Origin of the sequence: Pedobacter cryoconitis (assembly GCF_014200595.1) — a bacterium.
Lineage (GTDB): Bacteria > Bacteroidota > Bacteroidia > Sphingobacteriales > Sphingobacteriaceae > Pedobacter > Pedobacter cryoconitis_C.
In genome coordinates, this window is the sequence record NZ_JACHCG010000001.1 from 403,699 (window position 1) to 461,369 (window position 57,671).

The window sequence follows — 57,671 nt, forward strand, 5'->3', positions numbered from 1 at the left end:
AAGACAAAGTTTTCTATACTGATAATGGGGTTAAACAGATCTGGGGAAATACAGTCTATCCTTATTCTTTTAAAGGGGATTATATTTATAACTGGCCTGTTCCACAGGTAGAAATAGAACGAAATCCTAATTTGAAACAAAATACTGGCTGGATAAATTAGATGAAGGGATATCAATTAGTTGTCTTGTTGCTGCTGGGGGTAAACCTGGTGGCAACTGGCCAGGAAATCAAGAAACGTAAGCTTATTTTTTCGGATGAATTTAATTTACAGGGGCTTCCTGATAGTACAAAATGGACTTATGAAGTGGGTTTGGTACGGAATAAAGAGCCGCAGTATTATACTTCTAAAAGGTTGGAGAATGCAAGGGTAGAAAATGGAAACTTAGTGATTGAAGCCAGAAGTGAAGATTATAAAGGTTCGGAATATACTTCAGCGAGTTTAATCACTTTGGGTAAAAAGCATTTTAGATATGGTAGGGTAGAAGTGCGGGCCAAAGTTCCTAAAGGTGTGGGGAGCTGGCCCGCTATCTGGATGTTGGGTGAAAACCGGCAGCAGGTAAAATGGCCAAACTGCGGGGAGATTGATATCCTGGAGTATGTAGGTAAGGATTCAACACAAGTTTATGGAACGGTTCATTATGCAGATTCTGCTGCTAAATATCATTATTTGGGTGAAAAGCCGGTAGTAGGAGCACCCAATGAGGATTATCATGTTTATGCGGTAGAATGGGATAAGAAAGGTATTTCCTTTTATTACGATGATTTGAAGTATTTTGTATTTGAATATAAAAAGGCTGCTTATGATCCGGGGAAGATTTTTAAAAAACCTTTTTATCTGCTGTTAAATCTGGCATTGGGCAGGGAAGGAACATTGGGAGGGCCGCTGGATGAACACATTTTACCTTTAAAATATTACGTGGATTATGTCAGGGTTTATAAATAGGGTTGCTGTTCAGTTTAGTTTATGCAGTGCGCTGCTGGTTTGTTTCAGTGGAAGTTTGTCCATTGCTCAGGAGATCCCCGTTCCTTACAGGACAATTATGGGGCGGATCAATGCTGATTTGCAAGGCGGTTCCTCGGCTGCTAAGGTGCAGTCTGATCTTGCTGGTTTAAAAGAAGATGGCGGCTGGCCGGATATCAATTATGCGAATCCGGATTACGACCCTTTGCAAAGGATTAAAGGGATTGCGATTGCTTATAGTGGGGCAAATCATCAATTGTATGGTGATGCAAAGGCATATGATGGTGTGGTCAGATCGCTTCAGCATTGGCTGAAATTGAATCCTAAAAACAAAAACTGGTGGTACAATGATATCTTTTATCCGAAGACAATTGGTGAAATACTGATCCTGATGCGTTATGGGAAAACTCCTTTACCAGCAGCTCTGGAACAGTCTTTAATTACCAGGATGATCCGGAAATTAAAAACTGGAGATGGAGCAAATACTTCGGATGAGGCTTTGCATTATTTGTACCGTGCTTGTTTAACCGGCCGTAAAACTACCTTGGATTCTGCTTCAAAATATTTGTTTGAGCCTGTTTCGATTACGGATGGTAAAGAAGGGTTGCAGGTAGATAACAGCTACTTTCAACATGGAAAACAGCAGGCAATTGGCAGTTATGGGACTGTGTTTGCCAGTAATTCTGTGAATGCAGCTTTCTATTTGAGAGGTACTGCTTATGCAATGCCTGCCGGTCAGCTGACTCTACTGATGACTTATCTGAAGGATACTTTTTTCAGGACTATCCGCGGAAGTTTCTTTGATTTTAATGTGCGTGGCCGGGGGATCAGCAGAAGAGATTCTTTGAAAGGGGTTTTTGGAGGCTTGATCACTAAGATTAAAGTTTTGAACCCGGAAAATACAGCTTATTGGGATGCGGCAGCTAAACGAATGGCGATAGCCGTACCTGCTTCTTATGGGATTATACCGGGTAACAGGGTGTATTGGAAAAGCGGATACGCCTTACATGTCCGTCCTGAATATACTTTTAGCGTGCAGACTGCTTCGTCCAGAACATTAAGAACGGAAAGGGGGAATAATGAAAATATACTGGGCAAGTTTCTGGCCGATGGTGCAACAAATATCCAGGTGCGTGGTGATGAATATGCGAATGTAATGCCGGTTTGGGAATGGGATAAAATTCCGGGAACAACCAGCAGGGATTATTCAAATGATGAAGGAGCTACGATTAAGCAGGATTGGGGGATTCCCGGAACAACTGCTTTTGTTGGTGGGGTGAGCAATGGTTTATATGGTTTGTCTGTTTATACGCAGGATATTGATGGCGTACAGGCTAAAAAGGCATGGTTCTTTTTTGATAAAGAGGTAGTGTGTTTAGGGGCTGGAATCAAAAGTGACGCTTCGGAAGAAGTGAAGACTACTTTAAATCAGAGCTGGTTAAAGGGAGAGGTCATTTTGGATAAAGCGCATGCTGCGCCTGGATGGGTATGGCATGACCATATTGGTTATTTTCTTCCTGAAGGCGGGGGCTTTATTGTGAGTGATAAATTGCAAAAAGGAAGTTGGTACCGGATCAATCAGTCTCAGTCAAAAGAAGAAATAAGCGGGAAAGTGTTTCAGCTTTCTTTAAGTCATGGGGTTAAACCTTTGGCCGGACATTACGAATATATAGTGGTTCCGGGATTAAAGGATGCGGGCGCAATGCGGAGTTATAATTTATCCATGCTCAGAATTTTAAGTAATACATCAGATTTACAGGTTGTAGAACATAAGGGGCTGGATCTTTTACAATTGGTTTTTTATAAAGATGGCGTGTTTTCGGCGGAAGATTTCAGCATTAAGGCTGATAAGGCTTGTACGATTCTGATTCAAGGTTTACATACGGAAAATCCGATTATCAATGTGGCGGATCCTGCGCAGGAAAATACGGTTATACAGCTTGAAGTGAAATTACCCGGATTAAAAGAGGTAAAGAAATTGAATTGTGTTTTACCATTGGGTGCACAACGGGGTGCTACGGTTAGCAACCGTTTAAGTCCCGGACATAATTAAGGACAAATGATTAAGTAAAAAACAAAAAATAAGATGAAGAAGAAAATCAATTTAATTGCAGGACTACTCTTACTGGCGGGATCTGCCTCTTTTGCGCAGAAATCAGGAACACAATTACAAAGCATGAAGCAATTAATTGATGAACAGTTTAATTTTGCTGTAAAACAGTACAAAGTTCTGGACAAGAACATCCCTGCTGGTTTAACGCCACAAAGTTTTGATGCTAAAAATAATAAACTGGTTGCCTACGATATCAAATGGTGGTGCAGCGGTTTTTATAGCGGTTCGTTATGGTATATCTACGAACAGACTAACGATGCCGCGGTGAAAAAGACAGCTGAAAAAGCATTGAAGGTTATTGAGCCGAATCAAAATTACAGTGGTAATCATGATCTTGGTTTTATGATGTTTTGCAGTTTTGGCAATGCTTACCGCCTCACCAAAGATCCTGCTTATAAAACAATTATTGACAGGTCTGCTGCTTCGCTGGCTAAACGTTATCGTCCGGCAATTGAATCTATCCAGTCGTGGGATAAAAATAAATACTGGAAATGTCCGGTGATCATAGACAATATGATGAACCTGGAAATGTTGAATTGGGTGAGTGATAACGGAGGAGATGCGAAGTATAAAGATATTGCTGTTAAACATGCCAATACGACTTTAAAGAATCATTTCAGACCTGATTTTAGCTCTTATCACGTGGTAGATTATGATTTGACAACTGGAAAAGTTAACCGTAAAGCGACGTGGCAGGGAGCAGCTGATTGTTCTGCATGGGCACGCGGGCAAGCCTGGGCATTGTATGGATATACGATGATGTACCGGGATACTAAGGATCAAAAATATCTGGATCAGGCAAAGGGGATTGCTCATTTTATCCTGAACCATCCAAACCTGCCTGCTGATAAAATCCCTTTCTGGGATTTTGATGCCCCAAAAATCCCTTATGCGGAACGTGATGCTTCTGCGGGGGCTATAGCTGCATCGGCTTTGTTAGAGCTGGCTCAGTATACCGCAGAAGGTAAGGAGAAAACGGAATTTCTATCTTCGGCAGAGACGATGATCAGATCTCTGGCAACTCCGGTATACCGTGCTAAATTAGGTGAAAACGGTGGTTTTCTGTTGTTACATAGTACAGGTGCACTTCCTTTGAACAGTGAAATTGATGTACCTTTAGTTTATGCCGATTATTACTTCCTGGAAGCTTTAGGAAGATATAAAAAGTGGTATTTGTAAATGATTAACCCTATAACCTTATGATATTTTTCCGTACAAAAATGATACTATTCTTGTCTTTCCTGGTTGTTTTTTCCACTGCTGCACAGCAGACCGGTAAGGGCAAACCTGCTACTGGAGCACAAGACAGACAAGTTTGGGTCAAAGCATTATATAAGATTTCTTATCCCGTGGTTTATAACCTGGCTAACGAAACATTAAAAAAGAAGATGCCTTTGGAAACAGGGCCTGAATATGCTTTGAACCTTAAAAGTGTGACTTATCTGGAAGCGGTTGGCAGGACAATGGCTGGTATAGCGCCCTGGCTGGCTCTTCCTGATGACCGTACTGAGGAAGGGAAGATGCGTAAAGAGATGCGCACCTTGCTTTTAAAGGGGTTGAAGAATGCAGTAAATCCTAAAAGTCCTGATTATTTGAATTTCAGAACTGAAGGTCAGCCGATTGTAGATGCTGCTTATGTGGCTCAGGCTTTTATTCGTGCGCCAGAAGCTTTGTGGGAACCTTTGGACAAGGAAACTAAAGCTCGCTTTGTAGAGGAGTTTAAGTCTTTGAGAGACCGGAGCGGAGCTTACAATAACTGGCTTTTGTTCTCTGGTTTAACGGAAGGTTTTTTATTGAGTATTGGCGAGCAATATGATCCTGCAAGGGTTCAGTTTGCAGTCAATAAAATGAAAGAGTGGTATGTAGGGGACAGCTGGTATAGTGATGGTGAAAAATTCAGTATGGATTATTATAATTCATATGTAATTCATACGATGCTGGTTGATCTTGAAAAGATTCTGGCTGACCATAAAAAAGCACCGGTAAGTGATTATGATCAGGCGTTAAAAAGAATGGTCAGATATTCGGAGTATCTGGAAAGGATTATTTCTCCGGAGGGTACTTATCCGGCTTATGGACGTTCTGTAACTTACCGGACAGCGGCATTTCAGGCACTGGCCCAGACTGCGTTACTGGAGAAACTTCCAGCTTATGTAAAGCCGGCGCAGGTTCGTTGCGGGTTAACCAAAGTGATCCAGAATATGTTCACAGGAGATCAGAATTTTGATGATAAAGGTTGGCTGGTATTAGGTTTTAATGGCCATCAGCCGGCAATCGCAGATTATTATACTTCTACAGGAAGTTTGTATATGGCAACTTTAGGGTTTTTGACGCTTGGGCTTCCGGCAGATAATGAGTTTTGGACGGGGCCGGCAGCAGCATGGACTTCTTTAAAGGCATGGACGGGACAAGAGGTGGTCAAGGATTATAAAGTAGCGTATTAGTACATAATTAAGCCCTTGATCTTTATCAGATTAAGGGCTTAATATTAGCAATTGTTCAGGGTTTATAAAGCAGGTCAATTAACTGCGTGTCTTTATCTTTTGGTATAGCTTCGGCTTGTTTGAAATAAGCGTCATTTTTGTAGGCTGTACCTGCAAGTGTCAATAATCTGTACAATTCACTTGTGTTGTAGGGTATAATTTGTTTGCGGTCTTTTGCTTTTTGATCCATACCGTATGGAATTAACCAATCCAGTGCTTTGTGTATGCTTCTTCCATCTGAAGTCTGATAGTTCCATACCTCAACGCCAGCATGTTTTCCTAATAGGGCAAGGTTAAACCAGCCATCGTTCAGGTTCATTGTACTGTAGCTATAAGCTTTTGTTCTGGCAAGTTCCAGCGGCTGTTCACCTGCTGGTGTAATCTGCACTGCTATTCTTTCCAGACTTGCAGTTATGGTCTTTTTTGCCAGTTCTTTTTGGTCTGTAAATAAAGCATAAGATACTATCTGCGTATCGTAAATAGTACCGTGATTATTTTTGGATCTATGTTCGTCTTTCCCGTTTTTACTGGTTAACATCCAATCCAGGTATTGTTTATACCAGGTTTTAATGTCTTCAGTTTGTTTGGCTGTGATTGATTTTGAACTGGCCAAAAGTCCCATCCAGTCTGCGAGTTCAACCAGGGAACGACTTTCAATAATACCAATGCCCCTGCCATCGTTTACGCCCGGTATGGCTTGTGCGTAATTCAGATTGGGGTTCATTTTTGTTTCGGGTGCAATGAACCAGGCATTTAGCAAGTCACTGGCTTTTAAAGCATACTTTTCCTGACCTGTGAAGTAATAGGCAAGGGATAAGAATTGACATTGTTCAGTGAGATTATGCAGAAATACCGCATCGGTTATTTGATGAATAGCAGGATTACGTTCACCGTCTTTTCTGATATAGGGCGTTCCGTCAGCTTTGGAAGGATCAGGCCAGAAATAAGGCGCCTGGCTCATATAGTCGTGTTTTGATCCGCTTGGTGGAGTTGATGATTTATCCATCACAGATTTTGGCTTCGCGGTCAGGAAACCATCGGCCTTACGAACTACCTGATCTACCAGGGGTTTAATTGCTTTATCTTTTTGCTGGTAAGCTTCTTTCTTTGCTTTAAGCTGGTCAGCATTGATTAGAAATAGTTTTGGCGTTTGTGCGAAAGATAACTGTCCATACAGAACAGCGAGGATCATATAAAAAAACTTGTTCTTCATGCGTATAAGATTTAGTCACATTTGGATGCTGTGGAAACCAAATGTAGCTAAATCTTATGCAAACAAATATGCTTTACTTTTCTTCCCGGTGTTCTTCCCGTCGTGCCCTGACTGAACCGTCTTCGCTGGCTCCTAACTTCCAGTAGGAGTAGGCGTATAGTTCACTTTGATCCCAGTGTTGTTCTTTACGCAGAAATTGACGAATGTCTTTTACAGTTGAAAATTCGGCTGCCGCATAGCCAAAACGGGTTGTGTTATGTTGTTGAGGTATTTTTACAGTACGTACGGCATCGGCAAGCAGCGTTTTTTCTCCGGGATGTGCGTTATAAATCCAGTTGATCTGAATGTCTGCGTTGGTTTTTAATTCCTGCTCGTCTTCTTTTGTTGGTATTTCAATATAGGCAACTCCGGTTGCGGTAGCTGGAAGAGTTTCCAGTATAGCGGCAATAACTGGTATTCCGGTTGCATCGGCAGCTAACAGATACCAATCTGCTTTTGGATAAAGTATTGATTCTTTTGCTTTCATCAGGATACCCAGAATATCTCCTGGTTTAGCATGGATTGCCCATGCTGATGCAGGACCGGTTTCTCCGTGTGCAACAAAGTCTATAGTCATTTCCTTCTTTTCCACGTCGATAGCTCTGTGGGTATAAGTTCTGATGACAGGCTTTAAGTGTTCTGGCGCGTGAGACCATTCTCCGGTACTGTAGTTGAAATCAGGGAAATGGATCTCGTTGACTCCTGCGGGAGGGATAAAGATTTTATTATTGATCCCTGGGGTTGTCTCTGCAAAAAGAGGTACATCATCTCCGGTAAGGGTGATGCGGATATAATTAGGGGTGAGATACGCCTTGTTTTTTACGGCTAATACTCCGCGGACAATGGCAGGTAATTCTTTTTTTGTTTCACTCATCGTAGCTTTTCTCTGGTTTACTACGGGTAAAGATATGTTATTTGTAATCTTTCTAAATAAGTAAAGGCAGCTATGACAAAGGGATTACATAAAGGGAAAGAATTACCGCTATAACGAAGTACTATCCAGCAACTAGAAGTGATCTATGTTGGAAGGGTGTTGGAAGGGTTCGACACCCTTCCAACACCCTTCCAACATAGATCACAATACGATCGTGGACAATTGGTGATTTACCTGGTTTCAATTTCAGGAACACCAATCCAGTGCCAGTTCCTTTTAGTAAATCCCGGGGTCAGATCTCCGTCGATATTGAATCTTCTCAAATCAATTAAACGGGTTCCTCTCCAGGATAAAAATATCCTGCGGATTGCTGTAATATCGGTAAGGGTCAGGTTTTGTGCCGGAAGGTTGGATTTACCAGCCGGATCATATTTCGCAATTACTGTATTCACATAGTCAACTGCATTTCCAGTTAACAGGCCGCGGATAGCGAGTTCTGCTCTGATCAGCTGCATTTCGTCAAAATCAGTAACCAGCAGCGGATCTCTTTCTTTAAAATAAGTTAATGACCAGTGTCCTTTAGGGGCTTTTAAAACAGGGTTCCGCGCTTTATCGGCTGTTGTTTTTAATACAGCAACCAATGTCGGATCAACAGCTGCATCTCTGACATTAATACTTAAGGCAGAAAAGAAAGCATTACTTACAGTACCTACTGTATTTAAGAAAGCAAAGTTTTCAGCTGCTGAAAATGATTGATTGATATGGGCTACAGCCAAAGCGTAATTTTGGGTGCTTATGCCTAGTTTAGTCAATAAGGAATGTAATAGTCTTTTTTCCTGATCGTTGGCTATTGGCAATGCTTCTTCCCAATAGCGTTGTGCTTTGGCGTAAGCTTGTTCATGTTTAACCAGCATATGATCTGCATAAACGGCGCGATTTGCTTCACTCACTGTAAAGTAATCCGCCAGCAACATCCAGGCATAACCCGCGTGTAAACGGGCATTGATTAACGCGCCTTGTTTGATTTTCAACTTATCTTCTTCTGAAGGATTTTGCTGTGTGGCGAGTTTGATAGCGTCTTCTGCCCTTGCTCTGTAGTTCTGGACATTTGACCATGCGCTAAAAAGAGAAGGGTTATCCGGGCTCAGTTTATCTTCATCCAGCTCTTTGTAAAAAGGTGAATTAGGTACAGCGGCAGAAGTGATTTCGTCTGCAATTGCACCGGAGGCCACGAGTAAGTCTGAAGAGGCTGTAGCCCCTGCACGCCAGACACCTGCAATGATTGGCCCGTTGACATAAACTCCTTTATCGATACGGCCTAACATTTCCAGGCTGCTGAGTTGTGATTCATCAACGGTACTGTCTGGTGATTTCGGATCATTGACCCATTTATTACAGGATGAAAAGGTTAATGCGATACAAAGTGCCGCTCCGATTCTAAAAATATATCTTTTGTTCTTTAACATAATCTTTTGATAAACAATACTGATTAAAACCCAATATTTAAACTAAATGCATAAGTGCGGGGAGCTGGAACGGCTGTCCAGTCTGAAGACAGGTAACTAATCCCTTTAGTTCTTTTACTTCCACCCTGAGAATCAATCTGAGGTTCAGCGCCGCCGTAGTTTGTAGTTAACCACAGGTTATTTCCTGTTACGGAAACTACACAGCGTTTCAATACCCCTTTTGTATAGCGTTTTGCCCAGTTACCTAAGTCATAAGACATGGTTAAATTGCTTAGTCTGATGAAGTCTGCTTTTTGGATGAAATCACCTCTTACGCCTTCAACTTTTGACAGGGCGGTAGCGGTGGAGATATAATCGGCCGTGCCTGGTGTAAGGGTAGCTAATTGTGATTTTAAAGTTTCTTTGGCTTCATAGTTATTTCCTTGTGAAGCCACATTTCTTGCCGAAATATTATAAACTTTAGCTCCTTTTGAATAGGTGAGAAGTGATTGTATGCGCAGGTTGTTGAATAGTTGCAGGCCAAATCCTAATGACCCGTTGTAAGTAGGGAAAGGTTTACCTAATTCTTGTAGCGGGCCTTCTTTTGCACCTGTATAAACGCCTTTGGCATCAAATACCGGGCCCTGGGAAAGGTTGGAGTAAAAAGCAAATGCTGGCAATCCGGCTCTGATCAGGTTCACCGAACTCAGAATATCTTTATCACCTGAATTGATTACTTTATTAGATTGCTGATTGAAGATGGCATAAATGTCCAGACTGTGTTTTTTATTTGCACTGGTAAAGACTCTGCTATTGTAAGAAATTTCCAGTCCCTGACCTTGTATTTTACCAATGTTTTCAGGATAGTCACCACTTAAGCTGGACGGAAAGCCCAGTGAAGGTAAAAGGGTTGTATAAACGATTGCATCACGGGTATACTGCCTGTAATAGGTAAAGCTTAATTTCTGGTTGAATATTTTTACATCAGTTCCGATTTCAAATTCACCTGTACGTTCTGGTTTGATATCCGGATTTCCTTTCCTTAAAGGTTTTACTATAGTCCCAAAAGAAGAGTTCTCTACCAGGTAAGCGGTTTGTGCATCACCCGGATAAGGTAAGCGGCCTGATTCTCCATAGGCAGCTCTGAATTTCCATTCTTCTACTTTTCCTTTCAAAAAGTCCATGCCAGCTACGTTATAGGCCACACTTACTGTCGGATACCAGATGCTGGCTACGTTTCTTCCGATCATATTGGATACATCGCGTCTAAGCCCGGCATTGATAAATAATTTGTTGTCGTAGCTTAAAAAGGCCTCTCCATATAATCCGTGTGTGCGCTTTTCGAAGGTGTTGTCTGTAGTGCCTAAAATTTCTGCTGCGGAAGCGATATTGCTGATTCCGGGAACAGCGAAGTTACGGACACTGATTCCGGTAACTTTCTCAGATGCTTGTGTAACCTGAGAGAGGAAGGACAGGTTTAATTGCCATTTCGGATTGAATACAAAGTTGCGGGATAATTTAAAGTCCCAGTTCATATTCTGGTTACGGCGGTTACTGATTTGCTTGCTTCCGGTATTGTTTGTGCCTTGCAAGTAGCCGTAAGGAAGATAATTTAAGCCGTCGATACGGTTCAGGTCTAAGCCAACTAAAGTTTCTGCTTTGATTTCAAAAGGAAAGGTATAAGCGAGTTTCAAACTTCCTGTAAAGCGGTCGTTTTCATATTCTTTTTGAATGGCCCGCCAGCTTTCTTCGGCAATAAATGGCCATGGGGTACGGTCGCGCATCAGGTTCCAGATTGCATCGTCACGTCCTGAGGCTGATTGCGGGATACTTAATTTCCCTTTGACGTAACCTGCGGTAAGCGATAGTTTAAAACGGTCTTTTGTAAAGTCATACCCTGTACGCACTGTTTGCCTGTTATCCTGATTTCCAGGAACGATACCTGCATTTTTATTGGTATTTGCAGAAAGGAAAATGCTGTTATTCTCATCAATTTGAGAAGTAACATTGGCGTATAGTTGTTGTTCTGTTCCTTTTCTGAAGAAATCGTTTAAGGGGTCGTTATTGACAAACTGATCATATTTTCTGGCCAGTTCGCTGAATCCTGTGGTATATTTTACATTGACAGCTATTCCTTTTTTACCGTTTAAGCCGCGTTTAGTTTGAATAACTACGACACCGTTTGCAGCTTCAGCACCGTAAGAGGCTGCTGCTGCGGGGCCTTTAATGACGTCGATAGATTCTATATCATTTAAGGGTAAGTCGTTCAATGCGCTCATGGCTTCCTGAGAAGAGTTAATGTCTGAGGTATTGCTACTGCCGTAACGTACACCGTCTATAAAAATCAGTGGATCACGATCCATGCTGAAGGTGGCGGACGAACGGATGTCGAAGCGGATGGGCATGCCTACTTTACCGTTGGTATTGTAAACTTGTGCGCCGCTGATTCTTCCGTTAACAATGTCTGCGAGTGAAGAGGGGTTACTGGTGGCAACAATTCCTGCTGCATTAATGTGATCGATGTTTGTTCCAATTGCTTTTTTACTTCTTGAATTGGCCAAACTGGCGGTAACCATAACTTCTTGCAGTTCAACGCCAGGTTCCAGGGAGATGTTGATTTGCTGACCGTCTTTAATAACCTGGTATTGCTTTTGGAAATCTTTATATCCAATCATTTTCACGATCAGCGTCTCGCCTGATTGCAGTTGTAAAGTGAATTTACCTTGTGCATCTGCCATTACACCTTTTCCGGGGTGTTCTTTTACGGAAATACTTGCCCCTATAATGGTTTCCCCGGTGTTTTTATCGTGTACTGTACCTTTGATGGTCTGTGCCTGAATTGCGCAACAGAGGAGCATGGCTGTTCCTAAACTGGTAAAAAATTTAATCATATGGTGTGTTTAATAGGGTTTGCGCTAATTTGTAATTAGCTGATAATGTTTGATTTAGATCTATTGTTTAGTGTTGGTCTAAATAAGAATTGGCGGGCGCAAAGATAGGAATTACTTTAAAAGTGGCAAGGGATAAGGAGGAATAAATAACTGTATTTCGTTCCCAATTTGGGAACGAAATATTATATTTGCTAAGTATGCGGGTTATAGCAATAAAAACACTGAAAGATTACATTGCCGAGTTTCATCAGGCAGAGCAAGCTTTATTAAGTTGGCATGAAGAAGCAGCCCTGGCTTCATGGAATAATCCCAATGAACTAAAGGCTCAATACAAAAATGCCTCTATACTAAATGAAAAGCGGGTTGTGTTTAATATCCACGGTAATACCTATCGCTTGATCGTTGATATAGAGTACCGTTTAAAAATTGTGTTTGTTGTTTGGTTTGGCTTGCATAAACAATACGATAAAATAAATGCTAAAACAATAAGTTATGTTAAAACCAATTAGAACTGAGGAAGAATACGATAATGCTTTAGCTCATATTTATGAGTTGATGCAAACAGATATTATAGAGGGGTCGGCTGTTTCTGATGAGTTGGAAATCATGAGTTTATTGGTTAAAGATTACGAATCAGTTCATTATCCTGTTGCTTATCCAAATCCAATAGAAGCTATAAAATTTCGTATGGAACAAATGAATTTATCTGAAAATGAATTAAGTGCTTTATTGGGAACCCGTTCAAGAAAGTCTGAGATTTTATCAGGAAAACGAAAATTAAGTTTAGCTATGATACGTAAATTGATTGACATACTGCACATTCCTGCTGAAGTCCTCATTCAGGCATATTAATAACTGTTATTTGATATGGAGAGGTAAATTCAGTAATTATTTTTTAGTCTATTAAATTAGTATACTTTATTGTATATTGGCAAACCTAATCGTCAGTATATCAATATGTCGTCGTCCTCTTCAGAAAATCAAATCACACAAAAGGAAGGAGTTTCCTTCGCTAAAGAAACTTCAACCCTATCTTCTGCTGCGCTTACTGTCCGTGATGGCAGGTATTGGAAGAAAATTGCCGGCCGGTGTTTGTTTGCTTTAGGTTTCATGATTATCGGGCATCTGATCGCTTCATTTTATCCTTTGATCAATCTTATAGATGCTTTTAAGGCTTTCGCTAAAACACTTGATCTGGATGCCGCATTTGGATGGATGTTACTGGCCGGATTTGTAGCGCAAATGGTCGATGGGGCTTTGGGCATGGGATATGGAGTGATTTCTACCACAGTTTTATTGTCTACCGGGCTTAATCCTGCTGCAATTAGTGGAAGTATCCATACGGCAGAAATGTTTTCCAGCGGTGCTTCTGGTTTCAGTCATTACAAGTTTGGAAATATCAATAAAAAGCTTTTTAAGACTTTGTTATTGCCTGGAGTTTTAGGGGCGATTATTGGTGCTGGGTTACTTTCTTTTCTGGGTGAATCTTATGGAAACTGGCTCAGGCCAGCACTATCTGTTTATACTTTGTTTCTTGGATTAAGGATATTATTAAATGCTTTCAGGAAAAAGAATGAATCCAGAAAGGTGAAACATGCTGGCTGGTTAGCAGGGGCTGGTGGTTTTCTGGACTCCTTTGGTGGTGGTGGATGGGGGCCTTTGGTGACCAGTACATTGATTGCAAAGGGTAAAACTCCACGTTATATTATAGGTACGGTCAGTTTAACTGAGTTTTTTGTTACGCTGGCCAGTGCGTTGACTTTCTTCATTATTTTGGGTACGAGCCATATTCAGACTATCGCTGGTTTAATTATCGGAGGACTGATCGCAGCGCCGATTGCAGCAAGGTTTGCGGGGAAATTAAATACGAAGACAATCCTGATTGCAGTTGGAACGCTGGTTATTGTTTCCAGCGTACGTACTATTTACAAAACCGTAGTTGGCTTTTAAAATCCTACTCCTTAGCGGGGTGTTTTAATGGCTGGTGGTCTGCCTCTGTTAAATGTCATTTCACGTAATCAAAGCAAGATATGTGATACAGAATCTTCCAGTTAAATAAAAAGCTTTAATGAATTAAGTTTCCAATGGTTTTTATGGCATTGTTGAGTTGAGGCGTCCAGGGTAATCCGTAGCTGAGCCGCAGACAGTTGTTATACTGGTTTTGCAGCGTAAACATCCTGCCCGGGGCAAAACTTACTTTTCTTTTAATGGTCTGGTCATAAAGTTCTGCCGTATTGATTTTGGGGTTCAGTTCTACCCATAACATGAAGCCGCCTTTGGGCCTGCTGATTTTTGTTCCTTCGGGGAAATACTTCCGGATGGCTTCTCTATAGTGCAAACTGTTACTGCTTAAGGTGTTTCTTAGCTTTTTCAGATGACTTTCGTAACGTCCTTTTTCAAGGAAATCTGCTACTGCTTCTTGTGTAAGGGTTGTGGAAGAAATAGCGGTAGCAAATTTCACACGCCTGATTTGTTCTGTGAATTTGCCCGGGGTAAGCCAGCCGACCCGATATCCGGGGGCCAATGTTTTGGAAACTGAACTACATAGAAGTACCAGGCCACTTTCATCATATGTTTTACAGTTTACTGGTCTGCCGGCGCCAAAATACAGATCGCCATAGAGGTCGTTTTCTATCAATGGTACATCATGATGTGCCAGGAGTCTGACGGCTTCTCTTTTATGCTCCGCTGGCATTGTACCTCCCATAGGATTACTAAAATTACTGATGAACAGGCAAAGTTTGATTTTATTCTTTTGCAGGGCTGTTTTTAAAGCTTCCAGTTCAATACCTGTTTCAGGATGAGTAGGAAGTTCCAGTACTTTTAACCCTAAACTTAGTGCTAATTGCAGAATCCCAAAGTATACCGGGCTTTCTACGGCTATGGTATCTCCTTTTTGTGTCAGTGCAACCATGGCCTGGAACATCGCACCGGTACAGCCTGCGGTGGTTAAAATATCATTTTCTGTAAGTTTTCCTCCCCAGTTTGCCGATAAGCGTGCAATCTGGCGGCGGAGTTTAGGATTGCCTAAAACATGTTCGTAACCTGATCCGTGTGCTGGCAGGGTATGTAATGCATGGCTTAGTGCTTTATTTAATTTGGGTAATGGCAGTAGTTCGGCAGAGGGAACACCAAGGGAAAGCATAATATGGTCAGTGCTGATACTGTCGTAAACGTTGCTGACAATGTTGGAGGTATCTGCGTTGCTAAGTGATAAAGATGGCCTGCTTTGGTTAGGAAGCGCCATGTTTTGGAGTTTATAACTTACATAATAACCTGATTGTGGTACAGAACGGATCAGACTTTTACTTTCCAGCAGGTAGTAGGCTTGTAATGCAGTGCTGATACTTACTTTATAGTGTTGGTGTATAGTCCGGAGTGAAGGGAGTTTGTCTCCTGAAACGAGTACGCCGGCGTAAATCTGATGGGTAATATCCGCGGCAATATTTTCATATAAATAGCTTTTACTGGCTGGATCAGAATTTGTCATCAGTTATAACTGTTATGGTTAAATTAGGTAAAACTGTATCTGTACTGGTTCTGGTAAAATTAGGAAATTTGATTAAAAGATGCATGTCATATGAATAAAGAATCTATTTCCGAAGCTATAGTTCTGGAGGTCGCTGCTACTGACCTTCATTTTAATCAAATCCTTGCTTTACAGCAGGAGAATCTATACAGCGCTATAAGTGCTGCTCAGCAACAGCAGCAGGGTTTCGTGTTTGCGGAGCATAATCTGGCATTGTTAAAAAAGATGGCTGGTCATTTGCCTCAGGTCATCGCAACCTTTAATAACCGGGTAATTGGTTATAATCTGGCCATGCATGTTTCTTTGAGAAATGAATTGTCAAGCCTGATACCGATGTTTAATGAGTTTGAACGTTGTCGTTACCGGGGAGAGTTGTTAGGCAGTTATAACTACATGGTTGGCGGACAGGTGTGTGTGCATCGTGATTTTAGGGGGCAGGGCCTTTTGAACCGTCTATATCAGGAAACTAAAAGTAAAGTGGGAGAGCTGTATCAGTTGTGTGTAACGGAGATCTCCACCAGGAATATTAATTCCTTAAAGGTTCACCAGAGAATGGGGTTCGAAGTGATTGGTACTTACAGGGACGAAAAAGAGCTGTGGAATGTAGTAGCCTGGAACCTTGGGGAATGAGGTGATTTAATGTGGCGTTTTTTCTTAAGAATTTGCTCAAACTTTTTAGTGAATCACTAAAATAAATTTACATTTGCAATCGATGATAAAGATTAAACACCTCCTGGTATTACTTGTTTGTACGGTAACTGCGTTTACATCCTGCAAGAAAAAAGAAACTTATGACCCTGATCCACAGTTCAGGGCAGATACTACAGCAATAAGAGCTTTTGTAGTTGCGAATAAAATTCCTGCAATTAAGGATCCTGCAACCGGGGTATTCTATCAGATTATAACCCCTGGGTCTGGCACTGTTAAAATCAATAACTCTACCACTGTTACGGTAAATTATACAGGCCGTTTCCTGAATGGTAATGTTTTTGATCAGAGCAATGGCACACCAATATCTTTTCCTTTAGGTGGTGTTATTACTGGATGGCAGATTGGAGTACCTTTTATTCAACCTGGTGGTCGTATCCGTTTAATTATTCCTTCTGTGTTAGGTTATGGAAATGTAGATAAAGGGCCTATTCCGGCAAACTCAATATTAGATTTTACGATTGATTTAATAAGTGCTAAATAAGTAATTATAATTATAATATTGAAGGCCACTGTTTATGAAAATAGACAGTGGCTTTTTTATTTTTACACCAGCAGTAGGGGTATTGATTGGTAACGGCGTCTTATGGGTATAAAAAAACAAATAACTCATATCATGATAGTAGAATCAAGTAAAAACGCCCTGTTTATCATTATTGCGGGAGTAATCATTGCATCAATGGTTGTTTTAATTGGTGGCTAAAAGGTACCTGTTAAACCAGTTATTTTAGAATACGCTGAATTTTCATTAAAATTAGGTGGAAATTATGGCGCTATTTAAACGTAAATCACAAATTGACGATGATCTTGGATTTGGTACACAACCAATCCTCGGGGATCAGCGAATGATGAATGCAGATGGGTCTTCGAATATAAGACGCATTGGCCTGCCATTTATCAGAACATCCGATACCTATAACTGGCTGATCTCTATGACCTGGAAGAAATTCCTGTTCATCCTGCTGATTGCTTATCTGCTGGTTAATATACTCTTTGCGTCTTTATATGTTTTAATTGGTATTGAACATCTTAAAGGGGCTGACGGAATTACACCAAGAGATCATTTCTTTGATGCCTTCTTCTTTTCAGCACAGACTATTTCTACTGTGGGTTATGGACATATTAGTCCTGATGGCTTTTTAACGAGCTGCCTCGCGGCATTTGAATCTATGCTGGGTTTGCTGGCTTTTGCACTGGCAACGGGTTTATTATATGGCCGTTTTTCGCGGCCAACTGCTAAAGTTGTTTACAGTGAGAATATGGTGATCGCACCTTATAAGGAAATTAAGGGGCTGATGTTCAGACTGGCTAATTTAAGAAATAACCAGCTGATAGAAATAGAAGTGCAGGTCGTGCTTTCTTATAATGAATTGATCGGAGATCAGAAGAAAAGGCGGTTTTATCCCTTAGAATTGGAAAGATCAAAAATAGGCCTGCTGACAATGAGCTGGACGGTAGTTCATCCTATTGATGAAAATAGTCCGCTATATAATAAAACAGCAGAAGAGTTAGCAGAGGCTGAAGTCGAAATACTGGTTTTATTAAAGGCTTTTGATGATACTTTTTCTCAGACTGTACATACCCGGACTTCCTATAAAGATGAAAATATTATCCATAATGCAAGATTTGTAACTATTTTCTCCAGAGATGACAATGGACAGCTCATGCTGGATCTTTCAAAGATAGGAAGTCTGGAATTATTGGATTAAATTCATAAATTAGTTAAAAAATCTAACCTTATGAAAACTTCTTATCTAATGTATTTATTAGTCATTTTAGCAATACCTTCTTGTAAAATGAAAAAAGCAGCAGTACAACATGTTGCGGCAGCAGATTCCTTTATGCCAATGCAGATCGGGAATAGGTGGGCCCACAGCGCAAGTTCCTACACTGAAATTAAAGATACAGTGCGGATTGACAAAAAACTTTATTATAAATTTTATTCTTTAGTTGGCGGAGATGCCACGGATATCAAGTATCTGAGAATAGATGAGCAAAACCAGTTATTGGAAGGTTATCCTGATCAGCCTGGAGTAGTTTACACACATGCGAAATTTAATGCCAATGTGAATGATGTCTTTTTTACTTTGAATGATAAAAGTACAAATGATTACCAGGTTAAGTTGGTAGAAAAAACCGCTGACAGAAGAACTTTTGAGTTCGATATGGTGAACCAGCCTAATTTAAAAGGCAGTACACACAGGGTGAGCTATCTTAAAGGTGTCGGATTGGATGATGGCTGGAAAAATATAAAAGTAAATGGGAAAATTATTAAGTAATATTTTTTGTCAGGCTATATTAATTGGGTTTTTGCTTTAATATAGCCTTTTTAAAAGCGTGTATTTTTAACACTGGTTTAAAATAAATATCAAAAAAGTTACAGGAATAAATGAATGTTCTGTATATTGTAGTGTTACGATCTACCTAACAATCAACCCTATGAACAAAAATTTGAAAAACTTCACTTTCATTGCGCTGGCCGCAATAGTGATCGCATCGTGTTCTAAAACCAAAGAAACACCTGTAGCCCCTGATCCTCAAACTGAGAAAACTGAAAAGGTATTATCCTATATTCAGAGCCTTGGATTTCCTTCATCAGCTATTGTTGAAAATGGTGATCACTATGTAGTGGAAGAAGATATTATCTTCCCGAAAAACATGGTTATACCTGCTGGTCAGCCAAAAACTGAGCAATATTATACAGGTAGCCTTGTAAATGCGACCAATAAGAGAAATATACGCGTAAAAGTTGATGCTTCTATGACCAGCATGAACGCAGAAGTAACTTCTGCTGTGAATCAATGGAATGGAATTGCTGGTTCTACCGTTAAATTCTCTATAGTAACAAGCGGAACTTATGACATCCTGATCAAAGATGAAAATCTTGGCAATGGTGTTTGCGGCCAGGGAACATTTCCTTCTGGCGGTGCTGCGGGTAACTTAATTAAAATTAACAAGGCATATATTGCCGCAAATAGTTTTGCTCAGCGTCAAAGAACAATTACGCATGAGCTGGGTCACAATATTTCATTGAGACATACAAACTGGTCTGCTATTGGGGAAGGCTCTGCCACAGCTGTACCTGGAGTTGGCGGAACAGATGCACTGTCATTGATGAATGGTGGTCAGTGTAATTCTGGCGCTACCGTATTATCTGTAAAAGATAAACAAGCAACTGTTGCGTTATATCCATAATAATTAACTGAAAAAAAATAACTTAAGATCGTAACTTAGCCGGGACAGATGGCTCTGAAATATAAGAGCATCTGTCCTGTTTAAGAAATTATTACCAAATTTATGAAACTCATATTATTCGCACTGTTTTTCCCTGTTTTTTGCTTTGCCCAGAATGGTCAGAAGAAGTTATCTGATGGTGTGGTGGACAGTGTTCCGGGAACTTCAGTAGTTTTAAAAAACTACGAGGTTATCTTCCAGAAAGTTTATACTTCCAAATTAACGGCTGATGAACTTGGAAATCAGCTTTTTACACTTTTATCTACAACGAAAGGTTTCAGGTTTGATCGTCGTATTTCTCCTGATGGTGATCAGCTTATCGGACGCTTGGTCAAGTATGTTGTAGATGCACAGCGTTATAATGGTTATACTGTTTTTGGAATGGCGGGGATTTTAAGCTACCCTGTGGATGCTTCAGTAGTTGTGAATGTCAAAGATTTTAAATACCGGGTTACTGTTTCTGAATTGAGTTTTAATCATATCGAAACCGCAACCAAGGGCGAATTTAGAGATGTAAAATTAAGCGATTACATTACTAAAAAGAATCGCAGCCGGTTCGCAACTGGTAAATCAGATCTGAAAATTGCCCGGGCTATTGATCAGGATCTTTCGAATAAGTTTGACCTTCAGAAATCTAATTTGTCTGACGATTTCTAAATTGTTCTGCTGTTAAACCTGTTTGTTTCTTGAAGAACCTGCTGAAATAGGCCCGGTCTTCAAAATTCAGCTCATAAGCGATTTCTTTAATCGTCCTTTCACTGCTTATGAGTTTACGCTTTGCTTCAACAATTAAACGGATATGCAAAAGCTGAGTGAGTGTTTTATTCATTTTCTCTTTAAGGATCTGGTTCAGTCTTTTCTCACTGATGCCTAATTGATCAGAATAGAAAGATGCTTTACGCTCTTTTTGATAATAACGCTCCATGAGCAGAATAAATTCATAGACTCTTTTCTGATTGATATCCTGATTCAGAAACGCATGCTGATTCAGGCGGATCAGATTCAGCAGGAATACTTTAAGCAATGATTTCAGCACGAGGTAAGTGCCAAAAGGATTCTGATATTCTTCTGTGATCAGCGGTTGAAGATGGTTAAAACGATTGGCCGTATCTGTATCAAGTTGCAGCATAGTGTACTGCCCCTGCATATTGAATAGATTGAAGATATCCAGTGCATATTCTTTGTCGTCTTCTTCCAGGTAATCGCGTTTAAAAGCTATCAGGTAACCTTGTTTATCCTCAATGGGTATGATTACAGAACGAAAAGGGGGAATTAAATAGACGAACTGGCTTCCAGAGGCAACTTCATTGTCAGGGTTATGTTCTGGACTGAACCAGATTATTTCGAAATACTCTTGCCTGTTTTTACTTTGCATATATTTTTCCGGGCAGTCGCTGAGCGGGAAAATAAGAAATTTAGAAGGATCTATCTGATGTACGAACTTCATAGGATTTGACAGGAAATTCAGGTTATATGCCGTAAAGATAGGGGCTATAACCTGAATTGCTATGGAAAGGGAAGATTAAAGTACATCTGCAAGTGAATGAATTTTAACCTTTTCTCCGGTTTCACGTTCGTAAAGCTCGGGAAGGAAAATACCTAGATTACTCATTTCTTCATGACAATGTTTGAGTAAACCGGCTCCCGCTGCATCAGGATATATCCTGGAACGGGTTTCAAAATCATTTTCCAGCTCATTTTCTTCAAAGTATCCTAACCAGAACCTGCTGCGCATTTCACATCCATAAGGTGTGTCTCTGACAAAGTGCATGAGTTTGGCAACGTACCCGGGCTGGCCTTCGAGTGCTAAACGTGCATGTACTGCTGTTACGCCCAATTCTGCAAAGCGGGAAGTATCCATCACGGTAGCCGGGTCAAGAAATGTAATCCTTAATTTGTGGATTTCCTCGCCGCCCAAACGTTCATGAGCGATATGAGTGCCTCCAATATATTTTCCTGTGCCGCGTTCTCCAATCCAGTCGCTGAATACATGGTCTTGTTTATGCCACCATGAATATTGTTCTGAGTTGTGGACATAACCTACCCACCACTCAATCATTTTTCCTGTAATATTCATCAGGCTTGATCGCGCTGCGACAACCAGCAGACCATCTTCATAACGTTTGTAACCAGCTTCGAAAGGCAGGTAGCCCGGATTTAATAAGTCATTTACTTCTTCTATTCTCATGATATTATTATTTATTTGTTTAAAAATTGATGCTTTGTTTTAAAGATTTTAAGCGTGTATTTCGCGTGAATAAGGAGGGTGATGCCTGTTAACATCGCTATACAAGCGGCAATGACAAAGATGGTTTTAAGGTCAAAGGGCAAGCCGCCTATAAAGGAAGACAGGAATTGACCACCAAATATGGCCATTGAATAATAGCTCAGGTTACGCCCCCGGTTTTGGGGATTGCTGATTTCTAAGGTCACATGGTTCAATAGCGGGATCGTAAAACCGAATCCGATGCCTGTTGCAATTGCTGCACTGATTAAGCCGGTCAGCTGATCTGAAACAGCAAATAACAGTTGTCCGGACATGAAAAAGGCAAATCCTAAAGGCACGGTGTAATTTGTGCTGATTTGTTTAACAACCAGGGGCATGAAACTCGCTGCCAGCACAGCAACTAAAGAGATAAAAGCCATGAAGTACCCGGTTTGAGCTGTTGAAAAATTAAATGTACCGGGCAGATATTGAGGAAGTCCGGAGAAGACGATGAAGAACAGTACCATGGCAATAGCGGTGCTGATCACAATTTTCAGGAGCTCTTTGGGAACAATATCCGGATGATAACCGGGAAGTTTAAAAGGGATTTTAGTTTTTCCGGGAACACTAATGAGTAGTAGTGGCAGGCAGATGAGAGCAGTGAGGTAAAGTAGAAAGGGGAGCTGCCAGCCTTTTTCGCCGAGCAGTCCACCTGCACTCAGAAAAATTACGCCGCCCATTTCAATAGACATACCCTGCCAGGAAATCATCCTGATGCGGGTTTCTCCTTCAAAAAAATCGGCAATCAGACCTGTGCCTGCTGTTTGAACAGCAGCAGTGGCAGCACCAAGAAGTATGCGGTCTGCGATAACAATATAGGGGTTACTTAAAATAGCACCGAGAACACCGAATAGTGCATAGGGCACAAGGCTCCAGCACATCAGCAGGTAAGCTCCTTTTTTGTCTGATATTCTGCCCATGAAAGGAGCAAATAATACAACTCCCAGTGAAGGCAGGGTGATTAGCCATGCAGGGTTATTGGTAAAACCAAGATGTATGGCAGTTTCATTTAAGGAGGGGGCAATAACAGTCCCTGCCATAATGGTCAGACTGCTGGTTAACAAAATAACGAAGATTCCCGTTTTTGATAGTGTTTTCATCATCTTTTAAGGTGTGATTCATGAATAGAATCAACACCACAAAGATCATGGAAGCGTTATGGGCGGTCGTGTATTATCTCCTGATTTTGTTGGACTATTTGGAAACTTGTATCGCTCTTTTTTGAGTTGTACTTTGATTTCTGATGAAAACAATTAACCAGCTCAGGCCAATGAAAGCATAGATACCAAGAATTACAATCGAAAGCGGAGTTACAGAAGCAGTCACGTTTTTACTGGTCATAAACAAGGTCAGGATTGATAGTCCGATTCCCGCGCCAAGAAAATAAGAGGTCGTAGCCAGGCTGGAAGCTAAACCGTAATGCTGACTAGGGATATCCTGAATGGAAAGTACAGACAGGCCAGTGTAACTGATCGTGATTCCCAGGCCTGAAGCAAACGCAGCAGAAAGCAGAATTAAAATTAAAGAGTGACCGGTCATCAGAGATGCTGCCAGCAAAACTGCGCTGATTAACATCATGGTCATTCCAAGAAAGCCTGTGCGGGCTATGTTCAGTCTTTTCATAATTGCAGGTAATGCAAATTTAGCAACCAGTGCAGACAGAATACTGAAGGGAACCAGTAGTAAACCAGATTTGGCAGCACTAAAATCCATGTCTTTTTGAAGCAGCAGTGAAATGATAAACAGGTAACCTGTCCAAAAAGAACCCAATAGAAAAAAGACGCCGTTCGCGGTCACAACTGTTGGGGAACGGAAAATTGATAAATCAATTAAAGGGTCTTTTAAAGTGGTTAAACGGGTAAATAATACCTTCATACAAATTACGATTGCAATTGCTAAAGCGGGTAATAATAAATAGTGTTTTTGAAAATTACCAAGTTCATGTACACCGTAACTCAGCATCAGCAAGGCTGCGACTAATATAAAACCTGAAATAAGATCTGGTGACTTCTTTTGGTCACGTGGACCATCTGCGTCCAGATAATACCAGGAAGTGAAAATAACGAGCGCCAGAATAGGGACGTTAATCAGGAAAACCCAGTGCCAGCCCCAATAGGTGCTAATGATGCCACCCATAGATAAACCGCTGCCTGATCCTATGGCTGCAAAAGAACTGAAAATTCCTATGGCTTTACTGCGCTCATTTTTTTCTGTAAAGGTATGGGTAACAATGGAGAGTGCTGAAGGCATGATCAATGCTGCGGCTAAACCTTGCACGGCACGGTAAAAAGCAAGTATTACAAAGGAGCCTGAAAGTCCGGCGCCCAATGAGGTGAGCAGGAACAGGGCAGCGCCAATCATAAAGATCTTTTTTCTGCCGATTACATCGGATAGTTTTCCTCCGATAATCAGGAAACCTCCATAAAGTAATACGTATAGTGTTTGCAACCATTGTACCTGGTCGTTACTGATATTGAACTGCGCTTGTATAGAGGGAATGGTCAGATTAATAATTGCGATATCGAGTGCTTCTACGAAAATACCCATCGAAGCAATGGTGAGAATAAGGTTCTTTTTTGAAATCATAAATTGGTATTGTTCTTTCAAAGGTATTTATATAGAATAGATTATAGAAATGATAATAAATATTCAGTACAAACGTGTTATTTTTGTATTTTTAAAAGAACAAATTACTTATTTGATCCATGAATTATGACAAATACAGAACAGCCGGAAAAGGTTTCCGTATCCTTAGATGCGAAGGACTATGAAATACTCAGATTACTGGAGGAGAATGCCAAACTTACCGTCAGGGAAATAGCTGGACTTATTCATTTGAGTCCAACGCCAACTCATGAACGAATTAAACGAATGGAAAAGAGCGGAGTGATTAAGCAATATGCGGCTATCCTGAACAGACAATTGGTTGGCAAAGGAATGATTGTTCTTTGCATGATTACTTTGAGAGAACATAATAAGAGATCGGGTGCGGTTTTTATTAAAGCGATGCTTGAGTTTAAGGAAATTGTAGAATGTTATAATATCTCAGGAGATTTTGATTTTATGGTCAAAATAGTAGCGGAAAGTATGGAAGATTACCATAATTTCTTTGTCAATAAGCTGGGAGAAGTGAAAGGTATAGGGCAAACCAAGAGCATTTTCGTCATGGCGGCCGTTAAAGAAACCCATCAGTTGATTTAGCTGATGGGTTTCTTAATTTATTTCAGGTCGGGATATTCTGCTTAACAAGCCTGGTCGATATGGTTAACGAGGTGCCTGTTTTCTGCATAAGATTTTTGCTGATCTTTAAATCCGAATATCATCTTACCCATCGTTAAACTCTGGGGAACAGTGTGCCCGATAAAGACATCATGTTCAATTATATTTTTTAGGACTACTGTATGATTTTTTTTATGCGGAATACCTGAGCCAATAATAAGATCAATAGCTTCAGACTGTTCTGCCAGCGTGATATTATCTGATGAATTGCCTTCTTTCTGATAATCAAGACCAGACAGGCATACGACAAAATCACAATTCATGTTGTTTTTAAGGTATGTTGCCACGTGGTTTGCTTTTTCGATTGGATCGTGAAAACCGATACCACTAATTTCCGGGCCTACTCCGGTAATCCCTATTTTGAATTTACCGAAACTGATAACTTGCCATGGCTTTACAGCCGCAGCGAGTTTAAGATCATTAAATATATAGTTGCAGTTTACCAGGCAAAAGTTCATCTGATCTGATAATTTAGCTAGATGAGCCTCACCATGACCAAGGTCTTGTACTGATGGCATACTGGTATGGTAACCGGCTTTATTCATGGCATCAATTACTGCGTAATGGTGGGTGAGATCATGATCAGACCCTAAAAAATTTCCTGCGTCTAAAATCAGGCCTCCGGTATCCTGGTTGTTCAGCAATTTGTTTAAATTGTTTATACCTCCGGGTTCTTTGGGATCTTTACGTATCTGACCATTCAGCTGACTGCTGTAATAAATAATCACGTTTTTACCAGAAGCATGCAAAGTAGCAGCGGTTTTACTAAGATTAGCAAAGGAGCTGATTGATTTGCTGAGTAGGGTAGCGGTTGCTACAAGGGTTGTGTTTTTGAGAAACGACCTTCGGTTTGACATAGCGTTAAATTTAAGAGCACCATAAACTTAGATAAATTATATTGTCATTTCCAAGTCACAGAAAAAAAATAAAAAATATTGCATTTATAAAAAAATAAACTAATTTTATGACACAAATAACAATACTTAAACAACTTAACTATTCAAGCAGGCTACTTTACATAAAAAAACGCTCACAACAATTCTTTAAATCCGCTCTCAAAATGGATGAATATCTTGGTTCAATAGGCATATTTCCTTTCGGATTTGCGCCTCGAAACTTTGCACAATGTAATGGGCAGCTCTTGTCCATCGCTCAAAATCAAGCCTTATTTTCTTTACTAGGTACCATGTACGGAGGAAATGGTGTACAAAACTTTGCTTTACCGGATTTCAGAGGAAAAGTCCCTATGCACATAGGTAATGGCTTTGTTCAGGGACAGGTTTCTGGCGAAGAGTCTCACACACTTGTGATGAACGAAATTCCTCAGCACAACCATACTTTGGGGTCTGGAAATGTTCGGGCAAAGGCGGGGCTCGGAAATGCCACCGTGTTAACTCCTGAAAACAATTATTATGCTGCAAACCCTGCTTTAGCGGGCCGCTTCAGTAATCAGACTGATACGGGGATGTATAATAATGCACCTTTCAATACCCAGACTATCGGTGCGGGACAGGGACATGAAAACAGGATGCCATTTTTGGTATTGAATTTCTGTATCTGTATATCGGGTATTTTTCCTTCAAGAAACTAAATCAAGTATTTTAAATCTATTGTATTATGGCTACTAGCATGGAACCCTTTGTTGGGGAAATTGGTTTGGTTGGTTTTAATTTTGCACCCAGAGGATGGGCAACCTGTGATGGACAATTAATGTCTATATCTCAAAATACGGCCCTTTTTTCCTTATTGGGTACAACGTATGGGGGAGATGGAAGAACAACTTTCGCACTCCCGAATCTTAAAGGATCAGCTCCAATCGGGGCCGGTCAGGGGCCCGGATTAACTTACCGCAATTTAGGAGAGGTTAGCGGGACAACTTCAGAAACACTGTTGTTAAGTGAAATGCCTGCGCATACCCATGCATTGGGTGCAGGCCTTAAAACGGGGGTGGCACCTAATACTGCAAATGCAGTGGCCAGTTTGCCTGCAACTTCTCCAGGTGCTGATCTGCTTTATTCGCCGACACCGAGCCCTACAGATTATATGGCTCCTCTGGCGGTGAACCTGGATACTCAAACGAATATACTGGGAGGTAATCAACCACATAATAATATGCAGCCTTACCTGGTTGTGATTTTTGTTATCGCCTTACAGGGCATTTTTCCTCCAAGACCTTAAATTATAAAACTATGTCAGCAGCACAACCTTATGTAGGTGAAATAACAATTTTTGGTGGCAATTTTGCTCCTGCGGGATGGGCATTTTGCGATGGCAGCTTACTGGCCATTTCGGAAAATGATATCTTATTCAATTTAATCGGCACTACCTTTGGTGGTGACGGACAGAATACTTTTGCTTTGCCTGATTTAAGAGGCCGTGTACCTGTTCATATGGGTACGAATCCACAATCGGGTACTAATTATGTACTTGGACAGCTTGCAGGAGTAGAGAATGTAACTTTAACTCCCAATCAGCTTCCTCCGCATGCGCATACCGTAACCGGAGAACTGAATATGAAAGTCAGGGCAAATGATCCTGATACACAGACTTCTCCTGTAAATAATGGGATTGCTATTGCCGCGGGAAAGCGCTATTTCAGCCGCACGCCAACAGCATCAGGCATGATGCCACTGGATACTACTATTGTATTATCTGGTGCTGGTAACAGTCAGCCTCATAATAATATGCAGCCATATGTGGTGCTCAATTATATCATTTCATTGTTCGGTATTTATCCATCACAAGGTTAAGGCATATGAAAATAGGTGTACTGCTTCCAAATTCTACGACTTATCCGCTGATCTCTCATAATTTTATGACCGGGTTAAAAGGTAGTTTAGCTGAACTGGCAACTGCGTTGTCTCCTGAACTACTGACGGCAAGTATTGGCTTTGGAACAGATGGGGTGCTGATGCTGAAGGAAGCAGAAATCATGCTGCTGGATGAAAAAGCAGACCTGTTAATTGTTTTTGCAGATCATCCAACAATAGAGTGCCTGTTTCCTTTAATCAATGCGTTAAAAAAACTGCTGATTGTAGTGAACAGTGGTGCTAAATACCCTCCTGTCAAAAAACAACCTTTTGTAATTTATCATACCCTCAATTATGCGCTGCATTGCAGGCTGATTGGTAAAAATGCTGCTAAAGTAAGCAGTAAGGCTGTTGTTGCGACTTCTTATTACGATGGTGGATATAGTCTTTGCCATGCCATTACCAAGGGGTATGCAGATGAAGGAAGTTCAGTTGCTTTTAATTTCGTCAGCAAATTTAATGCTGCGGAATTTGATATGGAGCCACTAACCAGCTTTTTAACTTCAAATCATGACGTTCGCCATATTATGGCTGTTTACAGTGATTTAAGTCCGGTTTTTTATGAAAGACTTGCCATTGAATTTCCGGCAATTCCGTTAAATATTTTCGTTAATCCGGCCATGCTCGAAGAACTTCATTTACCAGAATATGGAATAACCAATAAGGAAATAGTTGTTAGCTCTTATCTGCCATGGGCGGCTCAATCTGCCACAAGCGGAAATGTAGCTTATTGCAATGCTTTTAAAAGTAAAACTGGCCGTGCGCCAGATGCTATTGGTGCATTAGGCTGGGATACGGGGGCATTAATTATAAAATATATCACGGTTTCTTTAGAGAATTCCCTTTTTAATACAAAACAGCTTCTGAATGAACTGCTGGATGCTAAAATAGAGGGAGCTAAAGGAACAATCTACATAGATGGCAATACACATCAGGTGTTTTCACCCGCATACCAGGTCAAACTGGGAGCAGGGAATCAACTGATCATACAAGATACAGTGCCCTTAATTGAGGTACTTCGCGAATGGACTGAAATATACGATGATCCACCTCAGGGATTAGTGTCAGGATGGATTAATACTTATATGTGCTCTTAAATAACTAAGTACAATCTAAATATATATTAACGCTCTTAATCCATCATACCATGGAAATTTTTATTCAAAGGATAATCAAAGGCATAGTCTTGTCTTTGATTATCCTGACCAGCATTAGTTATAATGCTGTTGCACAGACTTGTACATTCGGTAAAGGGGACGTGATCATTACTGGTTACGACCTTCAGGACGGAGGTACACCAGCAGGTCAGGACGACCGGTTCTCTTTTTTATTGTTACGCCAGATACCGGCAGGTACAGACATCTACTTTACTGATTTTGGATGGACTTCTGCAAATGCTTTTCAGGCAGATGTGCAGGCGACAACCGATGGTGTAATTAAATGGACTTCGGATAAAAGCTATCCGGCGGGGACAGAAATTTATGTCTTCTGTAAGTACCAGTTAAAGGCTTTTGACAATACAAATGCCCCGGCAGGAACTGTCACGGGAATAGTTGAGTCAGTAGCCACCAGGGCAAATCCTCCTGGTGGAGATCACCAGTACATGAGCTTAGGTTTATTTTCTGGAGATCAGATTTTTGCTTTTACCGGTAGTGTCGCTGCGCCAACATTACTGGCGGGTATTAGTATGAACCATGACAATGGGGGTGGAGTTAGTGGCTGGGACGCGGCTTTAACCCCGACAACTTTTGCTGCTGACCGTTCTATGCTGCCTGCGGCACTGGCAAGTGGTGCACAGAATTTGTCTCTTATTTTACATGATGATCCGGGAGATCCTGCTTTTGATACGGGATTTACTGCACGTTTCAAAAAAACAGCTGGTGCTGGTACTTTAGCCGGTACCCCTGCTGTAATTTTAGCCCAGCTTAATAATGCTGTTAATTGGGAATTCAAAAGTGACGGTACTTCTTTCTCACCTTTTCTTGCTGGTGAAACATTTACCGTATCCGGCGCTTCATTTACTACGAATCCAACAGATAAACTGAGCCAGTGCGCTGGAACAGGTACTACGTTTACTGCTGTGGCTGCTAACTTTTGTTCTTTGAAATGGCAGTTAAGTACAGATGGGGGAGCAAATTATGCAGATATTACTGATAATGCGATCTATTCGGGATCTGCTACTGCCACACTTACTATTTCAAATGTCAATGGCTTAAATAATAATAAATACAGGCTGAACGCAAATGGCTCTTCAGGTATAGTCAGTTCGACCGGTGCATTGTTAACCTTATCCAGCCAGGTTATTAATTTATCGCCGGTTCTGGCTTCAGGAACTTATAAAACAGCCTATAGTCAACCTGTAACGGTTGCTTCGGGTGGAGGAGCACCTTTTGCTTATACATTAGCTGTTCCGGGAACTTTGCCGGCTGGTTTAACGCTATCTTCGGCTGGGGTTATTTCAGGTACACCAACTGCTGTTGGTACTTTTAATTTTACTGTTAATGTGACTGGTGCCTGTGTAAGTTCAGGTTCACAAGCCTTTTCACTGGTCATTGCACCGAAAGCGGTAACTGCAACTTTTGCTGCGGTAACTAAAGCTTATAATGGAGATGCGGTTGCCAATGTTGTTTTTGATCCGCTTACAGTAGCAAGTGGGGTGGTCGCACCAGATGTGGTCAGTGTAACTTATACTTCAGCAGCTTATAATAATGCGGGTGTAGGAATTAATAAGCCGGTAACTTTAACCGGTCTGGCTTTAACAGGTGCTAACAGTGCATCATATACGTTAAACCCGGTGGTAGTTATAGGTACGATTACAACGGCTACGATTGTTCCTTCGCTGGTGCTGCCAATTACTAAAGTATATGATGGCAATACCACAGCTGCTTTAACCAGTGCTAATTATAGTTTTACTGGTAAGGTAGGCGCGGAGGATGTAGCTTTAAATAATCCAGCTACAGGAACTTATGCGCTAAAGGATATTGGTAACCGTTTGGTCAGTGTTACTGGTTTAACATTAACCGGAGCAAATGCAGCCAATTATACGCTTTCTACAACAAGTGTAAGTGCAACGGGTACAATTACTGCGGCGAGTATCGTTCCATCTTTACTATTACCTATTACGAAGGTATATGATGGAAATACCACAGCCGCGTTAACTGCTGCAAATTATAGTTTTACAGGTAAGGTTGGAACAGAGAATGTAGCTTTAAATAATCCTGCTACAGGAACTTACGCACTTAAAGATGTTGGCAACCGTTTAGTGAGTGTTACTGGTTTAGCACTTACTGGTACAGATGCCGGAAATTATATACTTTCGGCGACTAATGTCAGTGCAACCGGAACAATCACCTCAGCGACCATTGTACCTATATTAGGGGGTATAATTACCAAGGTATACGATGGCAATACCACAGCTGCTTTAACCAATGCTAATTATAGTTTTACAGGTAAGGTTGGTACAGAGAATGTAGCTTTAAATAATCCGGCTACAGGGACTTACGCATTAAAAGATGTTGGCAGCCGTTTAGTCAGTGTTACAGGTTTAACCCTGACGGGGACCGATGCTGGAAATTATATACTTTCGACTACCAATGTCAGTGCAAACGGAACAATCACCTCAGCGACCATTGTACCTGTATTAGCGGGCACAATTACCAAGGTTTATGACGGCACCGTTGCTGCTGCCTTAACGGGTTCGAATTACAGCTTTACAGGAAAAATTGGTGCAGAGGATGTAACACTTAATAATCCGGTAGCCGGAACTTATGATCTGAAAGTTGCAGGTAACAGAACAGTAAGCGTGAACGGAATTGCGCTGACCGGAACTGATGCACTGAATTATACACTTTCTACTACAAGTTTAACTGCTCCGGGTACAATTACCGCAGCGACGATTATACCAGTATTGGCGGGTACGATTACTAAGGTTTATGATGGCAATACTACTGCTGCGTTAACCGGATCGAATTACAGCTTTAGCGGAAATATCGGTGCAGATGATGTAAGCTTAAATAATCCTGTGACAGGCGCTTATGATCTGAAAGATGCAGGCAGCAGAACAGTAAGCGTAAACGGAATTGCGTTAATAGGTGCTGATGCTGCGAATTATACACTTTCCACTACGAGTTTAACTGCTGCGGGTACCATTACCTCAGCGACTATTGTACCTGTATTAGCAGGCACAATTACTAAAGTTTATGATGGCAATACTACAGCTGCTTTAACAAATTCGAATTACAGCTTCACCGGAAAGATCGGTGCGGATGATGTGAGCTTAAATAATCCGGCAGCCGGAACTTATGACCTGAAGATTGCGGGCAGCAGAACAGTAAGCGTGAACGGAATTGCATTAACAGGTGCTGATGCAGCGAATTATACGCTTTCTACCACGAGTTTAACTGCTGCGGGTACCATTACATCAGCGACCATTGTACCTGTATTAGCAGGCACAATTACTAAAGTTTATGATGGCAATACTACAGCTGCTTTAACAAATACGAATTATAGCTTCACTGGAAATATTGGTGCGGATGATGTGAGTTTAAATAATCCGGTAGCCGGAACTTACGACCTGAAAGTTGCAGGTAACAGAACAGTAAGCGTGAACGGAATTGCGTTAACAGGTGCTGATGCTGCGAACTATACACTTTCCACTACAAGTCTGACTGCTCCGGGTACCATTACCGCTGCTACGATTATACCAGTATTAGCAGGTACGATCACTAAGGTTTATGATGGCAATACTAATGCTGCGTTAACCGGATCAAACTACAGCTTCACCGGAAATATCGGTGCAGATGACGTAAGTTTAAATAATCCTGTAACTGGTGCTTATGATTTGAAAGAAGCAGGCAGCAGAACGGTAAGCGTGAGCGGAGTTTCATTAACAGGTGCTGATGCGGCGAACTATACACTTTCCACCACAAGTTTAACAGCTCCGGGTACCATTACCGCTGCTACGATTATACCGGTGTTAGCGGGTACGATTACTAAAGTCTATGACGGCAATACTACAGCTGCATTAACAAGTTCGAACTATAGCTTTACTGGAAAGATTGGTGCGGATGATGTGGCGATAACCAATCCGGCTGCCGGGACTTATGACCTGAAAGAGGCAGGCAATAGAACAGTAAGTGTAAATGGAATTACATTAACAGGTGCTGATGCACTGAATTATACGCTTTCCACCACAAGTTTAACTGCTCCTGGAACGATCACTGCCGCTACGATTATACCAGTGTTAGCAGGAACAATCACGAAGGTTTACGATGGCAATACTGCTGCGGTATTAACTGCTGCCAATTATAGTTTCACAGGTAATATTGGTGCGGATGATGTGAGTTTAAATAACCCTGCCGCAGGAACTTATGACCTGAAAGAAGCTGGTAACAGGACAGTAAGTGTAAATGGAGTTTCATTAACAGGTGCTGATGCTGCGAATTATACGCTTTCTACTACAAGTTTAACTGCTCCGGGTACGATTACTGCTGCTACGATTATACCAGTGTTAGCAGGGACAATCACTAAAGTTTACGATGGAAATACAGCTGCGGTATTAGCTGCTGCCAATTATAGCTTCACAGGTAATATTGGCGCGGATGATGTGAGTTTAAATAATCCTGCCGCCGGAACTTATGACCTGAAAGAAGCAGGCAGCAGAACGGTAAGCGTTAACGGGATTGCATTAACGGGTGCTGATGCTGCGAACTACACGCTTTCTACTACAAGTTTAACTGCTCCGGGTACGATTACCGCAGCGACGATTATACCAGTATTAGCGGGCACGATTACCAAGGTTTATGACGGCAATACTACTGCTGCCCTGGCTGGATCGAATTATAGCTTCACCGGAAATATCGGCGCAGATGATGTAAGCTTAAATAATCCTGTGACAGGTGCTTATGATCTGAAAGAGGCAGGTAACAGAACAGTAAGCGTGAACGGCATTGCATTAACAGGTGCTGATGCGGCGAACTACACGCTTTCCACTACAAATTTAACTGCTCCGGGTACGATCACTTCGGCGACTATTATACCTGTATTAGCGGGCACAATTACCAAGGTTTATGATGGCAATACTACTGCTGCGTTAACCGGACCGAATTACAGCTTTACAGGAAATGTGGGTGCGGATGATGTCGCAATAACCAAGCCGGCAGCCGGAACTTATGACCTGAAAGATGCGGGTAACAGAATAGTAAGCGTGAACGGAATAACATTAACAGGTGCTGATGCGGCGAACTATACGCTTTCCACCACAAGTTTAACTGCTCCGGGTACCATTACCTCAGCGACTATTATACCAGTACTGGCAGGTACAATCACCAAAGTTTATGATGGCAACACGAACGCTGTGTTAACCGGACCGAACTATAGCTTTACTGGAAATATAGGCGCGGATGATGTGAGATTAAATAATCCGGCAGCCGGAACTTATGATCTGAAAGTTGCAGGTAACAGAACAGTAAGCGTGAACGGAATTGCGTTAACAGGTGCTGATGCTGCGAATTATACGCTTTCTACCACAAGCTTAACTGCTCCGGGTACGATCACTGCTGCTACGATTATACCAGTACTGGCAGGTACAATCACTAAAGTTTATGATGGCAATACAGCTGCGGTATTAGCTGCTGCCAATTACAGTTTTACAGGAAATATTGGTGCAGATGATGTAAGCTTGAATAATCCTGTAGCTGGGACCTATGATCTGAAAGAAGCAGGTAACAGAACAGTGAGTGTGAATGGAATTACATTAACCGGAGCTGATGCTGTGAATTATACGCTTTCCACCACAAGCTTAACTGCTCTGGGTACGATTACTGCTGCTACGATTATACCAGTATTAGCGGGTACAATCACCAAGGTTTATGACGGCAATACGACTGCTGCATTAACGGGCGCTAACTATAGCTTCACCGGAAATATTGGTGCTGATCAGGTAGGGATAACAAATCCTGCTGCCGGAACTTACGATCTCAAAGATGTGGGCAATAGAACGGTTAGTGCTGTTGGAATCTCTCTTACAGGAGCAGATGCCGCAAACTATACACTTTCAACAAACAGCCTGACTGCTCCCGGAACCATTACCTCAGCAGCAATTACACCTGTACTCGCTGGTACAATTACCAAAGTTTATGACGGTAATGCGACTGCAACTTTAACGGGCGCTAACTATAGCTTTACAGGTCAGGTATCCGGAGAAAACGTAGCCTTGAATAATCCTGCTGCCGGAACTTATAATAACTCATTGGTTGCAACCGGTAAAACAGTAACTGTGAGCGGAATTACATTGACCGGAACTGATGCAGGTAACTATGTACTGACTACAACAAGTTTGACGAGTACAAATGGGGTTATTACGGCGCAACCGTTAACTATTACAGCCGATAATAAGCAAATGATACAAGGCACTACTGTTCCTGTGTTAACCTTAAGCTACAGCGGATTTGTAAATGGAGAAAATAGCAGTGTATTGACAACGCCTGCTAGTTTAAGTACCCTGGCAACCAATAGCTCAGTGGCAGGGACTTATCCGATTACTGTAAACGGAGCAACAGCAGCTAATTATACGATCACTTTTGTCAATGGAATATTAACGGTAAGCCCGGGCGTACCTACAAGTATCACGTTTGCTACAGTACCGGTATATGAAAACAAACCTGCGGGAGCATTAGCCGGAACTTTAAGCAGTACATCGCTTGATCCGAATGCAATTTTCACTTATTCACTGGTGAGTGGTAGTGGTGATACTGACAATTCATTGTTCGCTATTGCTGGTGATCAGGTAAGAACAAATGCAAGTCTGAGCTTCCAGCAAAAATCAGCTTACAGCATTTTAGTCAGAAGTACAACGCAGTACGGTTTAACATTGGATAAACAGTTTACTATTAACCTGATTGATGTAAACGAGGCACCGGCCTTAAATCCAATTGCTGATTTAACGCAATGTAATACAACCAGCAAACAGACTATTGCTTTAACTGGTATTACTCCAGGGCCGGAAACAAGCCAAACCACCGCACTTACTGTGCGTTCCGATAAACCGGCTATGTTCAGTTACCTGAGTGTAAGCCAGGGTAGTGGTGGAAATGGAACATTGACTTACCGTTTAGCTAACCAGACTGTTTCTGGTACTGTAAATATTACAGTGACTGTAAAAGACAATGGCGGAACAGCAAATGGAGGAGCAGATACTTACAGCAGAACTTTTGTACTGACTATTAATCCATTGCCAGTGCTCAGTATTGTTTCTTCACAGGGGCTGGAAATATCCAAAGGTATAACTACCCAGTTAACAGCAAGTGGCGGAACCAGTTACGTATGGGCTGACGCTGCGGGTATCATCAGCGGACAAAACACGGCGATACTGACCATCAGACCATCACGTACTGCTTCTTACACCGTTACGGCATTAAATGCGACAGGTTGCAGCAGTACTCAGCTGATTACGATTACCGTGCTGGATGATTATAAAACTATTGATGCAACGAATATTTTAACACCTAACGGAGATGGGGTAAACGACAAATTCGTGATCAGGAATATTGATATGTACCCTGATAATGTGGTGAAAATATTTGACCGTGCGGGAAGACTGCTTTATACTAAAAAAGGATATGATAATAGCTGGGATGGAACAATCAGTGGCAATCCTTTAAGTGAAGGCACTTATTTCTATGTATTGGATTTTGGTGACGGCAGAGGCAAGTTTAAAGGCTTCATTACGCTGGTAAGAAACAATTAATAATTAAAGTTATGAAAAGGAATCTAGCAATATGGGGATTGATCACGGGGCTGTTTTTATTTACTGCTAAACAGTCATATGCGCAGTTGAATCCGCTCGCAGCAATGTATTATCAGAATCAATATCTGGGTAATCCTGCAATGGTTGGAATTGATAGCGGGCTGGCTTTTAACCTGGCATACCGTGCACAATGGAATGGTGTACCTGGATCACCTGTTACCCAATCGGTAACAGGTAATTATGGGGTCACTGATAGAATGGGATTGGGAATCAACGTGAGTAATGATAAAATTGGATTGCAGCGCTGGACAAGGGCAGTAGCGTCTTATGCATATCATTTGCCACTCAGTGGAAAGGGGGATCAATTACATTTTGGTTTATCTTTTGGTTTCTCGAATGACAGACTGAATGAAAATCTCGTTAATGGTGATCCGACTGATGTAGGGATCAGTCAGTATAATCAGCGTTCAACTTATGTTGATGGTGATTTTGGGGTTGCGTATACAGCAAACAGGCTTACTTTACAGGGCGCTTTACCTAATCTGAAAAGTGTGTTTCACAAAAATGACCTGAATAATTTAGTAGATCAGTCTACTTTCTATACCGCAGCAAGTTACCGGTTATCATTAAGTGAAGGACAAGAAGGGGTAGATGTTGAACCTAAAGTAGCTTTACGGGGTGTAAAAGGGTACGATGATATATTTGACGCAGGTGCAAATCTTGTTTTTGCCAATAAAAGAGTCAATGTATATGGCCTGTACCACTCTACACAAAGTTTTACTTTCGGTTTAGGGATGCAGTACCAGGGATTGAACCTGAGTGGTTCTTATACCTCTGGTACTTCGGCATTAAGGGGTTACGTTGATGGTAATTTCGAGCTGAGCCTAAGAATCCGCGTGTTTTAGTAGTTTATGATAAAATAAATAAGAAATCAGTAAAATCGCAAATGCGATAAGCGGAGTGAATGACATTGGAATAACTCCGTCAACAGAGAGGTGGGCTATGAGTGCTGACAGGTAGACAATACCTAAGGCAACATAGCCCCATTCTTTTAGACGCGGTGGTAATTTTGGCAGGATCAGGATCAATCCCCCGATAAAAGTACCGATGCCGGCCTCGAGATGAAACCAGTATGGGAGTCCTAAATGTCTTGTGCCTTCAAGCGCCATTGGCGCATTCAAGAAGAAGATTCCGGGTAAAATAAACAGTGCCAGCAGTACTGTCGAGATCCAGTAAATGATTTTAATGCTTTTGATATTCATAATAGGGTTAGATTTATATTGTAAAATTACCATCCGGTCCTGCAAAACAAGCAGGCGTTAAAGACAAAATAAGGGGGGATTTGCGACAATAATAAAAAACACTGTCTTCAAACAAAATATATTCTTTTTTCGTTTTAGTCTACAGTATTCAAACAGAATTTTTGAATACATTTGAACCTTTAAGACATCCTATAGTCTATCCTTTAATGAAAACGCAAAAAGCAGTTCATATCTTAATTAAATTTACGCTGATACTGGTCATTTTTTTTGGCTTAAACGGAAGAGTAATTGCAAGGTATGCTGATGGTTTTTTTCACAAAGGTGCTTCAACTGAAATCGGGAATTTAAAAACTCCTATGTGCAGAGCTAAAGTGATGCATTGCAGATTACTTTGTTTTGAACAGGATTTTCTACCGGTTATATTACCAACTGCCGGATTTAAAATAGATTTGGTACCACCAGTTCTGGTCGTTGTACAGGCTTATCAGGTACTATATACCACAAAAAGCCTGAGTGGCCATGAATTCCGGCTGCTCCCTCTGCGTGCCCCTCCTTATTGTTAAAATAGCTTAACAGGCGGATTCCATTCTTTCCGTTTTTTTTAATTCCAGTTAACGCTGTAAACGTTAATATGGTTATCTTGTATATAGTCAATTTTACTGGCTATGATTCTTTCTATAGACGATATGAACACTTTCAAAACTTCTTTAGCCATTCTGGCTTCCCTGGTTATCTTTTCCTCTTGTGGAAATCATAAAAAAGATAAGACAGCCGATCAGGTTAAACCTTATCCTGTAATTACGCTCTCACCGCAAACAGCCAATATTTATTCTGATTATCCTGCAACTATTCAGGGGATACAGAATATTGAGATACGTCCAAAAATAGATGGATATGTAGCAGATATTTTTGTGGATGAAGGTGCGTCAGTAAAAAAAGGACAACTGTTGTTTAGAATTAATGCCCCGCAATACGAGCAGGATGTGAAAACAACAGAAGCCAATATAAAAATAGCACAGGCAGACGTTAATGCGGCAAGAATGAACGTAGATAAAGTAAAACCATTAGTAGATGGGGATATTGTGAGTCCTTATCAGCTGGAATCAGCAAAATATACACTCGAATCGAAACAGGGAGCTCTTGCACAAGCTAATGCAGCATTGAATAATGCGAAAACAAACCTGAGTTATACTCAGATTTTCAGCCCTGTAGACGGGGTAATTGGTATCCTTCCTTATAAAATCGGAAGTCTGGTAAGCAGTACAACTGCCAATCCGCTGACTACGGTATCAAACATTGAAAGTATTTATGCCTATTTCTCGATTAATGAAAGACAGGGGCTTGACTTTTTCCTTGCCGCCAAAGGGATAACCATGCAGCAGAAATTAGCAACGTTACCTCCGGTTAACCTGGTACTTGCGAATGGAAATGTACTGCCAACTGCTGGAAAAGTGGAAACTGCAAGTGGTTTAATTAATGCCCAAACGGGGTCTATCAATATGAGAGCAACTTTTCCCAACCATGATGGACTGGTACGCAGTGGTAGCAGTGCTGTGGTCAGGATTCCCCGGACAATTAATTCGGCATTACTGGTACCTCAGAAAGCTACTTATCAGATTCAGGGCAAATTATTTGTTTATGTCGTAGATAAATCCAACAAAGTGAACTCTGCAGAAATTACAACTGCGGCCAGTACGGATGATTCTTATGTGATCCAGAAAGGATTAAAAGCAGGTGATAGGGTAGTAGCAGATGGTATTTCAAACCTGAGAGAAGGATTGGAAATTAAACCAACAAAATAATTTAAGAAATATCAGCATATGTTAAAGCTATTTATTGAGCGTCCGGTGTTATCAACCGTGGTTTCTATTATCATAGTTACCCTTGGGATACTGGGCCTTGTTTCGCTCCCGATTTCCCAGTATCCTGATATTGCACCCCCAACTGTACAAGTATCGGCCAACTACAGCGGCGCGAGTGCAGATGTGGTTTTGAAAAGTGTAATTGTACCTCTTGAACAACAGATCAACGGGGTTGAAGATATGGATTATATTACCTCTACTGCCGGTAACGACGGATCGGGAAATATAACCGTAAGTTTTAAAATTGGCAGTGATCCGAACATGGCTGCGGTCAATGTGCAGAATGCTGTTTCCCGCGCTACCCCGTTATTACCTCAGGAAGTAACCAAAGCCGGTGTTACGGTTCAGAAAAAACAAACCAGTACGTTATTGATCTTTTCGGTTTATAGTGATAATCCGGCTTATGATCAGACCTTTCTACAGAATTATGTAGATATCAATATCGTACCTGAAGTGAAAAGGATTCAGGGGGTGGGTGATGCTTCTGCCTCCGGTCAGATGGATTATTCCATGCGGATCTGGCTGAACCCCGAGGTGATGGCTTCTTATGGATTAGTGCCGGCAGATGTGACTGCGGCTTTAGCTGATCAGAATATACAGGCCGCTCCTGGACAGTTTGGTGAAAGCGGAGGACAGGCCTTTCAGTACGTGATTAAATATCCGGGTACGCTGGTAGATACTGCGCAATTTGGAAATATTGTGATCCGTTCCAATGATCGCAGCCGTTTGCTAAGGCTTAAAGATATTGCAAGGATACAGCTCGGTGCTTTAAGTTATTTTAACAGTACACGGACTAATGGGCACCCTGCGGTATCTATTAACGTAGCACAGGTAGCAGGTTCAAATGCACGTGAGGTGATCCAGCAAACGCTTAAAGTAATGGATAAGGCTTCTAAAACTTTTCCTAAGGGCATACATTATGTCGTTTTGCAGAGTGTCGATGACTTCCTGACGGCCTCGATTGAGAAGGTGTTGCATACCTTATTTGAGGCGTTTATATTGGTGTTTGTGGTCGTATTCGTCTTTTTGCAGGATTTCCGGTCTACACTTATTCCAGCTATTTCTGTACCGGTTGCCATTATAGGGACGTTTTTCTTCCTGAAACTATTCGGTTTTACAATTAACTTACTGACACTCTTTGCCCTGATCCTCGCGATTGGCATTGTGGTGGATGATGCGATTGTCGTCGTCGAGGCAGTCCATGCGAAGCTGGACAGTGGTTATACCTCAGCAAAAGAGGCGAGTATTGATGCTTTGAGCGAAATTTCAAGCGCAATCGTTTCTATTACTTTAGTCATGTCTGCTGTGTTTATTCCCGTCAGTTTTATCAGCGGATCATCGGGTGTGTTTTATAAGCAATTTGGACTTACGTTAGCGATTGCGATCATCTTATCAGCAATTAATGCGTTGACGCTTAGTCCTGCATTATGTGCGCTGTTTTTAAAGAGCCATCACGAAAAAGGAAAAGCCAAAATGAGTTTCATGGAGAAATTCTATACCGCTTTTAATACCTCTTTTGAGCGGATGAGCAATAAGTATGCAAATACGATTGCTTTTTTCAGCAATAAGAAATGGATCCCGCTTTCGATATTGGCTTTCTTTATGGTCGCCTTGTTTTTCCTGGCCAAAAATACAGCAACAGGGTTTGTACCGAATGAAGATTTGGGCGCAATTAACTGTAATATCTCGTTGCCGCCAAGTGCTTCGCTGGAAAGGACAGATGTAGTGACCCGTAAAATAGAAAAACTGGCGCATACTATTCCGGAAATCAATAATGTACTGGCTATTACAGGTCGTGGACAGTTGTCTGGAACAGGTAGTAATTATGCAACGGTAGTGATGCGGCTTATTCCATGGGATCAGCGGAAAAGAGATGTACAGGCAATTATCAGTGAACTGATTAAGAAATCGACTGATATTACAGAAGCCGAGGTTAAGTTCTTTGCACCGGCTACTATACAGGGATTTGGAACAACCAATGGTTTTGCATTCCAGTTGCAGGATAGGACTGGTGGAGAAATCCCTGCATTTTACAAAGCAAGCAAAGACTTTTTATCGGCCTTGTCAGAACGACCTGAAATACAGTTTGCAACGACCTCTTTTAATCCTAATTTTCCTCAGTATCTGATGAACATGAATGTGCCAAAGATTAAAGAGGCGGGGCTGAATGTGGTGGATATAACTTCTGCGATGCAAGGATATTTTGGAGGGGTTTACGCGTCAAACTTTAACCAGTTCGGACAACAGTTCCGGGTTATGGTACAATCATCACCAGAATACAGGATGACCCCTGAAAGTTTGAATGGTGTTTTTGTACGCACACCTGATGGACAGATGGTTCCGGTATCAGAGTTTTTTACCTTGACACAAACTTATGGGCCACAGGCGATCACCCGTTTCAATTTATACAATTCAATTAGTATCAACGGAACGCCTAATGCCTCTTATAGTTCGGGGCAGGCAATCGCTGCGATACAGGAGGTTGCTGCGAAAACATTACCTGCTGGTTATAGCTACGAATATTCAGGGATTACAAGGGAAGAGCTTGCCGGAAACAGCCAGACGATTTTTATCTTCCTGCTTTGCTTAATCTTTGTTTATTTACTGCTTAGTGCGCAGTATGAAAGTTATTTATTGCCATTATCTATTCTGCTGACTATACCTGTAGGTACCGCCGGAGCTTTTATGTTTGCCCATTTATTTGGGATCAGTAATAATATTTATGTCCAGATTACCCTGGTCATGCTGATCGGATTACTGGCTAAAAATGCGATTCTGATTGTAGAGTTTGCTGTAGAAAGAAGACGCTCCGGCATGGAGATCGTAGAAGCTGCGGTGAAAGGTGCACAGGCAAGGCTCAGACCGATTTTAATGACTTCGTTCGCCTTTATATTAGGATTGGTTCCTTTAATGCTGGCTACCGGCGCGGGTGCAAATGGTAACCGTTCTATCGGAGTTGGAGCTGTTGGCGGGATGCTGATCGGAACAGTCTTCGGTCTGTTTATTACACCGACTTTATTTATTGTGTTTCAGACGCTTCAGGAGAAGTTGAAGAAGAAACCCGATCACAAATCATTAGAGGCCCTATCTGACAAAAAAGAAATAAATAAATGAAACGATACTTGAAAATTTATCTGCCCGTTTTCGGGTTGATTATTGTGTTATTCGCTTCCTGCAAAGTCACTAAGCCTTATCAAAAACCGGCTGTGGATCTGGAAGGTTTATATAGAGAACATGTAGCTGCGGATACCATCACCATTGCCGATTTACATTGGAAAGAGATGTTTACGGATACTTTATTGCAAAAACTCATTGGGGAAGGCATCCAGCGGAATTTGAATTTACAGGCCGCTTATTCCCGTATCAGACAGTCTAAAGCTTATTTTGAACAAAGTAAACTGGCTTTTTTGCCTTCTTTGAATAGTGATGCCAGTGCAATCGCAACGGGTTCCTCTAATCCGAATCAGGTGAAAAGTATTATTCCTTACCAATATCAGGCGGAATTGACTACAAGCTGGGAAGCTGATTTATGGGGTAAACTGAGCAGCGCCAAGCGGGCTAATTTAGCTTCCTTATTACAGGCTGAGGCGAATGGAAGAGCGGTTCAGACTGAACTGGTCGCCAGTATTGCAACCAGCTATTACCGGTTACTAGCTTTGGATGAGCAATTATTAATTACGCAGCAAAGTTTGAAAAACTGGCAGACGACTGTCGATATCATGAAAAAGCTGAAAACCGCAGATGTGGTAACCGGGGCAGCGGTTGTACAAAGTGAATCGAGTAAATATGCTGTCGCAGTTACGATTCCCGATCTGATGCAATCTATCCGGGAAACTGAAAATGGCCTGAACTTATTGCTGGGTAATGCTCCGGGGCCGGTTGCACGGAGTAAGTTTGATCAGATCCATCCGATTACTTTACTGCAAACGGGTGTTCCTGTACAATTACTAGCTAACAGGCCCGATGTTCAAGCTGCGGAATATGGTTTTAAAAATGCTTTTGAGCTGAGCAATGTGGCGCGTACTTATTTTTATCCTTCACTAACCATTTCGGCGGCTGGGGGGTATACGAGCTTTAGCAGTTTCTTTGGCCCGGGGTCATGGATCAGCAGTTTAACCGGCGGATTAGCGCAGCCTATATTTAATAAAGGAGCAAACAAAACGAGGTTAAAAGTAGCCTTGGAACAGCAGCAACAAGCGGTATTAAGTTTTCAGACGGCTGTATTAACCGCCGGACAGGAGGTTTCGAATGCGATGTACTCCTATCAGAAGGCTTCAGAAAAGAAAATTACCAGGGCGAGTCAGTTAGAGAACCTGGAAAAATCTGTTCAATATACGCAGGCATTGGTGAGGTATGGATCAGCAAACTATACGGAGGTATTGACTGCACAGCAAAGTTTTCTGGCGGCACAATTGAGCCAGGTCAATGATCAGTTACAACAATTACAAGCTACTGTGTCTTTATACAAAGCGTTAGGCGGAGGATGGAAGTAGCCTAGTGCTTCCACCTTTTGTGCGACCACAACCAGTAGGAGGGATCTGTTTTGATCGTTCGCTGAAGGTGAGTGGCAAAACATTTAGTAATTTCCTGGTTACTGGTTTCTTTTGGAGAGTCAGTAATCAGGGAAAAGCTTATTTCCCAGCAGTTATCAGGCTTTCTTTTCATTTCCAGGTAAACGACTACCGCATTTGTGGCAATGGCCAGCTTTTCTGCGCCGTTAAACATGTTCGTAGCCTGATGGAGGAAATCAAATTTTTCCTGTTCACAACTACCGGGAAATTGATCTGCAATGAAAATGGACAGTTGTGGCTTATCCTTTTGTTTCAATAAGTGCCGGAGTGCCTGGTTTGCTGGAATAAGCTGCATGCCGAAACGTCCTCTTACATAATGAACGAGTCTGTTCATCAGTGGATTGGAAAGTGGTTTGTAAATCGCATTCACCGTAAAGGGGAGCTGTGCGGGCAGTATATTCAGGTATTCCCAGTTGCCGTAGTGCCCCAGAACAGCAATGATGTTCCTGTTTTGCTGATGATACCCGGTTAATAATCCTGTATTCACCAATTGCACTTTTTTATCCAGGGCCTGACTGCTGACTGAGAAAAGTTTGATGGTTTCAATGACCATGCAGATCAGGTGTTTATAAAATTCCTTTGCAATTTGCTGGATCTCATGATAAGATTTTGCAGGCAGGGATCTGGAAAGATTTTGCAGAACTACGCTATAGCGATATCTGAATATCCGGTAAGAAATAAAATAAAGAAATCTTCCGATCGTCGGCTCTGCAATGGAATGCGGAAGCAGGCTGATCATATAGATCGGAAAGAAAACAAAAGGATACAGCTGGTTGAAAAGTTTATTCCTCACAAGATTCATGGACAATTTTTAATAGATAAATAACTACGATGATCGCAATGACTAAGGCAATCGATAGAAAGCCGCTGAACATAATACATGGGTGAATATGACCTGTCATAACATTACTAAATTAGGTTGTGAATTTTGGTTGCAGCAAAACAATTGACCAGCCGGGAACAGGCAGTGACGAATAGCTTGTTTGGATGGATCAGTCATTTTCTTGTGGTTTATCTTGTGACAACCTGATTTGATTTTACCCTGACTCCGGATTGAAATAAATAATACTATTTTTATAACCTGATGTACGGATCAGGAAACATTAATTAACAATAGCTATGGATATCATCGCACAGGCAACAGAAGAGATCAATCTCTTTATACAAAATATCGGAGAATGGTTTCGCAGTGATGTGGAAGGAAACAAAGCGGCAGAGGATGCAATACTGAGGAAGTTTGATCCCGGCTTTATCATGATTACGCCCGGTGGTGTAACTGTGGATTTCGAAGAATTATCAGCATGGCTACCTACTGTTTATGGGTTAAAACCCGATATCTCTGTAGAGGTGGCGGACATCAAAGCGCAGTATGTACAAACTGATAGTGTATTGATGACTTACACAGAATATCAATACAGAGAAGAGGGAGATAATAAAAGAATCGCTACTGCTTTATTCGTCAGAGGAGAAGATGGGCAATTGAAATGGTATCATTTGCAGGAAACATGGTCACCTGTAGCAGAAGACTAAACGGTAGTTTTGGACTTCTTGAAATTATCATAAGCCAATTGTAAGGTCTTCCAGAATATTTTATGCTGTGGGAAGACCGCTGTTTTTTTGTTCATATTTTCCTCTGTCATTTTAAAGGGGAAAATATGAACAGGAATTTGTTTTTGTCCGCTGTTACTGGCTTCCACAGCGAGTACATAAACTTCTTTGATTTTATCATCGGTTAAAGGAATGCAGCCTACGGTGAGCTGGTTACCATGAATATAAATAGCTGAGCCAGGGTCTTGCTGACCGCTCCTTAACAGGTCAACTGCATTTGGATAATTAATTCTTAAGGATAAATAGAACCGGCTCTCCGGATTAAACCGGTCAATAAAATAGATTCCCTCCGGAGTCTGCAAATCATCTTTTTTAGTCTTTGGCCCTAAAATTCCTGAATGTGCGCTGAAATCGTAGGTTTTAAATAAGCTGTATTTGGCTTCATTGCTGTTCCTTAACCACACTTCTACTTTGCCTTCGCTTTTATAGGCTTCTATATGTACTTCAAATTTATCCTTAAAACCTTTTTGATGCATTTCCTCTTTTAAAACAGCCCATTTCTGTGTGTAGGCAGTTTTTACCCTTTCAAAAGTGAGTTGCTGTTGTTTGAAATTGTTTTGAGCGGATAAAGGCCGGGACATCATGAATAGTAAAGTAAGTCTGAAAATGATTTTCATAACGGGTTTTGTAATTTTCCCTGTTTCATCAACATATGTAAATGTTTTGCAGCTAAATAAGCAGGTACTTTGCTGCAAATTAAGGAATATGAAACAATTATCAGTGCTATTAATAGCAATGCTGTTTGCGGGTTCTGCATTTGCAGCAAAAGCAGATACCGTATCAGTTTATAGTGAAGCGATGAAAAAAGAAGTTCGCTGTGTTTTTATCGCACCGGATCAAACAAAGGATATCAAAAAATTTCCAGTGGTTTATGTACTGCATGGCTACAGTGGAAATGCAATCAGGACTATCAAACAGGATATTCCTGATCTGGCTGCACAGGCAGATACTTATCAAATGATTTTTGTACTTGCAGATGGTGGATTTGACAGCTGGTACTTTGATAGTCCTGTTAATGCACAATTGCGGTATGAAACTTTCCTGAGTAAAGAGCTTGTAGCGTACACAGATAAAAATTATCCTTCACTGGCCCAAAAAGAAAAAAGGGCCATTTATGGCTGGAGTATGGGAGGGCATGGCGCACTTTTTATTGCCATACGTCATAAAGACTTGTTTGGGGCAGCGGGCAGTATTTGCGGGGCAGTAGATTTCACACCTTTTACGAGTGGTTATGGCATTGAAAAAAGCCTTGGGGTTTATAACAGCCATCAGAAAGACTGGGCAGAGCATACGGTGAATTATAACGTCTCTTCTTTGAAAAATAACGAATTGAAGCTGATAATTGATTGCGGAATTGATGATCCTTTGCTGGAAGTGAACAGAGCTTTACACCAAAAACTGATCAAACTTAAAATAGCACACGATTATATAGAGCGTCCGGGTGCACATGATAAGGCTTACTGGTCAAAAGCGTCGGCTTTCCAATTGCTATTTCTACACAATTATTTCATCCAATCTTAGGTTAATTTATTCATTATGAAAATCATTCAATCGTTATTAATTATGACAACAATAGGTTTATTGACTCAACAAGGTATCGCACAAGAAATTACTAACCCAAAAGGGTTATATGATCCCCGTCCGCATGGCTATTCTCACGTCGCTACCGTACCGGCAAACAGTATATTGGTGTTTGTTGCCGGACAGGCAGGAACAGATAATAAAGGAGAATTGAGTAAGGATTTCAGGACACAGGTTAGGTATACTTTTGAAAACCTGGCCATTGCCTTAAAAAGTAAAGGGCTTCAAATGAAGCATATTGCTAAACTGACTACACTGGTTGTCGATTATGATGCTGATAAACACAAAATACTTATTGAAGAGGGTAAAAAAGTATGGCCTGATGAGCAGTTCCCTGTCAATACGCTGATTCCGGTTTCAAGGCTGGCTTTGGATGGGATGTTAATTGAAATTGATGCTACTGCGGTGAAAAATGAATTTAAATAGGTGTTGTATTGACGTCAAATAAGCATTTAATGGCCGTGTAACCAGCTATATTCCGGATGAAAATACCACCTTTGTATTTCGTAAATACAAGGATGGATTCATTCGTTAAAGCATTAAATAGTTACGCGCCGTTATCTGCGGCGTGTATAGCAGAGCTTGTCAAAATAGTGCGCAATAAAACTATTCCAAAACACGGATTTCTGCTCAGGGAGGGCAGTATTCCCAAAACAGTTGCTTTTATTAAAAAAGGTCTTTTCTCTTACTATTATACAACTGAGGAAGGTACCATCGTCATTAAGAAGTTTTTTGCTGAAAACTCATTTGTTGCTTCCACCTCGGCCATGCTTCAAAAGCAGCCTGGCCTGTTCAATATCTGTGCGCTTGAAGATGCAGAAGTGCTGGAATATGATTTCTCTTCTTTCCGGCAGTTGACCCAAAGATTTCCTGATCTCGCTATGTTCTATATTAAATACATGGAAAAACACTGGATTGTGGAGAAGGAAGTTTTGGAAATTACAATAAAATATCAAAATGCCAGAGAACGTTATCTCAATTTTATGATCAGGTATCCTGGTCTGAACGAGCGGCTTAAACAACATCATGTAGCCTCTTACCTCGGAATTACGCCGACTCAATTAAGCCGTATCAGAAAAGAATTATAGTTTAGGATTCTGGAGGAAGCAATTAATCCTATCTTAGTTCTGTTAAAAAACAATAGTCAAGATGTCAAATATTAAACTGATAATAGAAGAAAGAGCAAGCAATATTGGCAATTTTATGGTAGGCAGGCTTTTACCTTTCCGCGAGAAAAGAATGGTAGGCCCGTTTTCTTTTATTGATCACATGGGCCCGGTGTGTTTAAGTGATCATGAAAACCTGGACGTACCTCCTCATCCGCATATCGGCCTGTCGACATTAACTTATCTTTTTGAAGGCAGTATTATGCATAAAGATAGTTTAGGTAACGAGGTGGAAATTAAACCTGGTCAGGTAAACTGGATGACCGCAGGCAGTGGGATTGTGCATTCGGAACGTACACCGGGTTATTTGCGCCATTCTGATAAAATGTTGCATGGACTTCAGATTTGGGTAGCACTTCCAAAAGATAAGGAAGAAATGGCTCCTGAATTTTATCATATAGAAGAAAATGAAATGCCGGTCTGGAAGTCTGGTGAGGTTTCTTTTAAACTAATAGCGGGAGAGGCCTTTGGTCAAAAATCTCCGGTGCCTGTTTTCAGCCCGCTTTATTTTCTGGAACTGAAGACAACAACCCGGCAGACTGTTAAAATTGGTGAATTTCTTTATGGCGAAAGTGCACTGTATATCCTGGAAGGTGCAATTGAAAGTGAGGGAAATGTTTATGGGCCAAAACAGATCCTGATTGCTAAAGACAGCCAGCTTTGTGAATTTGAAATGCACGAAAATACAACGGTATATATCTTTGGCGGAGAACCATTTCCTGAAGAAAGATTTATTTACTGGAATTTTGTGGCCTCCAGCAGAGAACGGATCGAACAGGCAAAAACCAAATGGCTGGAACAGTCATTCCCTGCGGTTCCGGGAGAAGCTGAGTTCGTTCCTCTTCCGGAACAGGGCAAACAAATCAGGCCTTAGAGTTGTCAATTAAATAAATAACTTCTGATAAACACGGACAAGATGGATATTGAACAGATTAATGAAGAGAAAAAGGGGCTTTTTAAAGCCGTAGAAGATGGTAAAGTAGCAGGGGAAATGACTTATGTATGGGCGGGGCCGGACAAGCTTATTATAGACCATACTGAAGTAAGCCCTGATTTTTCAGGAAAAGGGGTAGGCAAGAAACTGGTATTGGAGGCTGTGCAATATGCAAGGGCTAAACGGGTTAAAATTCTTCCTTTATGTCCCTTTGCAAAAAGTGTTTTTGATAAGAATCCGGATTTACAGGACGTCCTGTTTTAAAAATAATAAAAATGAATACTGAATTTTATACGCAATTATATAAACGTGATATCGTCAGAGTTACTGAGGAACTGAAAAAGTATCCGGATGATCAGTCATTATGGGAAGTATTACCAGGAACGGCTAATTCGGGCGGTAATTTATTACAACATCTGATTGGTAACCTGAAAACCTTTATAGGTAATCCTTTTGGACAGCTTGATTATGAAAGAAACCGGGATGCAGAATTTAACGACCGCTTATTTACCAAAGAAGAGCTGATTGTGGAATTTGATCAATTGTCAACGGTGATTGGGGATGCAATTTCCACCGTGACAGCTCAAGGTTTAAACGCAGCTTATCCTGCGGAAATAAAGCTGGTTAATGAGGAGCAGACTGTTGAGTATGTTTTGATACATCTTTTGGCCCATTTATCTTATCATACCGGTCAGATCAACTATCACAGACGGTATTTTACCACATTGAAGGAATCGGTTTAACAGACAGGCTATTCTTAAAAAGAAGACCTGGATCGTATAAAGGAACACAAAACCTATATACGATTCAGGTCTTTTTAATTAGAAATTAGTGGTTTCGTTTGGTGTTTTAGGTTCAGCACCAAGACTGTCCCTGGTATTTTTCTGTACAGCAATAGCTGCGAAGATTGTTAATACAAATGACATCGCATAAAATCCTTTTTCGCTTAAAGCCAATGTTGCGTTCCACAAACCTATTGATAGTAGTGCAAGTGAAAGCATGGTACAGAACCAGGCTATTCCATAATAAATATTGGTTACCGGAATTCCTTCCAGGCGGTCACGTACACATTTTTGTACGGATATAGCGGCAAAGACGCCTAAAATCAGGATGGTAAAGTAATATCCTTTTTCGTTCAACAACATTGTGGCATTGAAAAGGCCGATGTTATAGGCTGCGAATCCTACCATTAAAGCTACCCAGGAAGCTCCTATAAATGCACTAGATGGTTTTTGGTTCATTGATCGTGAGATGATAATTGTTGATAATTCTAAGTTAATTAAACAAGTATAATTAATTGTCACTATATCTGACAGGTTTAATTATAATAAATTAAAAATGCTAATTTTGGTACAGTCACAAAACGCTTGTTATGAAAATTCTTATAGGTCTGGGAGTGCTGATACTTCTGCTGGTAGTTGTTTATTTTTCAGGCCCTAAGCCTGTTACTCCTGTTTATGTAAATACATTACCAGAAGTGCCGGGTCAGCTTACGGAGCTGGATACCTATATTAATCAAAGGGAAGCAAAGCTCCCTGTAAAAACCGATAATGAGGCGAGAATTGTCTGGGCTGACAGTACACATAAAGCGCAGACTGAATATGTGTTAATCTATCTGCATGGATTCACTGCAAGCCAGGGGGAAGGTGAGCCTGTGCACCGCGAGTTTGCTAAAAAATTCGGATGTAATCTTTACCTGAGCCGGTTGGCAGGGCATGGATTGAAAGGCGCGGACGCCATGCTTGAGTTTACACCAGAAAAACTATGGGCTTCTACATTGGAAGCTTATGCGATTGGTAAAAAACTGGGTAAAAAAGTGATCATCATGGGAACTTCTACCGGAGGTGCACTGGCGCTGAGGTTAGCTGCAAACTTCCCTGAAATTAAGGGAGTAATTCTTTATTCTCCTAATATTGCCATCAATGATGGTTCTGCCTGGTTAACTAATAAGCCCTGGGGACTTCAGCTGATCCGAAAAGTAATGGGCGGTATGTATTCGAAAAAAAGTGCTGATACAGATCCAAAAGTAATTCAGTACTGGTATAGCCAGTATCGTCTGGAAGCTGTTCCGCAATTACAGGAATTTATAGAAACATCTAATACAAAGCAAACCTACCAGCTGGTTAAACAACCGGTATTGATGTTATACTATTATAAAGATGAACAGCACCAGGATAAAACTGTAAGGGTAGATGCAATGTTAAAGATGTTTGATGAATTAGGTACACCTGCTGCGCTTAAAATAAAATCGGCAATTCCTGAAGCCGGTACCCATGTAATTGCTTCTCCATTACTAAGTAAAGGGGTGCAGGCTGTAGAGACGAAGACTTTCAGCTTTGCCACTGACATACTCGGTATGAAGGCTGTTCCAGTTTCCTGAAAATCATAAAGAAATCTGTTTTTTTGACATTAACGTTAAGTTGATGTAAGTTAAATGGTAGTTGGCGTATTAAATTTCTTATTGCAGTTTATTATATAAATATTTATTGAACAATAAATATTTATATAATATTATGAGACTTTTACTGATGTTATTTGCTATAGTTATGTTTATCAGTGCGGGATGCAAACAAACTACCGATTCTTTTACCTTTGATAGTGTAATTGGGCTGGCTTATTCAAATCTGACTACTGTAAATCAGGTTGACACTAGTAATAAAGTTGAAAAGACGAAAAGTTTTAAACTAATTAAACCTAAAAAAGGATATCATAAACCTGATTCCTGTAGTAACAAGGTAAATTGTTATCTTAGGGTAATGTAAACCAAAAAGAAGAACCTTTACCAACCTCGCTGTTTACACCTATACTTCCTCCGTGGCGTTTAATGATCTCTGAACAGATATAAAGGCCTAAACCAAGGCCGGAATATTGTCCTCCCTGGTAATCTGTACGGTAATACCTGTCAAATAGATGAAGTCTTTTTTCTTCAGGAATACCGGGGCCTCCGTCCTTTACAGACACTTTGGTTATCCCATTCTCTTTGGCTATGAATATGTAAATGTTTTTGGAAAGCGGGGCATATTTAACTGCATTATTAACAAAGTTGACCACAACCTGGTCTATTCTGTTTTCATCTGCATAGACTTCAATAGCTGAATCACCCTGTACAATGATTTCATGTTTACCATCTGCTCTCACATGGGTGCAACAAGCGTTTAGCAAGGCAGCTATATTAAATGTAGATTTATTCAATTGGATCTGTCCCTCGTTGAGGCGTGTTACATTTAATAAATCATCAACCAGGCTGGTCACCTTTTCCATACTTCTTGTAGACTGGGCTAACAGAATTGGGAACATGGTAGGTGATGGATTATCTTTCATCCGTGTCAGCAATTGCAAAGCTGCTTTAAGACTGGTTATAGGCGTCTTTAACTCGTGACTTGCAATACTGATAAACTCGTCTTTTTTCAATAATAGTTCTTTAATATTTTCTTCCTGAGTTTTCTCACTGGAAATATCCAGTACAGTTCCAATGAAACGGGTAGCTTCGTTTTGATTATTAAAATAAGCTTTACCTTTTGATTTTATCCAGCGCTGCTTTTGATCTTTTGATCCAAAAGAACGGTATTCAGTGTTAAATTCTCCATCAGCTACACCTTTTAAAGCCTCATCCATTTTTTGTTCCACCATTGCACGGTCTTCAGGAGCAATATGCTCGAGGAAAAATGATTGAGTCACATAATCTGCCGGTGCAAGACCAAACAATTCTTTGCAGCGGTTATCCCAGATCAGTTCATTGGTTAGGGGGTTAAAATCCCATGCGCCTATACCCGCAGACTCAATGGCAAAATGTAATCTTTCTTTACTTTCTTCCAATAGCCGCTCTGCTTCAGCAAGCCCTTCTTCTACTTTCCTTTTATCTGTGATGTCATGTATAGCCAGTAAGATTAGTTTTTCATGGGTATGGGTATCAAATTGTCTGGCAGTGAGCCGCATAATTCTGCGTCCGATCAGATGGAATACATGATCAACTTCAAAAGCTTTAAAATGGCTTTCTTTTGGTAAAATAATCTGTAACTGATTACGCAGGGCAGGGATATCCCACTGTTTATTGCCAAGTTCATATAAAAATACACCTTGGGTTTCCTCTTCTTTTACTTTAAACATGTGGAAGAAACCTTCGGATGCGCGTAATACCTTAAGATCTTTATCCAGGATAAGCAAAGGATCATGTATCGTATTGAAAATCTCCTCCGTATATCTTTTGGAGTTGTTTAATTGTTCATTGCGTTCCAGAAGTTCAGCATTGATTGTTAAGATTTCTTCATTCTTTTTTAACAAATCTTCATTGCTGATTACTATTTTGGAAGATAAACTTTTTAATTCTGTGATATCATAAAAGCTGATGATTGCTCCACCTGCTTTTGTACTGTTTTTCCTGATATAGGGCATCGTCATAATCTGGTAGATTTTACCTTTTTCAGATCTGGCTTCCCGTACGACAGGGTTGTTGTTGAGCATTACTTTTTTGATATCATCTATCCAGCCATCCATCTTAATATTTGTAGTAATATTGCTCAATGGACGTCCAATATCGCTATCGCGGATGTTAATATGTTCTACTGCTGCTGGTGAGAATTTTTTAAGCAGTAAATCGTGGTCTACAAATAATTGCCCATTTGAATTACTACGGAAATAATTATTCAGATCATCGTTTAGTTCTGCGAGTTCTGCATTGGTATGATGTTGTTCTTTGTTAATCGTTTGTAATTCCTCATTTAAGGATTGCAATTCTTCATTCGAACTTTGCATTTCTTCATTGGCAGATAAAAGTTCTTCATTAAAAGATTGTATATTCTCATTTGAAGAAGCAATCCAGTCGTGTGCTACTTCCAGCTGATGTTTTGCTTCTGCAAGCTCATTTTCCAGGTTAGTTACATATTCTGTGGTCAACTGGGAAATGTTATTATCCAATACATGACTTTCTGCGTCTTTCTTATTTTTCTTGTCTAAAAATAAAACCAATAACAATTGTGTTTTTGATTTACTAATGATGAAGGGTTTAATCACCAGATCAACGATATGTTTTACTGGTTCATCTTTAATCTCAAATTCAAGGTTTTTGAGTATGACCCTCTGATTCAGCTTCAGTGATTTATGGGCAGCTGCCTTAAAAGAAATCGCCAGGTGATCAGGTATCAGATCATTCAGATCAAAGTTGAAAAGTTCATTTTTAAGATAAACTGCCGGATCACCAAAAGAGTAAATCACCTTTAAATTTTCATCTGTACAAACGCCTCTGAATCCTGATTCCTCCAGCAGAGCTTTATTGATTTCATCTGTTGCAGCTATTTTTGATAAAGGGGCTATAGCTTTTTTGCTGATTTCCATTGTAGTGTTTTTTATTCCTTCAATAACGGGAGATGGGAATATATCAAATCGGATCGTACTTCCATTTTTATTGCGTTTGAGTATATTCCATTTGTTGCTGATTTCCGAAAAGTTGTTTTGCAGGACTGCAGCACTTTCACTTGGGCCTAAAAATAGGTACCCATCTTTTTTTAAGCCAAAATACATCATCGAGAATACCTTTTTCTGCAAAGAAGCATTCATGTAAATTAATAGATTACGGCAGCTGATCAGATCAATATTACAATACGGAGGGTTTTTAGCCAGATCATGATGCGCGAAAATGAGCATTTTCCTAATTTCTGGTTTAATTTTATAATGTTCTCCTTCACGGTCGAAGAACCTCAACCTGTCAGGTTTGATACCTTTGATGAGGTTTTGGGTGTAAACTCCTTTTGAAGCGAATTCCAAAGAAGATTTGCTAATATCTGTTGCAAATATTTTTACCTCTGTCTGCTGTTGTTTTTTATCTAAATATTCTCTTAGTAATATAGCCAGAGAATAGGCTTCTTCACCAGTTGCACAGCCTGCAACCCATATTTTAATAGTATCACCGGGGTTTTTATTGTTAACTATATCCGTGATTACTTTTTCTTCGATAATTGCAAAGGCATCAGGATCTCTGAAAAAGCAAGTGACCCCAATTAAGAAATCATTTGCCAGCAATTCTATTTCTTCGGGATTTTGCTGCAAGAAAATGTAATATTTTGCTACATCATCCATATGCTGCTGCTCCATTCTCCTTTTGATCCTGCGTAAAATAGTGGGGTGCTTATAATTTGTAAAATCAAAGGGTAGGGTATCTTTGATCAATTTAATGATTTCCAGATGCCCTTTTTCGCTGATCTCTGGCTCTGTGGGAAGGGATAATTCCCGTAGTTCTCCTTTATTTACATAATCCTCGATGACTTTAGGCATGTCTTTGGGAGGTAGTATGTTATCTGCGATTGTACCAGCAATTGCTGCCAGTGGCATTGCCTTATAGGCAGCCGTAGCAGGATCCTGAACGATCACAATGCCACCAGATTTTCTGATAGCTTCTGCTCCTTTTGTCCCATCATTTCCAGTTCCGGATAAGATGACCGCTATGGCTTTATTTCCTTGTTCTTTTGCTAAAGAAATGAAGAAATGATCAATTGTCATATGAGGTCTCGACTTATCTTTTTTATCAGATAAAATAAGCCTGCCATCTTTAATCTGCATAAAATCAGAACTTGGTATCAGATATACCTTATTAGATTCTATTTTAATGTTATTTGTTGCTTCTACAATATGCAGCTTACTGTGCCTGCTGAGCAAATGTGCCATCTGACTTTTAAAATCAGGAGAAAGATGTTGGATAACAATATAAGATACTGCATCTAAAGGGGTATAGTCAAAGAATGAAGAGATTGCTTCAAGACCACCGGCAGATGCACCAATGGCTATAATATATTGCTTATCGGAATTTATAGCCATGGTAGAAAATTATCGGAGAGAACGGGGTTTATATACTCAAATGTAAGCAATAATCATGGTGTATTGTTTAGTTATTTGTGATGTCCGGAGGTTTTAACAACAATTTATCAATTGAATTAACCAGCTTTTAAATAAATTTAGTATCATAGCGAAAAAAAACTTTGGTCACACAACATCCTAAACAACCAGCATCGGCAAAGGAGCACTGGTTGTTATTGAAAAATGGAAATGCAGATGGATTGGAGTCGTTATATAAGCTGTATTCAAATTCTTTATATAATTATGGTTCAAAGTTTAGTCTTGATAAGGATCTGATTAAAGAATGTATACAAGAATTGTTTGTAAATATCTGGACCAGAAGAGATTTTATCAGCAATCCTGCCGATGTCAAAAATTATCTTTTTAAATCGTTCAGACTTTCCGTTTTTAAAAAGATAAGTCTTCTTCAAAAACATCAGGAGTATGTGGAAACAGAAGACTATCCGTTTTCAATCACTTTGAGTATTGAAGATATTCTTGTAGAAGGGGAGAAAAAAGAAGAGCTTAAAAAAAGATTAGAGCCTGCTTTACAAAAGCTTACTGACAGACAAAAAGAGGCCGTCTTTTTAAAGTTTTATGAAAATTTGTCTTATGATGAAATTGCCGGGGTAATGGGGATTTCTGTAAAGGCGACGTATAAGCTAATGGCCAGGTCAATAGGGTTTTTACGAGAGAACCTATCAAAAGATGAATTCTTGATTTTACTGTCTTTATTTTATATGAAATTATTTACCTGATAATCAGTTGTTTGTTGTTTTTGTTGATGAAGTTGTGCCTGGCGTGGGGTAAAAAATGAAATACTGAGCTAATAGGATTGAAAACCTGGATTATGAAGCAATCAAAAAAAGTTAATACTTATCAACTTGAAGATTTTATAGATGATCCGGAGTTTATTTCATGGGTTACCTTACCGGATGATGCACTGAACTTATTCTGGCAGCGGGTGCAGGAGGAATATCCTGAAAGCAAACCATTAATCAGTGACGCCAGGGAGATTATTTTAGCTATGCGTATTCAAAGTGTAAGCATGGACTTAAATGAACAGCAATTGCTATGGAAAAGTATTGAATTGCAAGTCAAAACCAGTCCTGTGAAAAAAGGAAGGTCTTTTTCTCTCTGGTTGGGTGCAGCGGCGGCGGTATTGCTGATCGGGATGATTTCTATCTTATCTTTATTTTATTTTACGAAGTATCAAAAACAGGAAATCAGTACGGTATACGGACAGATCAGGACCTTTAGTTTGCCGGAT

At 40.7% G+C, this 57,671-nt stretch carries 50 protein-coding genes (2 of these 50 only partly in view); 35 read left to right on the forward strand and 15 right to left on the reverse strand.

Annotated elements, in window-relative coordinates; genetic code table 11:
- The 5 genes in view from HDE70_RS01915 to HDE70_RS01935 are tightly spaced (at most 41 nt apart) and all read left to right on the forward strand, a layout consistent with a single transcriptional unit that may run on beyond the window.
- Positions 1-161, forward strand: the 3' portion of a protein-coding gene (locus tag HDE70_RS01915) for a RagB/SusD family nutrient uptake outer membrane protein (RefSeq protein ID WP_183887712.1). It extends 1,600 nt beyond the left edge of the window; only the last 161 of its 1,761 coding nucleotides appear in the window; its start codon lies off the left edge, out of view; its stop codon occupies positions 159-161.
- Complete coding sequence (locus HDE70_RS01920) at positions 162-944, forward strand: family 16 glycosylhydrolase (protein WP_183887714.1); 783 nt, start codon at positions 162-164, stop codon at positions 942-944. It begins immediately after the preceding gene.
- Positions 925-3,015: a polysaccharide lyase family 8 super-sandwich domain-containing protein gene (locus tag HDE70_RS01925; RefSeq protein ID WP_183887716.1), complete on the forward strand. Its 2,091-nt coding sequence runs from the start codon at positions 925-927 to the stop codon at positions 3,013-3,015. Before HDE70_RS01920 ends, HDE70_RS01925 begins: the two co-directional genes overlap by 20 nt.
- Positions 3,016-3,048: 33 nt before the next feature.
- Positions 3,049-4,254 carry a glycoside hydrolase family 88 protein gene (locus HDE70_RS01930; RefSeq protein WP_183867711.1) on the forward strand — a complete coding sequence of 402 codons (1,206 nt, stop codon included), beginning with the start codon at positions 3,049-3,051 and terminating at the stop codon, positions 4,252-4,254.
- A gap of 41 nt (positions 4,255-4,295) precedes the next feature.
- Complete coding sequence (locus HDE70_RS01935; protein WP_221301995.1) at positions 4,296-5,519, forward strand: DUF2264 domain-containing protein; 1,224 nt, start codon at positions 4,296-4,298, stop codon at positions 5,517-5,519.
- A gap of 55 nt (positions 5,520-5,574) precedes the next feature.
- On the opposite strand, the gene HDE70_RS01940 is transcribed toward HDE70_RS01935, so the two are convergent.
- The 4 genes from HDE70_RS01940 to HDE70_RS01955 all read right to left on the reverse strand — a co-directional run bounded on the left by HDE70_RS01940 (position 5,575) and on the right by HDE70_RS01955 (position 12,020).
- A complete protein-coding gene (locus tag HDE70_RS01940; protein WP_183887720.1) occupies positions 5,575-6,771 on the reverse strand; it encodes an alginate lyase family protein in 1,197 nt (398 codons plus the stop codon).
- A 73-nt stretch (positions 6,772-6,844) separates the two neighbouring features.
- Positions 6,845-7,684, reverse strand: coding sequence for a siderophore-interacting protein (locus HDE70_RS01945; RefSeq protein WP_183887722.1), 840 nt, complete (start codon positions 7,682-7,684; stop codon positions 6,845-6,847).
- 230 nt (positions 7,685-7,914) lie between these two features.
- A complete protein-coding gene (locus HDE70_RS01950) occupies positions 7,915-9,150 on the reverse strand; it encodes a hypothetical protein (RefSeq protein ID WP_183887724.1) in 1,236 nt (411 codons plus the stop codon).
- 23 nt (positions 9,151-9,173) lie between these two features.
- On the reverse strand, positions 9,174-12,020 hold the full coding sequence (locus HDE70_RS01955; RefSeq protein ID WP_183887726.1) for a TonB-dependent receptor domain-containing protein: 2,847 nt from the start codon (positions 12,018-12,020) through the stop codon (positions 9,174-9,176).
- A 197-nt stretch (positions 12,021-12,217) separates the two neighbouring features.
- On the opposite strand from HDE70_RS01955, the gene HDE70_RS01960 reads away from it, so the two are divergent.
- The 3 genes from HDE70_RS01960 (at position 12,218) to HDE70_RS01970 (ending at position 13,970) form a co-directional block, all read left to right on the forward strand.
- Positions 12,218-12,529 (forward strand): type II toxin-antitoxin system HigB family toxin, encoded by a 312-nt coding sequence (locus tag HDE70_RS01960; protein WP_183867705.1) that lies wholly within the window; start codon positions 12,218-12,220, stop codon positions 12,527-12,529.
- Positions 12,513-12,872, forward strand: coding sequence for a type II toxin-antitoxin system HigA family antitoxin (locus tag HDE70_RS01965; RefSeq protein WP_183867704.1), 360 nt, complete (start codon positions 12,513-12,515; stop codon positions 12,870-12,872). Before HDE70_RS01960 ends, HDE70_RS01965 begins: the two co-directional genes overlap by 17 nt.
- A gap of 105 nt (positions 12,873-12,977) precedes the next feature.
- On the forward strand, positions 12,978-13,970 hold the full coding sequence (locus HDE70_RS01970) for a sulfite exporter TauE/SafE family protein (protein WP_183887728.1): 993 nt from the start codon (positions 12,978-12,980) through the stop codon (positions 13,968-13,970).
- 115 nt (positions 13,971-14,085) lie between these two features.
- On the opposite strand, the gene HDE70_RS01975 is transcribed toward HDE70_RS01970, so the two are convergent.
- A complete protein-coding gene (locus HDE70_RS01975; protein WP_183887730.1) occupies positions 14,086-15,510 on the reverse strand; it encodes a PLP-dependent aminotransferase family protein in 1,425 nt (474 codons plus the stop codon).
- Between the two features lie 90 nt (positions 15,511-15,600).
- Here HDE70_RS01975 and HDE70_RS01980 point away from each other — a divergent pair, with 90 nt between their 5' ends.
- From HDE70_RS01980 to HDE70_RS02005, 6 genes are all read left to right on the forward strand, one after another.
- Positions 15,601-16,179 carry a GNAT family N-acetyltransferase gene (locus HDE70_RS01980; protein WP_183867701.1) on the forward strand — a complete coding sequence of 193 codons (579 nt, stop codon included), beginning with the start codon at positions 15,601-15,603 and terminating at the stop codon, positions 16,177-16,179.
- An 82-nt stretch (positions 16,180-16,261) separates the two neighbouring features.
- Positions 16,262-16,741, forward strand: a complete 480-nt coding sequence (locus HDE70_RS01985; protein ID WP_183867700.1) for an FKBP-type peptidyl-prolyl cis-trans isomerase — start codon at positions 16,262-16,264, stop codon at positions 16,739-16,741.
- A gap of 283 nt (positions 16,742-17,024) precedes the next feature.
- Entirely contained in the window at positions 17,025-17,966 is a 942-nt protein-coding gene (locus tag HDE70_RS01990) for an ion channel (RefSeq protein ID WP_183887732.1), read from the forward strand.
- 30 nt (positions 17,967-17,996) lie between these two features.
- The gene (locus tag HDE70_RS01995) at positions 17,997-18,536 is read left to right on the forward strand and encodes a hypothetical protein (RefSeq protein ID WP_183867698.1); all 540 of its coding nucleotides are present in this window, start codon (positions 17,997-17,999) and stop codon (positions 18,534-18,536) included.
- 160 nt (positions 18,537-18,696) lie between these two features.
- Complete coding sequence (locus HDE70_RS02000; RefSeq protein ID WP_183887734.1) at positions 18,697-19,452, forward strand: M57 family metalloprotease; 756 nt, start codon at positions 18,697-18,699, stop codon at positions 19,450-19,452.
- Positions 19,453-19,554: 102 nt separating this feature from the next.
- Positions 19,555-20,148 (forward strand): hypothetical protein, encoded by a 594-nt coding sequence (locus HDE70_RS02005; RefSeq protein WP_183887736.1) that lies wholly within the window; start codon positions 19,555-19,557, stop codon positions 20,146-20,148.
- Here HDE70_RS02005 and HDE70_RS02010 read toward each other — a convergent pair.
- The 4 genes from HDE70_RS02010 to HDE70_RS02025 all read right to left on the reverse strand — a co-directional run bounded on the left by HDE70_RS02010 (position 20,126) and on the right by HDE70_RS02025 (position 24,364).
- Complete coding sequence (locus HDE70_RS02010) at positions 20,126-20,938, reverse strand: helix-turn-helix domain-containing protein (protein ID WP_183887738.1); 813 nt, start codon at positions 20,936-20,938, stop codon at positions 20,126-20,128. The two genes, HDE70_RS02005 and HDE70_RS02010, sit on opposite strands and share 23 nt — an antisense overlap.
- Positions 20,939-21,013: 75 nt before the next feature.
- Positions 21,014-21,679, reverse strand: a complete 666-nt coding sequence (locus tag HDE70_RS02015) for a DAPG hydrolase family protein (protein ID WP_183887740.1) — start codon at positions 21,677-21,679, stop codon at positions 21,014-21,016.
- Between the two features lie 11 nt (positions 21,680-21,690).
- The gene (locus tag HDE70_RS02020; protein WP_221301996.1) at positions 21,691-22,860 is read right to left on the reverse strand and encodes an MFS transporter; all 1,170 of its coding nucleotides are present in this window, start codon (positions 22,858-22,860) and stop codon (positions 21,691-21,693) included.
- A 91-nt stretch (positions 22,861-22,951) separates the two neighbouring features.
- Positions 22,952-24,364: an MFS transporter gene (locus tag HDE70_RS02025; protein WP_260159872.1), complete on the reverse strand. Its 1,413-nt coding sequence runs from the start codon at positions 24,362-24,364 to the stop codon at positions 22,952-22,954.
- Positions 24,365-24,469: 105 nt separating this feature from the next.
- Here HDE70_RS02025 and HDE70_RS02030 point away from each other — a divergent pair, with 105 nt between their 5' ends.
- Positions 24,470-24,958: an Lrp/AsnC family transcriptional regulator gene (locus HDE70_RS02030; RefSeq protein WP_183887742.1), complete on the forward strand. Its 489-nt coding sequence runs from the start codon at positions 24,470-24,472 to the stop codon at positions 24,956-24,958.
- Between the two features lie 41 nt (positions 24,959-24,999).
- Here HDE70_RS02030 and HDE70_RS02035 read toward each other — a convergent pair whose 3' ends face one another.
- Positions 25,000-25,893, reverse strand: coding sequence for a hypothetical protein (locus HDE70_RS02035; RefSeq protein ID WP_183887744.1), 894 nt, complete (start codon positions 25,891-25,893; stop codon positions 25,000-25,002).
- Between the two features lie 203 nt (positions 25,894-26,096).
- Between HDE70_RS02035 and HDE70_RS02040 the strand changes: the two genes are divergently transcribed.
- Genes HDE70_RS02040 through HDE70_RS02065 form a run of 6 tightly spaced genes read left to right on the forward strand, consistent with a single transcriptional unit; the run spans position 26,097 to position 37,497 of the window.
- Positions 26,097-26,627, forward strand: coding sequence for a phage tail protein (locus HDE70_RS02040; protein ID WP_183887746.1), 531 nt, complete (start codon positions 26,097-26,099; stop codon positions 26,625-26,627).
- 26 nt (positions 26,628-26,653) lie between these two features.
- Complete coding sequence (locus HDE70_RS02045; protein ID WP_260159873.1) at positions 26,654-27,214, forward strand: phage tail protein; 561 nt, start codon at positions 26,654-26,656, stop codon at positions 27,212-27,214.
- 11 nt (positions 27,215-27,225) lie between these two features.
- On the forward strand, positions 27,226-27,786 hold the full coding sequence (locus HDE70_RS02050) for a phage tail protein (RefSeq protein ID WP_183887748.1): 561 nt from the start codon (positions 27,226-27,228) through the stop codon (positions 27,784-27,786).
- 5 nt (positions 27,787-27,791) lie between these two features.
- Positions 27,792-28,943, forward strand: a complete 1,152-nt coding sequence (locus HDE70_RS02055; protein ID WP_183887750.1) for an ABC transporter substrate-binding protein — start codon at positions 27,792-27,794, stop codon at positions 28,941-28,943.
- A 50-nt stretch (positions 28,944-28,993) separates the two neighbouring features.
- Entirely contained in the window at positions 28,994-36,592 is a 7,599-nt protein-coding gene (locus HDE70_RS02060) for a YDG domain-containing protein (RefSeq protein ID WP_183887752.1), read from the forward strand.
- A gap of 11 nt (positions 36,593-36,603) precedes the next feature.
- Positions 36,604-37,497, forward strand: coding sequence for a type IX secretion system membrane protein PorP/SprF (locus HDE70_RS02065; protein ID WP_183887754.1), 894 nt, complete (start codon positions 36,604-36,606; stop codon positions 37,495-37,497).
- Here the strand turns inward: HDE70_RS02065 and HDE70_RS02070 are convergent.
- A complete protein-coding gene (locus HDE70_RS02070; protein ID WP_260159874.1) occupies positions 37,477-37,854 on the reverse strand; it encodes a DoxX family protein in 378 nt (125 codons plus the stop codon). The genes HDE70_RS02065 and HDE70_RS02070 overlap by 21 nt on opposite strands.
- A 206-nt stretch (positions 37,855-38,060) precedes the next feature.
- Here HDE70_RS02070 and HDE70_RS02075 point away from each other — a divergent pair, with 206 nt between their 5' ends.
- The 4 genes from HDE70_RS02075 (at position 38,061) to HDE70_RS02090 (ending at position 44,209) form a co-directional block, all read left to right on the forward strand.
- Positions 38,061-38,417 carry a hypothetical protein gene (locus HDE70_RS02075; RefSeq protein WP_183867693.1) on the forward strand — a complete coding sequence of 119 codons (357 nt, stop codon included), beginning with the start codon at positions 38,061-38,063 and terminating at the stop codon, positions 38,415-38,417.
- A gap of 123 nt (positions 38,418-38,540) precedes the next feature.
- Positions 38,541-39,656: an efflux RND transporter periplasmic adaptor subunit gene (locus HDE70_RS02080; protein ID WP_183867692.1), complete on the forward strand. Its 1,116-nt coding sequence runs from the start codon at positions 38,541-38,543 to the stop codon at positions 39,654-39,656.
- A gap of 18 nt (positions 39,657-39,674) precedes the next feature.
- A complete protein-coding gene (locus HDE70_RS02085) occupies positions 39,675-42,830 on the forward strand; it encodes an efflux RND transporter permease subunit (RefSeq protein ID WP_183887756.1) in 3,156 nt (1,051 codons plus the stop codon).
- Complete coding sequence (locus tag HDE70_RS02090) at positions 42,827-44,209, forward strand: efflux transporter outer membrane subunit (RefSeq protein ID WP_183887758.1); 1,383 nt, start codon at positions 42,827-42,829, stop codon at positions 44,207-44,209. The genes HDE70_RS02085 and HDE70_RS02090 overlap by 4 nt, the downstream gene beginning before the upstream one ends.
- A 1-nt stretch (position 44,210) precedes the next feature.
- Here HDE70_RS02090 and HDE70_RS02095 read toward each other — a convergent pair whose 3' ends face one another.
- Positions 44,211-45,089 carry a lysophospholipid acyltransferase family protein gene (locus HDE70_RS02095; RefSeq protein WP_183887760.1) on the reverse strand — a complete coding sequence of 293 codons (879 nt, stop codon included), beginning with the start codon at positions 45,087-45,089 and terminating at the stop codon, positions 44,211-44,213.
- A gap of 317 nt (positions 45,090-45,406) precedes the next feature.
- Here HDE70_RS02095 and HDE70_RS02100 point away from each other — a divergent pair, with 317 nt between their 5' ends.
- Positions 45,407-45,817 carry a hypothetical protein gene (locus HDE70_RS02100; protein WP_183887762.1) on the forward strand — a complete coding sequence of 137 codons (411 nt, stop codon included), beginning with the start codon at positions 45,407-45,409 and terminating at the stop codon, positions 45,815-45,817.
- Here the strand turns inward: HDE70_RS02100 and HDE70_RS02105 are convergent.
- Positions 45,814-46,512 carry a murein L,D-transpeptidase family protein gene (locus tag HDE70_RS02105; protein ID WP_183887764.1) on the reverse strand — a complete coding sequence of 233 codons (699 nt, stop codon included), beginning with the start codon at positions 46,510-46,512 and terminating at the stop codon, positions 45,814-45,816. The two genes, HDE70_RS02100 and HDE70_RS02105, sit on opposite strands and share 4 nt — an antisense overlap.
- 88 nt (positions 46,513-46,600) lie before the next feature.
- Here HDE70_RS02105 and HDE70_RS02110 point away from each other — a divergent pair, with 88 nt between their 5' ends.
- From HDE70_RS02110 to HDE70_RS02135, 6 genes are all read left to right on the forward strand, one after another.
- A complete protein-coding gene (locus tag HDE70_RS02110) occupies positions 46,601-47,416 on the forward strand; it encodes an alpha/beta hydrolase (RefSeq protein WP_183887766.1) in 816 nt (271 codons plus the stop codon).
- Between the two features lie 15 nt (positions 47,417-47,431).
- Positions 47,432-47,902, forward strand: coding sequence for a RidA family protein (locus tag HDE70_RS02115; RefSeq protein WP_221301997.1), 471 nt, complete (start codon positions 47,432-47,434; stop codon positions 47,900-47,902).
- Positions 47,903-47,958: 56 nt separating this feature from the next.
- The gene (locus tag HDE70_RS02120) at positions 47,959-48,564 is read left to right on the forward strand and encodes a Crp/Fnr family transcriptional regulator (RefSeq protein ID WP_221301998.1); all 606 of its coding nucleotides are present in this window, start codon (positions 47,959-47,961) and stop codon (positions 48,562-48,564) included.
- A 61-nt stretch (positions 48,565-48,625) separates the two neighbouring features.
- Entirely contained in the window at positions 48,626-49,516 is an 891-nt protein-coding gene (locus tag HDE70_RS02125) for a pirin family protein (RefSeq protein ID WP_183887767.1), read from the forward strand.
- 42 nt (positions 49,517-49,558) lie between these two features.
- Entirely contained in the window at positions 49,559-49,840 is a 282-nt protein-coding gene (locus tag HDE70_RS02130; RefSeq protein ID WP_183867684.1) for a GNAT family N-acetyltransferase, read from the forward strand.
- 11 nt (positions 49,841-49,851) lie between these two features.
- Positions 49,852-50,319 (forward strand): DUF1572 family protein, encoded by a 468-nt coding sequence (locus tag HDE70_RS02135; RefSeq protein WP_183867683.1) that lies wholly within the window; start codon positions 49,852-49,854, stop codon positions 50,317-50,319.
- A gap of 78 nt (positions 50,320-50,397) precedes the next feature.
- Here HDE70_RS02135 and yiaA read toward each other — a convergent pair whose 3' ends face one another.
- Entirely contained in the window at positions 50,398-50,817 is a 420-nt protein-coding gene (gene yiaA, locus HDE70_RS02140; RefSeq protein WP_183867682.1) for an inner membrane protein YiaA, read from the reverse strand.
- A gap of 131 nt (positions 50,818-50,948) precedes the next feature.
- Here yiaA and HDE70_RS02145 point away from each other — a divergent pair, with 131 nt between their 5' ends.
- Positions 50,949-51,956 carry an alpha/beta hydrolase gene (locus tag HDE70_RS02145; protein WP_183887770.1) on the forward strand — a complete coding sequence of 336 codons (1,008 nt, stop codon included), beginning with the start codon at positions 50,949-50,951 and terminating at the stop codon, positions 51,954-51,956.
- 368 nt (positions 51,957-52,324) lie between these two features.
- Here HDE70_RS02145 and HDE70_RS02150 read toward each other — a convergent pair whose 3' ends face one another.
- Entirely contained in the window at positions 52,325-56,383 is a 4,059-nt protein-coding gene (locus HDE70_RS02150; RefSeq protein WP_183887772.1) for a chemotaxis protein CheB, read from the reverse strand.
- A gap of 161 nt (positions 56,384-56,544) precedes the next feature.
- On the opposite strand from HDE70_RS02150, the gene HDE70_RS02155 reads away from it, so the two are divergent.
- Together HDE70_RS02155 and HDE70_RS02160 are read left to right on the forward strand one after the other, a co-directional pair.
- Complete coding sequence (locus HDE70_RS02155; protein WP_183887774.1) at positions 56,545-57,159, forward strand: RNA polymerase sigma factor; 615 nt, start codon at positions 56,545-56,547, stop codon at positions 57,157-57,159.
- Positions 57,160-57,251: 92 nt separating this feature from the next.
- On the forward strand, positions 57,252-57,671 hold the start of the coding sequence (locus HDE70_RS02160; protein ID WP_183887776.1) for a FecR family protein. Its footprint extends 609 nt past the window's final position; only the first 420 of its 1,029 coding nucleotides appear in the window; its start codon is at positions 57,252-57,254; its stop codon lies off the right edge, out of view.

Bases quoted from the DNA above. Each gene is read 5' to 3' on its own strand.
- HDE70_RS01920 (WP_183887714.1), top strand. From the start codon at position 162: ATGAAGGGATATCAATTAGTTGTCTTGTTGCTGCTGGGGGTAAACCTG.
- HDE70_RS01925 (WP_183887716.1), top strand. From the start codon at position 925: ATGTCAGGGTTTATAAATAGGGTTGCTGTTCAGTTTAGTTTATGCAGT.
- HDE70_RS01930 (WP_183867711.1), top strand. From the start codon at position 3,049: ATGAAGAAGAAAATCAATTTAATTGCAGGACTACTCTTACTGGCGGGA.
- HDE70_RS01935 (WP_221301995.1), top strand. From the start codon at position 4,296: ATGATACTATTCTTGTCTTTCCTGGTTGTTTTTTCCACTGCTGCACAG.
- HDE70_RS01940 (WP_183887720.1), bottom strand. From the start codon at position 6,771: ATGAAGAACAAGTTTTTTTATATGATCCTCGCTGTTCTGTATGGACAG.
- HDE70_RS01945 (WP_183887722.1), bottom strand. From the start codon at position 7,684: ATGAGTGAAACAAAAAAAGAATTACCTGCCATTGTCCGCGGAGTATTA.
- HDE70_RS01950 (WP_183887724.1), bottom strand. From the start codon at position 9,150: ATGTTAAAGAACAAAAGATATATTTTTAGAATCGGAGCGGCACTTTGT.
- HDE70_RS01955 (WP_183887726.1), bottom strand. From the start codon at position 12,020: ATGATTAAATTTTTTACCAGTTTAGGAACAGCCATGCTCCTCTGTTGC.
- HDE70_RS01960 (WP_183867705.1), top strand. From the start codon at position 12,218: ATGCGGGTTATAGCAATAAAAACACTGAAAGATTACATTGCCGAGTTT.
- HDE70_RS01965 (WP_183867704.1), top strand. From the start codon at position 12,513: ATGTTAAAACCAATTAGAACTGAGGAAGAATACGATAATGCTTTAGCT.
- HDE70_RS01970 (WP_183887728.1), top strand. From the start codon at position 12,978: ATGTCGTCGTCCTCTTCAGAAAATCAAATCACACAAAAGGAAGGAGTT.
- HDE70_RS01975 (WP_183887730.1), bottom strand. From the start codon at position 15,510: ATGACAAATTCTGATCCAGCCAGTAAAAGCTATTTATATGAAAATATT.
- HDE70_RS01980 (WP_183867701.1), top strand. From the start codon at position 15,601: ATGAATAAAGAATCTATTTCCGAAGCTATAGTTCTGGAGGTCGCTGCT.
- HDE70_RS01985 (WP_183867700.1), top strand. From the start codon at position 16,262: ATGATAAAGATTAAACACCTCCTGGTATTACTTGTTTGTACGGTAACT.
- HDE70_RS01990 (WP_183887732.1), top strand. From the start codon at position 17,025: ATGGCGCTATTTAAACGTAAATCACAAATTGACGATGATCTTGGATTT.
- HDE70_RS01995 (WP_183867698.1), top strand. From the start codon at position 17,997: ATGAAAACTTCTTATCTAATGTATTTATTAGTCATTTTAGCAATACCT.
- HDE70_RS02000 (WP_183887734.1), top strand. From the start codon at position 18,697: ATGAACAAAAATTTGAAAAACTTCACTTTCATTGCGCTGGCCGCAATA.
- HDE70_RS02005 (WP_183887736.1), top strand. From the start codon at position 19,555: ATGAAACTCATATTATTCGCACTGTTTTTCCCTGTTTTTTGCTTTGCC.
- HDE70_RS02010 (WP_183887738.1), bottom strand. From the start codon at position 20,938: ATGAAGTTCGTACATCAGATAGATCCTTCTAAATTTCTTATTTTCCCG.
- HDE70_RS02015 (WP_183887740.1), bottom strand. From the start codon at position 21,679: ATGAGAATAGAAGAAGTAAATGACTTATTAAATCCGGGCTACCTGCCT.
- HDE70_RS02020 (WP_221301996.1), bottom strand. From the start codon at position 22,860: ATGATGAAAACACTATCAAAAACGGGAATCTTCGTTATTTTGTTAACC.
- HDE70_RS02030 (WP_183887742.1), top strand. From the start codon at position 24,470: ATGACAAATACAGAACAGCCGGAAAAGGTTTCCGTATCCTTAGATGCG.
- HDE70_RS02035 (WP_183887744.1), bottom strand. From the start codon at position 25,893: ATGTCAAACCGAAGGTCGTTTCTCAAAAACACAACCCTTGTAGCAACC.
- HDE70_RS02040 (WP_183887746.1), top strand. From the start codon at position 26,097: ATGGATGAATATCTTGGTTCAATAGGCATATTTCCTTTCGGATTTGCG.
- HDE70_RS02045 (WP_260159873.1), top strand. From the start codon at position 26,654: ATGGCTACTAGCATGGAACCCTTTGTTGGGGAAATTGGTTTGGTTGGT.
- HDE70_RS02050 (WP_183887748.1), top strand. From the start codon at position 27,226: ATGTCAGCAGCACAACCTTATGTAGGTGAAATAACAATTTTTGGTGGC.
- HDE70_RS02055 (WP_183887750.1), top strand. From the start codon at position 27,792: ATGAAAATAGGTGTACTGCTTCCAAATTCTACGACTTATCCGCTGATC.
- HDE70_RS02060 (WP_183887752.1), top strand. From the start codon at position 28,994: ATGGAAATTTTTATTCAAAGGATAATCAAAGGCATAGTCTTGTCTTTG.
- HDE70_RS02065 (WP_183887754.1), top strand. From the start codon at position 36,604: ATGAAAAGGAATCTAGCAATATGGGGATTGATCACGGGGCTGTTTTTA.
- HDE70_RS02070 (WP_260159874.1), bottom strand. From the start codon at position 37,854: ATGAATATCAAAAGCATTAAAATCATTTACTGGATCTCGACAGTACTG.
- HDE70_RS02075 (WP_183867693.1), top strand. From the start codon at position 38,061: ATGAAAACGCAAAAAGCAGTTCATATCTTAATTAAATTTACGCTGATA.
- HDE70_RS02080 (WP_183867692.1), top strand. From the start codon at position 38,541: ATGAACACTTTCAAAACTTCTTTAGCCATTCTGGCTTCCCTGGTTATC.
- HDE70_RS02085 (WP_183887756.1), top strand. From the start codon at position 39,675: ATGTTAAAGCTATTTATTGAGCGTCCGGTGTTATCAACCGTGGTTTCT.
- HDE70_RS02090 (WP_183887758.1), top strand. From the start codon at position 42,827: ATGAAACGATACTTGAAAATTTATCTGCCCGTTTTCGGGTTGATTATT.
- HDE70_RS02095 (WP_183887760.1), bottom strand. From the start codon at position 45,089: ATGAATCTTGTGAGGAATAAACTTTTCAACCAGCTGTATCCTTTTGTT.
- HDE70_RS02100 (WP_183887762.1), top strand. From the start codon at position 45,407: ATGGATATCATCGCACAGGCAACAGAAGAGATCAATCTCTTTATACAA.
- HDE70_RS02105 (WP_183887764.1), bottom strand. From the start codon at position 46,512: ATGAAAATCATTTTCAGACTTACTTTACTATTCATGATGTCCCGGCCT.
- HDE70_RS02110 (WP_183887766.1), top strand. From the start codon at position 46,601: ATGAAACAATTATCAGTGCTATTAATAGCAATGCTGTTTGCGGGTTCT.
- HDE70_RS02115 (WP_221301997.1), top strand. From the start codon at position 47,432: ATGAAAATCATTCAATCGTTATTAATTATGACAACAATAGGTTTATTG.
- HDE70_RS02120 (WP_221301998.1), top strand. From the start codon at position 47,959: ATGAAAATACCACCTTTGTATTTCGTAAATACAAGGATGGATTCATTC.
- HDE70_RS02125 (WP_183887767.1), top strand. From the start codon at position 48,626: ATGTCAAATATTAAACTGATAATAGAAGAAAGAGCAAGCAATATTGGC.
- HDE70_RS02130 (WP_183867684.1), top strand. From the start codon at position 49,559: ATGGATATTGAACAGATTAATGAAGAGAAAAAGGGGCTTTTTAAAGCC.
- HDE70_RS02135 (WP_183867683.1), top strand. From the start codon at position 49,852: ATGAATACTGAATTTTATACGCAATTATATAAACGTGATATCGTCAGA.
- yiaA (WP_183867682.1), bottom strand. From the start codon at position 50,817: ATGAACCAAAAACCATCTAGTGCATTTATAGGAGCTTCCTGGGTAGCT.
- HDE70_RS02145 (WP_183887770.1), top strand. From the start codon at position 50,949: ATGAAAATTCTTATAGGTCTGGGAGTGCTGATACTTCTGCTGGTAGTT.
- HDE70_RS02150 (WP_183887772.1), bottom strand. From the start codon at position 56,383: ATGGCTATAAATTCCGATAAGCAATATATTATAGCCATTGGTGCATCT.